Source organism: Serratia sp. AS12, assembly GCF_000214195.1.
Classification (GTDB): domain Bacteria; phylum Pseudomonadota; class Gammaproteobacteria; order Enterobacterales; family Enterobacteriaceae; genus Serratia; species Serratia plymuthica.
In genome coordinates this window covers 2,633,518-2,691,188 of sequence record NC_015566.1, presented here as the reverse complement: position 1 = coordinate 2,691,188, position 57,671 = coordinate 2,633,518, and the positions used below count along the sequence as shown (strand labels likewise).

Genomic DNA, 57,671 nt, shown 5'->3' with positions numbered 1-57,671 from the left:
TGGAAGCGGCGCTGCGTTGTTACATAGCGCTGATCCCCGGTTCTTCCCTGACCTGGAACTCCACCTTGCCCGCCGATACCCCAAGCGGCCCCGCAGGCAGCGTCAAACTGGCGGCCTTTACCCTCGGCGATCAGCGCTATGCGGCGATTGAAGCCGGCCCGCTCGATGCTTTCAATCACAGTTTTTCGATTATGGTCGAATGCGCGGATCAGGCGGAAGTGGATCGGCTGTGGGAGGCGTTGAGCGAAGGCGGAACCACAGAGCAGTGCGGCTGGTTGCGCGATCGCTGGGGGCTGAGCTGGCAAATTGTCCCTCAGCGGCTGGGTGAGTTGATGAGCGATCCCGACAGCGCGAAGGTGAAACGGGTGACTGAAGCTATGCTGCAGATGGTCAAACTGGATATCGCCGGGCTGGAAGCGGCGGCTCGCGGCTAACTTTATCCCCTACAACAAGGACGGACCTGATGCACAAAGAGCGGCACAGCATTGAGAATATAGGTTGGCTCCGGGCGGCGGTGCTGGGCGCAAACGACGGGATTGTCTCGACGGCCAGCCTGTTGCTCGGCGTAGCGGCGGCCAATGCGGCGCACGGCGGTATCTTGCTCGCAGGCATTGCCGGGTTGGTTGCCGGCGCGATGTCGATGGCTACCGGCGAATACGTCTCGGTGTCATCGCAGGCCGATACGGAAAAGGCCGCGCTGGCGGAGGAGCAGTCGGAGTTGCTCAGCGATTATCCGGGCGAGCACCGTGAGCTGACCTCGATCTATGTGCATCGCGGGTTGGATTTGACGCTGGCCAAACAGGTGGCTGAAAAACTGATGACGCATGATGCGCTGGGAGCCCATGCCCGCGATGAATTGGGGATTTCGGCCATCACCACGGCGCGGCCATTGCAGGCGGCGCTGGCCTCGGCGTTGAGTTTTTCCGTCGGGGCGCTGTTGCCGTTACTGGTCGCGGTGCTGGCGCCGGTCACATGGACCATTCCGGCCATCGTGGTCTCCGCTCTGGTATCTTTGGGCATTCTCGGGGGGGTTGCCGCCAAGGCTGGCGGCGCACCGATCCGCCCGGGAATAGTGCGTATCCTGTTCTGGAGCGCGCTGGCGATGGCGGTCTCTTCTGGCGTCGGCCTGTTGTTTGGATCCGCGCTGGGGTAATCGTCAGGCCCACCCCACAACAAAAATCAACTTTTGCATTAATGCCGCTCACGCAAGGCTGAGTTTTTATCATTTGTCAGCGCCGGTGAATCGCTGCACCCTAGAGGGAATCGTTACGTAGCGTAGAGAATAATAATGGATAAATCACAGATTCAGCAGTGGGTTACGCAATTCCCTTTGGTGCAGGACCTGATCGACCTCAAACCGATAACCTGGTTCAACCCGCGAGCAACCTGCTTGCAGGCCGGATTGCCCTATGTAGGATTGGGCGCAGACGACGTCGCCGATGCGGAGCAGCGGCTGGCGCGCTTCGCCCCTTATCTGAGCGCCGCTTTTCCGGAAACCCGTGCTGCCAAAGGGGTGATCGAATCTGAGGTTGTTGCCATTCCGGCGATGCAAACTGCGCTCGACCAGCGCTACGGCGTGACGCTCGGCGGCCATCTGCTGCTGAAAAAAGACAGCCACCTGCCGATTTCCGGTTCAATCAAGGCGCGCGGGGGCATCTATGAGGTGCTGGCACATGCGGAAAAGCTGGCGCTGGAGGCGGGGTTGTTGCAGCTTACGGACGACTACAGCAAGCTGTTCTCGGAAGAGTTCCGCCAGTTTTTCAGCCGTTACCGCATTGCCGTGGGCTCAACCGGCAATCTGGGGATGTCGATCGGCATCATCAGCGCCAGGCTGGGTTTCAGCGTTAGCGTGCACATGTCGGCGGACGCGCGCGAATGGAAAAAGCAGAAGCTGCGCGACAATGGCGTCAACGTGGTTGAGTACGAGCAAGATTATGGCGTTGCCGTCGAGCAGGGCCGGCTGCAAGCGGCGAACGATCCGAGCTGCTTTTTTATCGATGACGAAAACTCGCAAACGCTGTTTTTGGGCTATGCGGTAGCCGGTGGTCGCCTGAAGCGGCAGTTCGCCGAGCGTGGCATTGAGGTTGACGCGCAGCATCCGCTGTTTGTCTATCTGCCCTGCGGTGTCGGTGGCGGGCCGGGCGGGGTGGCCTTTGGGCTGAAACTGGCCTTTGGCGATCACGTTCACTGCATCTTTGCCGAGCCGACGCACTCGCCGTGCATGCTGCTTGGGGTCTATACCGGGCTGCATGACCGGATCGCCGTGCAGGATCTGGGCATCGATAACCAAACCGCTGCGGACGGGCTGGCGGTTGGGCGTGCCTCCGGTTTTGTCGGCCGCGCCATGGAGCGCCTGCTCAGCGGTTTTTACACGTTAAGCGATCGCGAGATGTTCGCGTTGCTGGGACTGTTGGACAGTCAGGAGCACATTCAGCTGGAACCTTCGGCGCTGGCAGGCATGGCAGGGCCGTGGCGGGTGGCGGCTAGCCCTGAATGGCTGGCCGAGCGCGGGCTGGATGAACAGCAGATGAACCAAGCCACTCACCTGGTATGGGCTACCGGCGGCGGCATGGTGCCAGAGGCGGAAATGGCGAAATACCTGGCCAACGCGCACGAGGCCGGTTAGTGCGTCAGCAGCGAAAGCTCTTGCGCGCCTTCCAGCAGGATCGGCAGGATGCGTTCGGTCAATTCACTTACCGGAACGTGGCCGGCTTGTACGCCGACGTTTAACGCGGCGGTGACGCTGCCGTTGGCCGACATGATCGGCACGGCGATGGAACGCAGCCCGATCTCCAGCTCCTGATCGTTAATCGCATACCCCTGCGCGCGGACTTTATCCAGCTCCTCGCGCAGTTTGTCGATGGAGCCGATGGTGTATTGCGTATAGCGCATCAGGGTGATGCGTTGCAGGTAATCATCCCGTTTATCCGCCGGCAGATGGCTCAGCAGCACGCGCCCCATCGAGGTGGCGAATGCAGGCAGCCGGCTGCCTATGTTCAGATCGATAGTCATGATGCGCTCGGCGGAGGCGCGGGCGATATACAAAATGTTGTCGCCGTCCAGCGTGGCGATGGAGCAGGATTCATTCAGCAATTGGCTGATGTGTTTCAGCACCGGCTGGGTAGCCTTGGCCAACGGCGTCGAGCCGAGATAGGCGTGGGCCAGCGTCAGAATACGCGGGCGCAGCTCGAAGTTTTTGCCGTCCTGCGCGTAGACAAATCCCAGCTTATTCAGGGTATACAGGCAACGGCGCACCGCAGCGCGCGGAATGCCGGTTTTCTGGCTGATTTGCGAAATCGACATCAGGCGGCGTTGCGGGGTAAAGGCCTGGATCACCTCCAGCCCCCGCGCCAGCGAGGCCATAAAGTTGGGATCGCCCTTGAAGGGATCGCCGCTGGCGGCGGACAGCAAAATGTCATGGGTGGCGATGTTTTCGCCGGCAGAGGTCTTGGCCATTCAGGCTCCCGGTTTAAATGCTTACAGCGCCAGATAGCGCAGAGTCGCCACGACGGCCAGCCGGCGGTTATGGATAACCTGATCCTCCGGCGGTTCATGACTTTCGAATAGCGTATTAAAGGTGTACTGATTGGCAACATAGTGGAAACACAGGCTGCTGATCAAGCGGTGCACGTCGGCGGCGCTGGCATCTGCAGTAAACTCCCGGCTTTGCTTGCCGCGCTGCAAAATATCTTCCAGCAGGGTCAAGGCGCTCTGATTCAGTGCCTTGATACGCGGTGACTGGCGGATGTACTGACCACGCAGCATGTTTTCCATGCAAATCACACGGATAAAGTCAGGGTGTTCCGCATGGTAATTGAAGCTTTCCTCAACCAGCCGGGTCATCGCTTCTACCGGCGGCAACGCTTGCAGATCCAACGCGGATTCGTGCGCGCGGATATGCTGATACACGTGCTCGAGCACCTCCAGATAGAGCGACTCCTTGTTCTTGAAATGATAAACCACCATGCGTTTGGTGGTGGATGCGTGCTCGGCAATGTTCTCCATGCGAGCCCCTTTCAGGCCCGCCTCGGCAAACTCACACAGCGCTCCGGCGAAAATTCGCTGCTTCAGACCAACAGGGTCATTTTTGCGTTTGGTCGCGGGGATCTCATCATTGTTGAACACATCAGTCACTTATCGTTTTGGGGACACCGGTTAAGAGTAACCGGGGTAACCCGGTAATACAATCTGCCACGTCAGCGCTTTTGTGAACGCTATCATGTTGCTCAAAGGAGAATGGCGGGGTGTCGGGGTGTTGAGCGACGATCGCCCAATATGTGTTAATGAAACGAGTGGAATAGGCTGTGTGGAGAAAGAAGCTGTATAGAAAATGGCATAATAGTAATAGGAGACTACTTTCTTGTTTATAACCACATAGCAGAGAATATATCAATCTGAACTGGGGCCAGGTTTGATATGGAAACCTTAAGCTGGATCTAAAATATTGCACACAAGCTGAATGCGTTTCGTACAGGAAAGTGTTTTTTCCAAATTTTCAACGTCTCTGATTATGCCTTCACTCCGGTAAAAATTACGAATTCAGGATAAAAAATCCTATTTTGGATTTAAAATTTCTCACAATATCGTTTGCGACGATGTAAATGGATAGAAATCACACAGGCATTGCGCAAGGTCAGGTGTGACGGTTTATTTATGGCCATTTATTTTTAATTTGTTGAATTTGCGTGTTTTTATTTGTTTTTTAACTGCGCGACAACCCAGGTTTTAGGTGCAAAAGAGGCTAAGTCAAAGTGAAATTTCATGAATATTGACGATTTCACTTTTAATTTCACATTGATAACCTGTGTGTAGACTTTAATTTTATGCTTTTTCACATGCCAGACTTCAGCTTTAGCGATACTCTGATTCGGCAATGTCTCATTAAGGATGATGCGATGCGGAATATGCAAATTAACATAGGGACATGTTATGAATTTCTCGGTCAATCCGTCGAATTCCATCAACTCGACAGTGTCTCCTAAAGCATTCTCTTCTCATAGCGCTGAAATTTTTTTATTTCATTTGAGATTCATTTGTCAAATAACGGTGAGTGATAATTTCAATTGAAATAAAAAACGGAATGGGTCGTTATTTTGATCTTGTGGTCGTCAATGGCAGGCGTTCGGGTTTGGTAACAATAATGCAGGGCGTGATTTTCGATAGTGTCAATAATCCCAATGTCACTATGAATTTTCGTTGCGTTATTTTATCCAGCCACATGATGTATTTTTTTGGAAATAGATTTATTCACTCAGGAGCACACACAATGAACCAGCGTTTGGACTTTATCGGCATAGGTATTGGCCCGTCCAACCTCAGTCTTGCTGCGCTTGGAAGCGAAATCGAGGGTTTCAATTGCAGATTCCTCGAACGTAAACCGCACTTTTCCTGGCACCCGGGCATGATCCTGGCAGATAGCAATATGCAGACCCATTTTTTGAAGGATCTGGTCACTGCCGTCTCGCCAACCAACCCTTATAGTTTTCTCAACTATCTGGTGAAGAGTAAAAAGTTCTACCGCTTCCTGACGACTGAACAGCGTACAGCGTCGCGCGAAGAGTTTGCCGATTATCTCAACTGGGCGGCAACGGGTTTGGATTCGCTGATGTTCAACCAAGAGGTTCGCCATGTGGACTTTGATGACGAACAGCGGCAGTTTGTCGTCTCCACCCAGAATGACGTGCTTTACGCTAAACACCTGTGTGTGGGCATAGGCAAGCAAATCAAACTGCCGGACTGTGTGACCGAGCAAAATGATCAATGCTTTCACGCCAGCGAAATGATGTTGCGCCAGCCAAACCTTGCCGGAAAACGCGTGGTCATTGTGGGCGGCGGTCAAAGCGGTGCTGACCTGTTCTTGAATATTTTCCAGGGAGAATGGGGCCGGCCAGAACAACTTGGCTGGATATCTCGGCGCAACAACTACAACGCACTTGATGAAGCCGCCTTTGCCAACGAGTATTTTACGCCAGATTATGTCGACAACTTCTACACGCTCGGCCACGCGGCCAAAGAACACATGCTGCAAGAACAAAAGATGACTTCCGATGGGATCACCAGCGAGTCTCTGTTGGCAATTTATCGCGCCATGTATCACCACTTCGATGTACTCCGTGAGCAACGATGGGTGCGCCTGCTGCCCAGCCGTTCAGTGACGGCCCTTAATGCCAAAGATAATGCTTATCGGCTAGAGACGCTGCATCACCTTGACCAAGGGCGAGAAAGCTTTGATGCAGACGTGGTCATTTTTGCGACTGGCTATGAACAGGCCCGCCCGGCATTTCTTGATTCCCTGGCTGACCGTTTGTTAACCACCCCCGATGGGCAATACCGTATTGCTTCTGATTTTACCCTTGAGCGGGAAGGGGAACATGACAATTGCTTGTTTGCCGTTAACGCCAGCATGCATCACCACGGCATTGCCGATCCGCAGCTTAGCCTGGTGGCCTGGCGATCGGCACGTATTCTCAATCGAGCTTTAGGCCATAACCAATTTGATTTGAGCACCACTCCGACGATGATTCAATGGCGCAGTGAGCAAGAACAACCCGTCGCTTTAAACCCCTTGATGGCCTCTTGGTCACCCCTTTAATATTGTTATCAAATGATGAGACAGGTTGTATGAGAAGACACATTAATAAATTCATCATGAATCAACTGGCTACATTCGCGCCGACGTTCAAGACCAAACTTATATATAAAAAGGCATTCGGGAAAACGTTAAACTTAAAGCCTCCTTCGACATGGAACGAGAAGATAAATTATCTTAAGCTTAACAATTACAGCAACAATGCACTGGTCACGCAATGCGCGGATAAATACGCCGTTAGGGAGTATTTGAAAGCGCAGGGCTGTGAAGAAATTCTCAATGAACTTTACTTCGCCTGCGATTCGGTTCATGAGATCCCGTGGGAGTCTTTACCTGACAAGTTCGTGATTAAGGGGAACCACGGTTCGGGTTACAACCTGATTTGTCAGGATAAAAGTTCATTGGATAGGGTGCAAACATCGAAAACCATTGAAAACTGGATGCGCGAGGACTATTGGAAGGTCTATGCAGAGTTAAATTATAAGAACATCGATAAAAAAATAATAGGTGAGAAATTCATAGAGTCATCTAATTGCGCTGGTCCTGATGATTATAAAATATACTGCTTTCATGGTGTTCCTTACTGCACGTTACTTTGCGTCGGTAGAGAAACCGGCATGCCAAAATATTACTTCTTCGATAAAGACTTCAAGTTTCTTTGTTATAGCCAAGATTGCCTGGCGCTCAGCCAGGAAGAGATCGACGCTTTTGTGAAACCCGAAGGCTACGATGAGCTCTTTGAGTACGCCAGGAAACTGTCTGCGCCCTTTGAATTTGTCCGCGTTGATTTCTATATCACCCATGGCAAAGTCATCTTTGGTGAATTGACCTTTACACCCTCGGCAGGGATTGATACGGACATACTCGAACCCACGGATATCCTGCTCGGGAAGATGCTTAAGCTGAAATAACATCCGATCCCCTGCGCAGTGACGGCGCTTTTGTGATCCGGGTTAAAGAGTTGTTAACGTTCGCGGGCGGCACATTGACACAATGAACCTTATGGTTCATTTATAACTGCATATGCCGCCGCCCGTTTCCCCCCTTTAACGGCGGCGAGCCGATTTGTAACCACTGTCGTAAAGGGGAAAAGTCATGTTTCGTTCTATAGCCACCGTCTCCATCGCGGGAACCCTGCCGGAAAAGCTGGAAGCGATTGCCGCCGCCGGTTTTGACGGCGTGGAGATTTTTGAAAACGACCTGCTGTATTATCCCGGCAAACCGGCGGATATCCGTCGGCTGGCGCAGGATCTTGGGCTGGCGATTACGCTGTTCCAGCCGTTCCGCGACTTTGAAGGGGGCCCGCGCAACCGTCTGGCGGCCAACCTTGAGCGCGTGCGGCGCAAGTTTGCGCTGATGCAAGAACTGGGCTGCGATCGCATGCTGCTGTGCAGCAATGTGGCGCCCGACTGCTCTGCGGATATTGATCTGCAGATTGAGGATCTGGGGCGTCTGGCAAACCTGGCGCAGCAACAGGGCATCGTGGTGGGGTACGAGGCGCTCGCCTGGGGGCGGCATGTGAATCGCTATCGCCAGGCCTGGGAACGGGTTCGTGCCGTCGACAGCCCGGCATTGGGGTTGGTGCTGGACAGTTTTCATATTTTGGCCTTGGGTGATAACCTCGATCAACTGGATGATATCCCGGCGGAGAAAATCAGTTTCCTGCAACTGGCCGATGCGCCGTTGATGAACATGGAAGTGATCGAATGGAGCCGGCATTTCCGTTGTTTCCCTGGGCAGGGGGAATTACCGCTGGTCGAGTTCGCCCGTCGCCTGGTCGAAAAAGGCTACGCCGGCCCCTGGTCGCTGGAGATTTTCAACGACGGTTTTCGCGCAACGCCGAGCGCCCCAACGGCGCAGGACGGCCTGCGTTCGCTGCTGTATCTGGAAGAACAGGTGGCCGCCACTCAGCCGCCCACGCCGGAACTGTTCCGCAGCGCGCCTTTGCCCGAAAGCCAGCAGATCGAGTTTATCGAGTTTGCGGTAAACCGGCAGGAGGCGGAAAGTCTGGCCGGTTGGCTGCAGCAAATGGGGTTCAACCTGCGCGGTGAACACCGTTCCAAGACAGTGACGCTGTATCAGAACGGCGCGGTTCGCATCATCCTTAACCAGCAAAACGACTCTTTCGCCGATGACTACCGTGAACGCCATGGCGCTTCGCTGTGCGCAGTGGCCTGGCGGGTGGCGGATCCGTCCGCTTTGCTGCAGCGGGCGCATGACTTCGGTTATCCGGTATATCAGGGGCAGGTTGGCCCTAACGAACACCGTATTCCGGCGCTGTGCGCGCCCGATGGCAGCCTGATCTATCTGGTCGAGACTCCGGTAAACGGCGACGAAGCGGCGATTTATCGGGATGACTTCCATCTGCGCGAACGACCATCGCGCTCCGTTTTTGAGCTTGAGAGTATCGATCATCTGGCGGTGGCGATGCCTGAAAGCGCCTTAAAAAACTGGGTGATGTTTTTGCGCTGCGTGCCGGGTTTCGAGCCGGACGGCGAACAACTGCTGCCGGATCCTTACGGGCTGGTGCACAGCCGGGTAATGCACAGCCGCTGTAACGGCATCCGCCTGCCGCTTAACGTCTCGCAGAGCAGCGCGACGCTCAGCGCCAGAACGGTGGAGACTTACCACGGCGCAGGGTTACAACACGTTGCGTTTTCGACCGGGGATATTTTTCAGGCGGTTGAACAAGCCAAAGCCAAGGGGATGCGGCTGTTGACCATCGCCGATAACTACTATGAAGATCTGGCTGCCCGTTTTGATCTCGATGACGTCTTTATCGCCCGGCTGGCGCAGCACCATATCCTCTACGATCGCGACGCGCAGGGCGGTGAACTGTTGCACGTTTACAGCCAACCTTTTGCCGAAGGGCGCTTCTTCTTTGAGTTACTGCAAAGGTCAGGCGGTTATGCCCAGTATGGTGCGGTGAATGGTGCGGCGCGTTTGGCGGCGATGAGGCAATTGCGGTGATAGCAGGGCGCGGTTCACATTGACCGCGCCCGTTCTGGTTAACCGGCCTGCTGGAATACCTGACTCATGCTTGCGGTATCCGGCGCGTGCCCGGTATACAGCTGAAACGCCAGCGCGGCCTGGTGCACCACCATGCCGTCGCCCACGATAGCCCGGCAGCCTTTGGCGCGGGCCTTTTTCACCAGCTCGGTTTCCCGGGGAACATAAATCACGTCCGCCAGCCAGTGGCGCGGTTGCAGCCAATCGATATCCACCGGCATGCCGGGGTGGCCTGTCATGCCGATCGGCGTAGCCTGTACCAGGCCATCGCTGTCGGCCAGCGCTCCGGCTACGTTTTCCGTCACGCTAATCCGCTGTTCGCCAAAATGCCGGGCCAACTGCTGTTGCAGGTTGTGGCTGCGCGCCGGATCACGATCGTACAACATCAAATGGTCGACGCCGTGTGCCAGCAGGCCATAAGCTACCGCATAGCCCGCGCCGCCCGCACCCACCTGAACCACGCGATGGATATTTTCGCCCGCCAATCCTTGGCTAAAGTGGGTGATAAACCCGTCGCAATCGGTGTTGTGACCAATGCGTTTGCCATTCTGGAACAGTACGGTATTGACTGCGCCGATGGCGCTGGCCTGCGGCGACAGCTCATCCAGCCAGGGAATGACCTGTTGCTTGAACGGATGCGTGATATTGCAGCCGGTGAAACCCAACAGCGCCAGGCTGTCGAGCACCTCCGGCAGGCGGTCGTCAGCCCAGCCGCGCTGGGTGAAATCGAGCAGTTGATAGGCGCAACGCAGGCCTTGCCGACGGGCCTCCTGCTCGTACAGCTGCGGTGACAGCGAACCCTGAATGCCTTGGCCCAGCAGGGCGAGCAAATAGAGCGGGGGGCGTTGTGGGTCATTATTCATGGTTTCTCCGTGTCTGGGCTGGGTCGCCGTGGATGGCGGCATGAAGAAAAAATGAACCATTTGGTACCTTATGTAAACCGGCTATTTTTGATTTGTGATCGGCATCATGTTGCCTGAATGTTAACCAATCCGCGGGCATTGGCACCGTCATAATGATCTTCCTCACACTTCGACAACATTATTTTTCGCCGCTGCGCTGGCATTTAACCCGGCAATAAGGTTATTAATTATATTAGTTTTCAGCGTTTTGTATTATCGGCTCTCGGTAGAGCGGTGTTTTAGCTTGGCGACAAACGTACCAATAGGTTCGATAACCGCCCAGATTATCGATACCCTCCGTTGCCGACTCGCTTGAGAGTTCTTACATTGGAAGTGCGATATTTGAATGTTGGTGCGATTATCGAACATTTGCATTCATTTGCGCCTGTAGCCCTGGTGGCCGTAAAGCGAATAACACAGCGACGCGGAGACAGTCCCGACGCTTATAACGACATTTGCGGCCTGAGCCGACTGTACGGAGGAAGACATTGTGGCTTCAAACGAAATTGATGTTCGCACACTGATTAACGATCGCCCGTTATCCGGGTATCAAAAATTGATCGTTTTGCTTGGATTTATCGTTATTGCACTGGACGGTTTCGACATTACCCTGATGGGCTTTATCGCGCCGGAGCTGAAAAGCGAATGGGGCGTTGGCAATCATCAACTTGGCATGGTGATCAGTGCGGCGTTGATCGGCCTGACGATAGGCGCGTTGTTGTCCGGACCGCTGGCTGATTGGATGGGCCGCAGGGTGATTATCATCAACAGCGTGTTCTTTTTTGGTTTGTGGACGCTGATCACCGCATTTTCGCAGAATATCGATCAAATGATTTTCTTCCGCTTCATGACCGGGCTGGGGCTCGGGGCGGCTATGCCGAACGTCGGCACGTTGATATCCGAATATGCACCGGAAAAGAAACGATCGTTCATTATCACCGTCGTGTTCTGTGGATTTACCTTCGGCGCTGCGCTGGGGGGATTTGCCGCCTCATGGATTATTCCGCAGATGGGTTGGCATGCGCTGTTGCTGCTGGGGGGCATACTGCCGTTGCTTAGCGTGCCGCTGCTGATCGCCAAGCTGCCGGAATCGGTGCGATTCCTGGTGACCAAACGCGCCAGCCCTGAACGCATTGGCAAAATTGTAGAAAAACTGGCGCCGGGGAGTACCGATGCCAACACGCGTTACACGTTGCCGCCGCTGGTTGCTCCCGGTAAAGGCTCGATGCAGATTGTGGTATCGCCTCAGTACCGTTTTGGCAGCATCATGCTATGGCTGGGGTATTTTATGGCGTTGTTCCTGGTCTATCTGCTGGGCAGCTGGCTGCCGACGCTGGTGAAAGGCATTGGGATGAGCGTGGCGCAAGCGGCGGTGATTACGGCGTTGTATCAGGCCGGTGGTACTGCAGGCTCGCTGTTTGCCGGCTGGCTGATGGATCGAGTTAATCCCCATCGGGCACTGGGTGTGATCTACCTGTTGGGTGCCTGTTTCACGGTGATGATAGGGTTGGCTTCTCACAGCAGCGTGATGCTCGGCGTGCTGGCGTTGGCCTGCGGTTTTTGCCTGAACGGTGCCAATACCGGCATGAATGCGCTGTCGGCGCACTATTACCCGACCGAGGCGCGGGCGACCGGGTCCAGCTGGATGCATGGCGTCGGGCGCATTGGCGCTATCCTCAGCGCCTTTGCCGGCGCAGAGATGCTGGCGCTGGGGTGGGGGTTCGAACGCATCTTCGCCATTATCGCCATTCCGGCGGTGATCACCGCTTGCGCCATCTTCCTTAAGGGCATCCGCGGCTATAATCGCCAGGCCCAGTTACCTACAGGCGAAATCGCCAAGAGCATTTGATCCTTGAGGCCGCGCACCGGTTAATCAGGCCGGTGCGCGGCTGAAAAATCATGTTTCATCAATGTTAATCAGCTCACAGAACTCCATTCCTTCCATTTTGCGAAAAAACAGCTCATCCATTTGAAAATAAAAACTTTAAAGAAACGTTAACGTTTTCTCGTTCGGTAATCGCACGCTAATTAATTTAACAATATTGAAACTTATTGTTGGCGGTGTTTTGATTTAATAGTCGATTAACGAACTAAGTTTCGATAATCGCACAAATAGCGATTATGCCAGCGTCGCGTCTGGCCGTTCCCGCCAGGCATTCTTCGCCAGGCCAACTTAGGAAACGCCAATGTCCGATCACAACACCTTAGAGATTCAGTCGTTTATCAATGCCAAGCCCTTTTCCCGTTATCAGTGGATGATCCTGATACTGTGTTTTTTAACGGTAGCGCTGGACGGATTCGATACTGCGATCATCGGTTTCATCGCCACTTCGCTGGTGCAGGACTGGGGGATTGAGAAGACCTCGCTGGGGCCGGTGATGAGTGCCGCACTGGTGGGGCTGGCGGTGGGCGCGCTGACCGCCGGGCCGCTGGCGGACCGCATTGGCCGCAAAAAGGTGCTGGTGATGTCGCTGATCCTGTTTGGCGGTTTCAGCCTGCTGACGGCGTTTGCCACCTCGCTGCCCATGTTGACGTTACTGCGTTTTTTAACCGGACTGGGTCTGGGGGCGGCGATGCCGAATGCCGCCACCCTGATGTCGGAATATGCGCCCGAGCGCAAACGTGCGCTGCTGGTGAACCTGATGTTCTGCGGCTTCCCGCTCGGCTCCTCCATGGGCGGTTTCGTTTCCGCCTGGTTGATCCCGCACTTTGGCTGGCAGAGCGTGATGGTGCTGGGCGGCGTAATGCCGCTGCTGCTGGCGGTAGTGTTAATTGTCGCCCTGCCGGAATCCGCCCGTTTCATGGTGGTGCACGGTTACCCGCGCGAACGCATCGCTGCGGTGCTCAAGCGCATAGCACCGATCAACTTGCCGGAATCGCTGCGTTTTACCCTGAGTGAAAGCGGCCAGGTGAAGGCGAAATCGGCGCTGGGTGTGATTTTCTCCCAGCGCTATCTGATGGGCACGCTGATGCTGTGTCTGACCTACTTTATGGGCCTGATGATTTTCTACCTGTTGACCAGTTGGTTGCCGCTGCTGATCCGCGAAACCGGCGCCTCCATCCGCCAGGCTTCGTTGATTACCGCACTGTTTCCTTTGGGCGGCGGCATTGGCGTGCTGATCATCGGCTGGCTGATGGACCGAATGAACCCCCACAAGGTGGTGGCGGTGGGCTATCTGCTGACCGGGCTGTTTGTCTGTGCGATTGGTTACGTTTATACCCATCCGGTGCTGATGGCGGTGACGGTATTTATCGCCGGTACCTGCATGAACGGGGCGCAGTCCTCAATGCCAGCGCTGGCCGCCGGGTTTTATCCGACCCAGGGGCGGGCGACAGGCGTGGCCTGGATGCTGGGGTTGGGGCGCTTCGGCGGTATTCTTGGCGCCATGAGCGGCGGCGTGCTGATGCAAATGCAGCTGTCGTTCAGCACCATTTTCACTCTGCTGGCCATTCCCGCATTGGTTGCCGCAGTGGCACTGATGATCAAACACTTTTCCACCCGCACGCCGGCGTTGCCCAGCTCACTCAATAAAGCGCTATAAGGGAGATAAACATGCGTACACAGGTCGCCATTATCGGCGCCGGCCCCGCCGGATTGATGTTATCGCACCTGCTGCATCTGCAGGGTATTGAGTCTGTGGTACTGGAGACGCGCAGCCGGCAGGCGGTGGAATCCACGATTCGTGCCGGGGTGCTTGAGCAAGGCACGGTAGATTTACTGAACCAAACCGGGCTCGGCGAACGGATGCGCAGAGAAGGCGTGCAGCACCACGGCATTCGGCTGGCGTTTGGCGGGCAACAGCATCGGATAGACCTCACCGAGCTCACTGACCGGGCGATCACCGTTTATGCCCAGCACGAGGTGTTGAAGGACATGATAGCCGCGCGGCAAGCGGCGCAGGCCCAGCTCTATTTTGAGGTCGAGCAGGTGTCATTACAGGCACTGGACAGCGAACGGCCGCAGGTTCATTACTGCCACTCCGGTGAACAGCGGCAGCTAAGCTGCGATTTCGTTATCGGTTGCGACGGATTTCACGGTATCAGCCGGGCGGCGATGCCCGGGGGGTTGCGCCAGGATTACACCCGGACCTATCCCTTCGGTTGGTTCGGCATTCTGGTGGAGGCACCCCCTTCCAGTGATGAATTAATCTACGCCCGGCATGCGCGGGGTTTCGCACTGATCAGCACCCGGTCGGCAGGCGTGCAACGGATGTATTTCCAGTGCGATCCGGCGGAAAACGTCGATCAATGGTCGGACGATCGAATCTGGAGCGAACTGGAAACCCGGCTGGAAAATCACGACGGCTGGTCGCTGAAAAAGGGCCGTATTTTCCAGAAAAACGTGGTTGGCATGCGCAGCTTTGTCACTGAGCCCATGCGCTGCAAGCGCCTGCTGCTGGCGGGGGATGCCGCGCATATCGTACCGCCGACCGGGGCGAAGGGGTTAAACCTGGCGATGGCGGACGTCTGCCTGCTGTCGCAAGCGTTGGAGACGTTTTATCTGCGCAAAAGCTGGCGGCGGCTTGACAGCTACAGCGACGATGCCCTCAAGCGGGTATGGCGCGCCGAGCATTTTTCCTGGTGGATGACCAACATGTTGCACACCCACCCCGACGGTAGCCCATTCCAGCAGAGGCTGCAGCTGTCGGAACTGCAATATACGGTCAAGTCGCGCAGTGCCATGACCGTATTGGCGGAAAATTACGTCGGCTCACCTTTTCAGATGAGCTGACCCCAACCGGGATCACAAAAAACACAACCGGCAGCAGAAAGATGTTCAATGTTTCGATTATCGCCCAAAGTAGCGTTTATCGCTCTTGCACCCTGCCTTGGGTCGCGCCATCATCGGAAAAAGCCCCTTTTAGGTCGGAGAATTTATGGAATTACTGACGCCGTTGCTGCGGTCTTCAGCGGTTAGCGAATGTTTCAGCGATACCGCCACCCTGCAGGGCATGCTGGATTTCGAAGCCGCGCTGGCCACCGCGCAGGCTGGGTTGGGGATCATTCCGCCAGACGCCGCGCAACACATCGCCGCCTGTTGCCACAGTCATTTAATAGACAGCGCAGCGCTGGCGCAGGCGGCGGCGCTGGCCGGCAACCTGGCGATCCCGCTGGTAAAGCAACTCACGGCGTTGGTCGCGCAGCGCGATGCCGGTGCCGCACGCTTTGTTCACTGGGGAGCAACCAGTCAGGACGCCATCGACAGCGGTTTGATGCTGCAACTGCGGCAGGCTATCACCCTCACGCAAGAGGATCTGAACCGGTTGATCGCGGCGCTGGTGCAACAAATTACGCTGCATCAGGATTGCGTGCTGGTTGGGCGCACCTGGATGCAACACGCGTTGCCGACCACGCTAGGGCTAAAGTTGGCCGGTACGCTGGATGCTTTGCTGCGTTACCGGCAGCGGTTCGATGAAATGCGCTCGCGGGTGCTGGCGCTGCAACTGGGCGGCGCGGCGGGAACGTTGGCGTCACTGGGTGAAGACGGTGATCTGCTGGTGACCGCATTGGCCGTGCGGTTGCAACTGAGCGCGGCGGATACGCCTTGGCACAGCCAGCGCGATCGGCTACTGGAGATTGCCGGCTGGTACGCCGGTTTAACCGGTACGCTGGGCAAACTGGCGCGAGACATCTCTTTGCTGATGCAAACCGAAGTGGCGGAGGTCGCCGAACCGGCGGCAGAAGGGCGCGGTGGCTCCTCCACCATGCCACATAAGCGCAATCCGGTGGCCTGCGCGGTGATCCTCGCGGCGGCCAACCGGGTTCCGGCGCTGGTCGGCGGGTTGCATGCCGCTATGGTGCAGGAACATGAACGTGGCCTGGGCGGTTGGCACGCCGAGTGGGAAAGCTTGCCGGAGTTGGTGATGTTGGCAGCGGGCGCATTGCACACGGCAGGCGATCTGATCGCCGGTTTGCAGGTGTTCCCGCAGCAGATGCAACATAACCTGAAGTTAACCGGTGGGTTGATCATGGCCGAAGCCGTGACGATGGCGTTGGGCGAAGCTATCGGCCGCCAGCAAGCCCATCAGCTTATTGAAAAACAGTGCCATTTGGCACTGGCGCAGCAACGCACGTTGCTCGACGTCTTGCTGGAAGACAGCAGGGTAATGGCCCATTTAACCCCGCAGCGGCTGGCTGTGTTGCTGGATCCGCAGCATTACCTCGGCAGCGCGCAGACATTTACTCAACGGGTGCTGGAACAGGCATCCCTGTTAACCGCAGGAGCAAAACGATATGAATGATGAGCAACGTTATCAGCAGGGCATTGAGGTGCGGCGGGCCGTGCTGGGGGATGCCCACGTTGATCGCAGTCTTGACCGGCTCAGCCCGTTAAACGAGGAATTTCAGCACTTTATCAGCCGCTACGCCTGGGGGGAGATCTGGACCCGGCCAGGGCTGGCACGCCACACCCGCAGCTTGATCACCATTTCCATGTTGATCGCCCTTAACCGCGAAGCCGAACTGCGCATGCACCTGAAAGCGGCAGCGAATAATGGCGTGACCCGCGAGGAGATCAAAGAAGTATTGATGCAAAGCGCGCTGTACTGCGGCCTGCCGGCGGCAAACTCGGCGTTCCATCTGGCGGAAGAGGTATTCGCTGAACAGGACCGCGAAGCGAGCTAAGCGGAACGCGTGGCGTTGGCGATGCGGCGCACGGTGGCGATAAACGCCAGCGCCGCATCACTGAGTTCGCCGTCGTTACGGCTCAAAATACCCACGGCTTCCTCCATACCCTGGGTAGGCAGCGGCAGGGGGATAAGCTGCCCGGCGGCGATATCGGTTTTAACCGCGCTGGAAGGCACAAACCACACATAGTCAAATTGCAGCGTCATCTGGCGTGCCAAAGAGGCCGACAGCGTCTCGATATACTGGCCTGGGAGGTTGAACCCCTGGGTGGATAACAGGTTCTCGGTATTGTGGCGCGGCACCGTGCCTTTGGGCGACAAAATGGCCGGATAGCTCAGCGCCTGCTCGAGGGTGATGGTCTCGCTCAACAGCGGATGCCCAGGACGTGTCACCATCAGCAATGATTCCAGCAGCAACAGTTCGAAGGCAATCCCACTCATCATTTCCGGTTCGGCCATGCGGCCAATCGCCACGTCGATGTCGCCCGCTTTGAGCTGCGCCAGCAATTCGGTATTTTTTGCGGTGATCACCTGAATACGTGAATAAGGGTGCGCCTGCTGATACTGGCCGATGGACTGCGGCAACATGCCCAGCGCGGTAGTCGGCAATGCACCGATGCGCAGCACCCGCGCCGGTGCGTCGTCCAGCCTGTCCAGCGCGTGCCCGGCGGCGGTCAGCGCCTCCAGCACCCGCGTGGCATACCCCAAAAACTGTTCGCCTTGTTCGGTCAACCGGGTTCCTTGCCGGTTGCGTACCAGCAGGCGGTTACCGGTCAAGGCTTCCAGTTCACTCAGCGTTTTCGACAATGCCGGCTGGCTCAGGCTCAGTTTGTCGGCGGCACGGCTCAGCGAGCGCTCCTGCGCCACCGCGACGAACCCGTTGATGTGGCGCAAGCGCATGCGCTGTATAAATAAATTGGCTTTTTTCATGCCCCAGTGTAGGGAGTTTTCCCCAGTGGCAACAAGTGACGGCGGCCGCATATTTACACTGACGTGCAGATTTTTTGCGGCCGCAGCGGTGGCGGGAACTACAGGTCGAAGAATACCGTTTCGCGATCGCCCTGAATAACAATGTCAAAACGATACACCAACTCGTCGCCACGGCGTTCGGGATGGGCAATCAGCGTTTTGCGGCGGACTTCCAGTTCGATCAGGTTCAGCACCGGATCTTGCTGGTTGGCGACATCTTCGTCGGCAAAATACATCCGGGTATGCAGCCCAAGATTGATACCGCGCGCGACGATCCACAGATTAACGTGCGGTGCCATCAGGCGGCCGTCACGCCCGCAAACTGCGCCGGGTTTGATGGTTTCAAAGCGATAGTGGCCGGTTTCAAAATCCGAACAACTGCGGCCCCAACCGCGAAAAGCGCCGTCCAGCGGCTTGTCGTGCTGTTGATCTCCAGGGTGGTTGTAGCGACCGTGCGCATTGGCCTGCCAGATTTCCAACAGCACATCGCGGATCGGCGAACCGCTGCCGTCGAACACTCGGCCTTCGAGGGTGATGCGTTCGCCCTGGGTTTCCGGCTGGGTCAGCACGTGATTGAAGTTGTTTTCAAAGATATCGAAGCCGGCGGCAAAGGGGGCCAGGCCGATGTGCACATAAGGCCCGGCGGTTTGCGACGGCGTTTCCGGCAGATACTGTTGCGGCATTATGCTTTCCCCTGCAGACGGTTTTCAAACAGCGTAGCGCGGTGGCCGCGCAGCACCAGATCGAAGCGATAAGCCAGGCTGTCCAATTGAATCGAGGCGGTTTTATCCAACCCGGCGATCAGCGAGCGTACCGCATCGTCATTTTTGATGGCGCGGACGATTGGGCAACTGGCAATCAGCGGATCGCCCTCAAAATACATTTGGGTGATCAGCCGCTGGGCGAAGGCGTCGCCGGACAGCGAGAAATGAATATGGGCGGGGCGCCAGTCGTTGACCTGGTTGCGCCACGGATAGGGGCCGGGCTTGATGGTGCGGAAGAAGTAATAGCCGTTATCGTCGGTCAGCATACGGCCGCAACCGCCGAAATTAGGGTCTATCGGTGCCAGATACTGATCCTTTTTATGGCGGTAACGCCCGCCGGCGTTGGCCTGCCACACTTCTACCAGCGTATTGCGCAACGGCAGGCCGTTCTCGTCGCGCACATAGCCGTGCACGATAATACGCTCGCCGATCGGCAGACCCTGTTTGGCGTAATTAAGGATAAGATCGTTATCCAGCGCCCCAAGCTCATGCTGACCGAACACCGGGCCGGTGATTTCTGATAGCGAATTTTGCAGCGAGATCAATGCGTTCTTCGGCGAACGCAGCACGCTGGTTTTATATTCCGGCACCAGCGCCGGCGGGTGCCGATCGTAGTTGCGATGGTACAGTTCATTTATCTGGCTCATGCGGAAATCCTCATGGCATAGGCAGGATACAAAGGGCTGATCTGTTTTGTTGTTATGTCAGCGCGAAGGGGAGAAACCCTGTCCCCACACTGAGTCTACGCAAGCTGAAGTGTTACGATAAAGTGAAATTTAGCGGTGTTTTACATAACCTGAGGTTATGTGATGAGAGAAAATAAATGCGATATTTGTTGACATTTCGTTTGCGGCCACTGATATTTCAACTTCGATAATGATAACTATTATCAATTAATTTAATGGCAATAGACGATAATGTCCGCTCACGTAAATAAGAGTGATTCGGTGAGTAGTCTGTGAATTTTCGAGGCTGACAATGAATGGATGCATCAAGAAACCAATGGATTATGCTTTTACATTATTTACGTGTATCTGCACGATTAAATATATAAACACACTGAATGGATTAGACGGGTTTGTGACTTTTGTTTTAATGCTTTTCGTATCAATGTTAATTGGCGCTTTGATTGTTTTTATTGAGCGAGTGAGAATGTCAAAGGTCCAATAAGAATGAGCCACATCGCTGTGGCTCATTCGCGTTTTCATAAAAAAAACGTGATTTTTAAAGCTGCTCGCCGTTGCTGGCGATCACGTTGCGGTACCAGTCAAAGCTCTTTTTGCGCGAACGCTCGAGGGTGCCGGTGCCGTCGTCATGCTTGTCGACGTAGATAAAGCCGTAACGCTTGCCGTACTCACCGGTAGTGAAGGACACGCAGTCGATACAGCCCCACGGGGTGTAACCGATCAGATCTACGCCGTCTTCGATCACCGCTTTCTTCATCTGCTCGATATGCGCGCTCAGGTAGTCGATGCGATAGTCGTCGTTGATTTGGCCGTCGGCCTCTACTTTATCAAAGGCGCCAAAACCGTTCTCAACGATAAACAGCGGTTTCTGGTAGCGTTCATACAACACGTTCAGCGAATAACGCAGCCCAACCGGGTCAATCTGCCAGCCCCAGTCGGAGGCTTTAACGTGCGGGTTCGGCACGTTGCCCGGGAAGCCGAACATGGCGTCGCTGCTGCTTGGCGCATCCGCCTGCAGGGCGTTGCTCATGTAGTAGCTGAAACCGATGTAGTCCGCACAACCTTCGCGCAGGGTTTGCTCGTCCTGCGGCTGCATTTCAATCTGGAAGCCCTTGCGCTGCCAATCACGCAGCAGGTAAGACGGGTAGTAACCGCGTACCTGCACGTCGGTGAACAGGTAACGCTGGTGCATCGCCTCGACGCTGTACATAACGTCGTCCGGCTTGCAGGAGAACGGATAGAAGGGCACGCAGGCCAGCATGCAGCCGATCTTGAATTCCGGGTTAATCTGGTGACCGAGTTTCACTACCTGCGCACTGGCGACGAACTGATGGTGCAATACCTGATACAGCGTTTGCTCCGGATTCTGCTCTTCGCTGTACACCACACCCGAGCAACAGTAACCAAACAGCGGATACTGGTAGTTGCTCTGGTTGTTGATCTCGTTAAAGGTCATCCAGTATTTCACTTTGTGCTGATAGCGGCGTAGCACCACTTCACTGAAACGCACGAAGAAATCCACCACCTGGCGGTTTTTCCAGCCTCCGTATTCCTTCACCAGGTGATAAGGCATTTCAAAGTGGGACAGGGTGATCACCGGTTGAATGTTGTATTTCAGCAGTTCATCGAACAGATCGTCGTAGAATTGCAGGCCGGCTTCGTTCGGCTCCAGTTCATCCCCTTTAGGGAAGATGCGCGTCCAGGCTATTGAGGTGCGGAAGCATTTGAAGCCCATTTCGGCAAACAGCGCCACGTCCTGCTTATAACGGCCGTAGAAATCCACGGCTTCATGGTTCGGGTAGCTATAACCTTCCAGCACGCCATCGGTCATCACGCGGTCCACGCCGTGCGAGCCGCCCGACAACACGTCGGCAATGCTTGGGCCTTTACCGCCCTGATCCCAACCGCCTTCAACCTGGTGCGCGGCGACGGCGCCCCCCCACAGAAAATCTTTCGGTAACTGTTGCTGTTTCATTGTTGGATTCTCATTCGTTTATTAATGAAAGGCTATACGCAAAATAATTGGAGTTGCATCACGGCGGCAAGACCGTAAATCCCCAGGAGCTTAGTAAGCTAAGTGACTGGGGTGCGCGGGCGCGGCCAACACAGATGCAGCTTCAAGTATGAAGGGTATATTTTGTTAGCGTCTGAGAATAGAGTAACAAGTTGGAATTAAATGTCACGATATAACAAATTGCCGCTTCGGTAATTTGTCACATTTAAAAAACAGGCTGTTTTATTTTGTGGTATTAATATTCCCCAGCCGCTTGCCGATGGTTTCAATAATGTAAATGACCGGGATCTGGGTAGTGATATTATGTTGGCCGGCAATGAGCTGTTGGGGGACGTGGTAGGAGAGGTTGAAGTCCGCAATTTTTGCCAGCGACGAGGTTTCGTTGTTGGTGATGCTGACAATCTTGCAGTGATGCAGACTGAACTGGCTGGCGAGACGCAGGATCTCTTCGGTTTCGCCGGAGACCGAAAGCATAATCGCCACCGCGCTTTTATACATATCGCTGTTGATCGGATAATAAGGATCGTCAATATGGGTGCTGAATTTCCCGACGTTGGAAAAAAAACGCGCACCGTATCTGCCTAACGCGCCCGAGGTGCTTACGCCGACGAAAATAATGCGTTCCGCCGCGGCGATATGCTGCACCGCCTGATCGATTTGCTGATTAAACTCGTCGTTGTTGATGCTTTTAAAAAAGCTGATGATTTCGCTGGTGCCAAAATCCATCGGCATCACTTCCGCCTGTTCCAGATACAGCTTGAAACGGATACGGAATTCGGAATACCCCTCGCACCCCATTTTCTTGCAAAAGCGCAACACGGTGGTGGTAGACACCCCAGCGGCCTCGGCCAGTTCGCGGATCGTCATGTACATCACCGGGTTCTTGTTTTTGATGACGTAGTTATAAACCATCATTTCCAGCGCGTTGAGTTCGGCGATTGCTTTATGGGTAAACATAGACTTATCCGGCTAGTGGCAACAGAGCGTAATCAGCGGGCTAACATAGCAAATTTTGCCGCAGCCCGCTCGTGGTTTCCGTTGCTTTTCAGGCGCGTTTAGCCTTTTCCAGCAGGGCGTCATGTGCCGGTTCGGACCCGGTCAGATCGCACTCCTTCGGCAGCCGCCAAGCGATAACACCGGCGATAATCAGCGAGACGGCCAGCCCGCAGACGGCGACGTTCTGGCCGTACAGATAAATCATTACGCCCACCAGATAAGGCCCGCAAAAACCGCCCAGATTGCCCAGGCCGTTGATCACGCCGCGCGCGCCGCCGGCCACTTCCGCCGAAGCGATGCGGCCAGGCATCGACCAGAACGGGCTGGTGGCGGCCTTGAGGAAGAACCCGCAGACCACCAGGGCGATATAGGCCGCCACCACGTTATGGCGCAGTACCACCGAGGCCAACAGCGCGGCGGCGAAGCAGAACAGTGAAACCATCACCCACAGGCGGCGCTTGCCGGTTTTGTCGGTGAGTACCGAAATCAGGTAAATCCCCAGCAGCGTGGCGACGAAGGGCAAAATGGCCAGGAACCCAACCGAGGCCATATTGCCGCCGGTGAGATTTTTCAGGATGGTGGGTAGCCACAGGGTGTAGCCGTAATCGCCGGTTTGATAAAAGAAGTTCAGCAGTACCAGCTTCATCAGCCCTTTATTGCGAAACACATCTCTTAGTGGGGCATTACTGACCGGCTGCGCTTTACTGCGAGCCTGGCGTTCACGCGCCAATTCGGTTATCAGATATTCACGCTCGCCGGCCGGCAACCAACGCGCCTCCTGCGGACGATCGCTGATCAACAGCCACCAGACGGCCAGCACCAGCAGCGACAGCAACCCTTCAAGTATAAACAGCCAGCGCCAGTCGAGCTGATTGATGATGGCACCCGAGATCGGTGCGGTAAGCATGCCGCCAAGAGGGGCGAACATCATGACGAAAGCGTTGGCGCGCCCCAGCTCTTTCTCCGGGAACCAGTTGCTGATCATGGTCAGCACCACCGGCAGCATACCCCCTTCGGAAATGCCCAGAACAAAGCGCAGCACCAGCAATTGATAGTGATTGGTGACAAATCCGGTGGCTACCGAAACTACCGCCCACGCGCACAAAGACCAGGCGATAAAACGTTTGCCGCTGCCGTTAACCGCGATGCGTCCACCGGGCACCTGCAAAAACAGGTAACCGATAAAGAAAATGCCGCTGGCCAGGCCGGCCATCTGGCTGGTGATGCCCAAATCACTTTCCATGCCGCCGGGCAGCGCAAAACTGATATTAACCCGGTCCATAAAAGAAATAATGCAGGCGATCAGGATCGGGGCAATAACCCGCAGCCAGCGGGTGTTGGGGATTTTATTATCCATAGCGATCTCTCTTTGCGGGCACAAGGTATACCCGTCGCCTTTCAAGCCGCAGCGTTGTTGGCTGCAGCTTGAAATTCATAGGGTATAAATAAGGTTCTGTCGTTCAAAATGAGTAAAACCTGTTAATTATTCGATAGCGTTGGGCAGAGGCTGGTGCCTGAAATAGGCACTGACGTTGGCGAACACGATGTCGCTCATCTTTTGCCGGGTTTCGTGCGTGCCACTGGCGACGTGGGGTTGCAGCACCACGTTGTTCATGCCAATCAGCGCGGCGGGCACCCTGGGCTCGTCGGCGTAGACATCCAGCCCGGCACCTGCGATGGCGCCGCTTTGCAGGGCATCGATCAGATCCTGTTCATTAACGATGCTGCCGCGGGCAATGTTAATCACCAGCGCGTGCGGCGGCAGAGCGTTGAAGATCGTCTTGTCCACCAGGCCTATGCTGTCTTTACCGCCGGAAATGGCGATAACAAAGAAGTCGCTTTCCCGCGCCAGGGAGAGGGGGTCAGGGAAGTAGGCATAGGGTAATGCGCTATCCTGTTGGTGGCTGGCGTATTGAATATGCATGTTGAAACCGGCAGCGCGCTGGGCAATGGCGCGGCCGATGTTGCCCATGCCAAAAATGCCGAGGCGCTTGCCGCTGACCTGCACCGACAGGCCCGGCGCTTCCTGCAGCCAGCGACCTTCACGCACAAAACGGTCGTAGTGGCACAGCTGGCGCGCGGTTGCCAGCAGCAACCCCAGCGCCATATCCGCCACGTCTTCCGTCAGTGCGCCGGAGGTGATGGCGACTGCAATGCCGCGCTGCCGGGTATAACTCAGGTCAATGGCGTCGGTACCCACGCCGAAAACGGCAATCAGCCCCAGATTCGGCAGTTGTTCCAGTACCGACGTAGCAACGCCAATATCGCCGCGGGTGACCAGTGCGGTGAGGGTTCCGCCATTGGCTGCCAGGAAAGCGGCCGGGTCAGCCTGTTCGTAGAGACGGTGCACCACAAAGTCGGCCTCAAGGCGAGCAAGCAGGCTGTCCATTAGCGGGGCGATTAACAACACGTCATTGAGGGTATCGGTCATCATTTTTACCTGTTCAGAAAACACCATTGTTTCGTTGCTGTTATCAAAGCGGTTTTCAGACGGCGTTTTTGCGACAGATATCACGCTGAAGAGTGTTAACAAACTGTGTTACCCGTAATGTGATCGACGGGAGAAAACGGGTAACAGCGCGCTGTAACATCGCCGCGCAAAAATCGAAATTCATAAGCCAATAATTGGTTTTCATTAGCCTGATTTTAGCTAAGCCGGGCTAGATGCTTTTACTATAAGCCCTAATGAAAAGTTATTTATTGCTGGTCGGAAAGGGTAATAAATTGAAGTTAATGAAAGAAAACGACCCTACTGAAAAATAGAGAATATGCCGGAGGTGAGTATGTCCTACGCATCAGCACAAACCTTTAAAACCCATTCCAACGTGAATGCGGATAGCCCAGGCAGGGATAACTATGTCGCCCAAAACACCGCCGTTTTTGAACGCGATCTGACGCCGGAGGTCAGTTGGCAATTACTTAACAGCGGGGCGGCGGTATTGGTGGATATCCGTACCCCGGAAGAGCGCAAAACCTTTGGCTACGTTGAGCAATCCGCGTTGGTTCCCTGGTTAACCGGTTCGAATAAAATCCGCAACCCACGTTTCTTCCTCGAATTAAGCAAAGTCGTCGATAAACAGCAGCAGGTCATCTTGTTGTGCCAAACCGGCAAACGCTCCGCCGATGCGGTACTGGCCGCCCTTAAAGCCGGTTATGCGCAGGCTTACGGGGTGCAAGGCGGGATTGAGGGCGCGCGACATTTACCCTGGCTAAAGACAGCCTGACGGCGCTCGAATCGAGTGGGTCATTGGGTGTTATCACATAAACAGAGGGAATTATGACTCGCTTTTCACAACCGCAAGAAAATACCAACTGGCAACTTGCCGATATTGTTAATGAGCTGCGCTCAGCGCGGCTCTCCTGGCGCGAGCGCAGCGGCCAGGCGTCACTTTCCGGGCAAAAGGAGCTGCCGTCGAAAAGTGCGGTCAACGAAATAACCGAATCGCTGCGGGCGATTTTATTCCCGATGCGATTGGGGCCGGACGATCTGCGCCATGAAAGCGAAGACTACTTCGTTGGTCATACGCTGGATGCGGTGCTGAATGCACTGCTGATTCAGGTACGCCTCGCTTTGGGGTTTAGCCGTTCTGAGAGCGACGACGCAGAACAAGGGGACTCGCTCAATGCGCAGGCGGTGACGCTGGTGCGGCAGTTCGCCGCCGTGCTGCCGGCCATCCGCCGCCGGCTGGACAGCGACATTCTGGCCGCTTATCACGGCGATCCTTCGGCGCGCAGCGTGGACGAGGTGCTACTGTGTTTCCCCGGCGTCAACGCCATTATCCACCACCGGCTGGCGCACTATTTCTATCTCGCGGGCGTTCCTTTGCTGGCGCGCATCATCGCCGAAAAGGCTCACGGTGAAACCGGTATCGATATTCATCCCGGTGCACAAATCGATGACGGCTTTTTTATCGACCACGGCACTGGCGTAGTGATTGGCGAAACCGCCATTATCGGCAAGCGGGTACGTCTCTATCAGGCGGTCACGCTGGGCGCCAAACGCTTTGTCACCGAGGAGTCCGGCATTCTGCAAAAAGGGCAGCCACGCCATCCGATTATTGAAGACGATGTGGTGATCTACGCCGGTGCCACTTTGTTGGGCAGAATTACCATTGGCAAAGGATCGTCCATTGGCGGCAACGTCTGGCTGACGCGCAGCGTCAAACCGGGCAGCAATATTCGCCAGGCAAATATCCAGAGCGACAGTCATGAATTTGGCTCAGGTATTTAATGTGGCGCATTTCAACCCTGTTAATAACCCGCAGTGAGGTCTGCGAAACGGATTCAATAAATCGATATTTTATTTAACGCGCTATTTAACCGGTAATTATTAATTATTTATCACCAGCCTATTTTTTTCAGGAGAAACAACCATGTCTCAACACAATGACGCCCGGCTTGCATTAGGGGATAATGCAGCACGGCAATTGGCTAACGCGACAAAAACCGCCCCGCAATTATCCATTATCACACCACGCTGGTTGGTGCATTTGCTGCAATGGACACCGGTCGAGGCAGGGATATTCCGCCTGAACAAGGTCAAGAATCCGTTAAATGTTCAGGTAGCCTGCTCGCAGCGCGATGAAGGGTTATTACCTCAGACCTATGTGGATTACGAAGAAGCGCCGCGCGAGTATTTTCTCAACGCCGTTACCACCATTCTGGATGTGCATACCCGCGTCTCCGATTTATACAGCAGCCCGCACGATCAAATTCGCGAGCAGCTGCGCCTGACCATTGAAACCATTAAAGAGCGGCAGGAAAACGAACTGATCAATAATCCTGAGTACGGCTTATTGGCCAGTGTCGATGATGCCCAGCGTATTTCAACGCTGACCGGTGCGCCGACGCCGGACGATTTGGACGAACTGATCACCAAAGTATGGAAAGAACCCGGTTTCTTCCTCGCGCATCCGTTAGCCATCGCCGCCTTTGGCCGCGAGTGCACCCGCCGTGGCGTGCCGCCGCCAACCGTCAGTCTGTTTGGTTCGCAGTTTCTCACCTGGCGTGGCTTGCCGCTGATCCCCTCGGATAAGCTGCCCATCGACGAAGAAGGCAAAACCAAAATTATCCTGCTGCGTACCGGGGAAAAACGTCAGGGCGTCATTGGCCTTTACCAGCCGGGCGTCGCCGGTGAGCAAAGCCCGGGGCTGTCGGTGCGCTTTATGGGGATTAACCGCAATGCGATAGCCTCCTACCTGATTTCCCTTTACTGCTCATTGGCGGTTCTGACTGAAGATGCCGTTGCCGTTTTAGACGATGTTGATGTGAGCAAATATCATGACTATCCAGACAGTTACAAGTAGTTCATTGCCTCACGAGGCGCAGCCGCCAGCCGGTTTGCCGGACGTTAACGCGCTGGCTAACCTGGCTAATCAGATCTTCAGTGCCTTGCCTGGGCGTGAGGCTGGTGCCGTGCTGCAACCGGCCGCAGGCAGCGAACGCGCCACGACGGTGTTGCCACAGACCGCTACGCCGGCTCTAGAGCCGGCACTGGCCTCCGACGGTCTGGAGGCGCAAACGTTGTCCGGTTGGCAGCAGGGCGCGCAGCGGCAGGCCTTTTTGGCTCCGCCAACGCTGCCTCAGCCACGGGATCCGGCGGCGACGGCGGGGTTCTATTTTCTGAGCGAAAATCAGGACCGGCAAAAACGTTTGTCGCCGGATACCGGGCTGGACGGTCTGGCGAACCAGGCGCTCACCGGTCAGGCTCATCTTAGTGACCAACCCTTCGCCGGGGCGGTCAACGGCGGGCTGGAGTCGGTTATCGGATCGCTGTTTCCTGCCGTCGCGGTACCGGTTAGCGGCGTAGCGCAAGATGCGACCAGCGGGCAGTATTATTTTCTGGAACAGGGGCAGCCACGGCGAGAAGCCGCACCGCAGCAACGGCCGCGCAGCAGTTTTGATGTGCATGCCGTACGCCGCGACTTCCCCATTCTTGCGGAACGGGTTAACGGCAAACCTCTGGTGTGGTTGGATAACGCCGCCACCACCCATAAACCGCAGGTGGTTATCGATCGGCTGGCGTATTTCTACGCCCATGAAAACTCGAATATCCACCGTGCGGCGCATGAGCTGGCTGCCAGGGCAACGGATGCCTATGAAGGGGCCAGAAACAGCGTTGCCCGTTTTCTGGGGGCCAAATCATCGGCGGAAATTATCTTTACCCGAGGGGCAACGGAAGCCATCAACCTGATTGCCAACACCTTTGGCCGCCAACACATCGGCGAAGGCGATGAAATCGTGGTTTCCCAGTTGGAACACCATGCCAACATCGTGCCCTGGCAGCAGCTTGCCGCCAGCGTGGGGGCCAAAATTCGGGTGATTCCGGTTGATGACAGCGGGCAGATTCTGCTGGATGAATACCGCAAACTCTTGTCGCCGCGTACCCGTTTGGTTTCAATCACCCAGGTATCCAATGCGCTGGGCACGGTGACGCCGGTCGAGCAGGTGATTGCGCTGGCTCATCAGGCCGGAGCGCGGGTGTTGGTGGATGGTGCACAGGCGGTATCGCACCTGAAAGTTAACGTGCAGGCGCTGGACGCGGACTTTTACGTGTTCTCCGGCCACAAGGTGTTTGGCCCAACCGGTATCGGCGCGGTGTACGGCAAGGCGGAGCTGCTGGAAACCCTGCCGCCGTGGCAGGGTGGCGGCAATATGATTGCCGATGTCACCTTTGAGAAAACGCTGTACCAGCCGGCACCGGCCAGGTTTGAAGCCGGCACCGGCAACATCGCCGACGCGGTGGGGTTGGGGGCGGCGTTGGACTACGTCGAACGCCTGGGGCTAGATAACATCAACCGTTACGAGCATGAATTGCTGGAGTATGCCACCGGTCAGTTGATCCGCATTCCCGGCCTGCGCCTGATTGGCACCGCAGCCAACAAGGCCAGCGTGCTGTCGTTTGTGCTGAGCGGCTACCGTACCGAAGAAGTGGGCAACGCGCTTAACCGTGAGGGCATTGCAGTGCGTTCCGGTCATCACTGTGCCCAACCGATCCTGCGGCGCTTTGGCGTCGAGGCGACGGTGCGGCCATCGCTGGCGTTTTACAATACCTACGAGGAAGTGGATCTGTTAGCGGCAACCTTGCACAAACTGGCAAAAGGGCGCTGAATAACTGCGTTTAATACCGCGACACCCCAAGCTTGATACGGGTGGGGAGCATGCAGGTTAGCCGACCGTTGAGCGCATGGACGCGCGATACGAGCCTCCATGGACGGATTCACGGCGTGTCGGCGCTCTGCATGCACTTCACCTGCAGCACTATTAGGCCAAGACGCGATAACCCGGCCGGCGCAGAGCACTCTGCGCCGGTTTTTTTATACTCTCAGTAGGCCAATGCCACAAAAAGAAAAGCCGCACAAAAGTGCGGCCAAAATAAAGTTCGCGACGAACGAAACAAGGACAAAAACTCCGGTAGACAGGCCCTGAAAGAAAATGCTCCCAGAGACATATCCCGATAATAATAAAAATATCCCCGCAGGTTAAATGCCGAATATCGCTTTGCTTAGCTGAATTAATACAAAGATATTCAGCAAGTTACTTATCCTCAGACCAGCGTGCGGCGCTGACGTCCACCTTGACCGGCAGCAGGCCAATCGCGGTGAACTTGTCGGCTAATTGCTGCTGTTCGGCAAATACCGCCGGCGTCATGCGCTGGCTGCCGAACGGCATGCGGGCGAGGGCTCTGGCCCAAATAGCCTGCTCCAACCCGGTGCTTTGCGCCAGGATCTTTGCCGCATCGTCCTGATGGGCATTGGCCCAAGCGCTCAGTTCACTTAGCTGGTCGATCACCAATTTTGCGCTGTTCGGGTAGGTTTCGGCAAAGTGGCGGCTGGCGAGATAGAAGGTGTAATGCGGCACCAGACCTTCGGCATCCTTCAGCAGACGGGCGTTGGCGTGAGTTTCCACCTCGGCGTAGTAAGGGTCCCAAATCACCCAGGCATCTACGCTGCCGCGCTGGAAGGCGGCGCGGGCGTCACTCGGCGGTAAATACACCGGCGTCACGTCTTTGTAGCTCAGCCCGGCCTGTTCAAGCGCGCTGACCAACAGGTAATTGACGTCGGAGCCTTTGTTCAGCGCCACGCGTTTGCCTTTGAGGTCGGCAACGGTTTTGATCGGCGAACCCTGCGGCACTACAATGGCTTCGGTTTTCGGGCTGGCCGGCGAATGCCCCAGATAGATCAAATCGGCTTTGGCTGCCTGGGCAAAGGCCGGTGGTGCATCGCCGGTCGCCGCAAGATCAATGCTGCCGACGTTCAGCCCTTCGAGCATTTGCGGCCCGGCGGGAAACTCAATCCAGCGCACTTTGATGCCCTGCGGCGTCAGGGTTTTCTCCAGCGTACCGCGATATTTCAGCAGGGCGAAGATATTGGCTTTCTGGTAACCGATGGTGATTTGCTGCGGTTTTGCCTGCGCCGCAACGGTCGGCAGGGCGAATGTCCCCAACAGCAGCGAAGCGGCGATCAGCGAGGCTTTCAGTTTTTTCATTACACGTATCCAGTCAGAAAAGGTTAATGACGGTGGTTTAACCGGCGGGAAAGCCGATCGCCAAAAAATTGCAGCAGGGTCACCAGCGCCACCAACACCACGATGACGGTGAGCATTACCTGGGTGTCAAAACGCTGGTACCCATAACGGTAAGCCAGGTCACCCAGACCGCCCGCGCCTATTGCGCCGGCCATCGCAGAGGCGTTAATCATGGTCACCAGGGTAATGGTAAAACCGCTGACAATGCCGGGCATGGCTTCCGGCAACAGCACATGGCGAATGATATGCCCACGGCGGCAACCCATTGCCTGCGCAGCTTCAACCAGGCCGTGATCCACCTCTCGCAGACTGACTTCGGCGATACGCGCGAAAAACGGCATGGCGGCGATGGTCAGCGGCACCACGGCGGCCCATACGCCATAAGAGGTGCCGACAATCATGCGGGTGAAGGGGATCAGCGCCACCATCAGGATCAGAAAGGGGATCGAGCGGAACAAATTTACCAACCAGCCGAGCACCCGCTGAACGCCAACCTGTTCATACAATCCGCCGCGTTCACTGACCACCAACAGGATCGCCAGCGGCAATCCCAGCACCAGCGCCAACAGGGAAGAAACGCCCACCATCAGCAACGTATCGAGAAATCCGGCCCACAGCCGTTCAAGCAACAGTGACATAGCCCAGGACCTCCACGCTGTCGGCCAGCGTCTGCGGAATGGTTCGATTATTCGGTGACGGTGTCACGGTTAGCAACAAATAACCGATGGCGTGCCCCTGAATATGCTCAATGGCGCTTTCCACCAGCGTCACGCTGCCCTGAAAAGCCGCCAGCACGTGGTTTAGCTCCAGCGATGCACCTTGGCCACGGTAGCGTAGCCGGATCAATTGCGGTGCATCCGGCGTGGGGGGCGTGGCGGCGATCCGCCCAACCCATTCCTCCGGCAAGCGATCGTGTGAGGGGGTCAGCAGGATACGGGTCGTTTCCTGCTGCGGGTTGCCGTATACCTGCCACACCGGGCCGCATTCGATAATCTCACCCCGTTCCAGCACCGCCACCCGGTGGCAGATATCATGGATCACCTCCATTTCATGGGTAATCAGCACGATGGTGATGTTGAACTCACGGTTGATGCGCTGTAACAGCGCCAGAATGGCACGGGTGGTTTCCGGATCGAGCGCGGAGGTGGCTTCATCGCACAACAGCAATTCGGGGTTATGCACCAGCGCCCTGGCGATGCCGACCCGCTGTTTCTGCCCGCCGGAAAGCTGCGCCGGGTAGGCGTCCGGGTAGTCGCTCAGCCCGACAAGCTCCAGCAATGCGTCCACTCTGCTGCGCCGCTCGGCGACGGGCACGCCCGCCACCCGCAGCGGCAACTCGATATTCTGCCGGACGGTTTTGGCCGACAGCAGGTTGAAGTGCTGGAAAATCATGCCGGTGCGCCGCCGGTAGGCTACCAGTTGATCTTCATTCAATTGGCCGATATCAACGCCATCGACCTCCACGCTGCCGCCGCTGGGGCGTTCCAGCCGGTTGATGGTGCGGATCAGGGACGACTTGCCGGCGCCGCTGCGGCCGATAATGCCGAATATCTCCCCACGGCGAATGCCCAGGGAGATCTCCTTCAGCGCTTCGGTCAGTTGGCCGGGGTAACGCTTGCTGAGCCGGGTAAAGCGCAGGTGGGTGTCATCATGGCGGCGCACCACCTCGTCGGCGACGAGGGCATCTGGGTTAGTCAAAATCAGGCTGGACATACACTACTGGCTCCAGCCCGGCTGATACAGCTTGCCGTAGAAACTGTCGAGTTTGGCGCGCACGACCGGCGAATGCTGGTAAACGTCGACAAACTTGCGCAGGCGCGGGTCATCCTGATGGCCATCGCGGACCACGAACTGGATCACGTACTCCGGGTTTTCCAGGCCGTCGAACAGCAGGGCGCTGTTGGGATCGACGGTGCCGGATAGCCGCAGGTAGTGCGGATAGCCCTGCGCCAGGTCAACTTCCTCCAGCGTGCGTGCCAGTTGCACCGCTTCCACTTCGATAATTTTGATGTGTTTAGGGTTACTGACGATGTCTGCCTGGGTCGCCTGCAGGCCGGAGCCCGGTTTGAGTTTAATCAGCCCGGCCTTTTGCAACAGCAACAGGCCGCGGCCACCGTTAATCACGTCGTTGGCGATCGCTACTTTGGCGCCCTCCGGCAGATCGGCGATGCTCTGGTATTTTTTGGAGTACAGCCCGACGTTATTGATGATTGCCGGGGCATAGGCCACCAGGTGGAAATTGCCTTCTTTATTGGCGTTGTGCAGGAACGGCAGGTGCTGGAACAGGTTGACGTCGATATCGCCGTTTTCCAGGCTGACGTTCGGTGCGGTCCAGTCGCTGAATTCGATGATGTCGACCTTCAATCCCTGTTTGCGAGCCTCTTCCGCTGCCACTTCCAGCGGCGGGGCGAAGGCGGCGGTGGTACCGACTTTCAGGGCTCCGCTGTAATCATTGGCCGCAGCCGCCGCACCTGAGAGTGCCAGCAACGCCGAAAACAGCCGTGTTAATGTCCGAAAGGGTATTGTCATAGGGGTGTTCCTTCAAAAGAAAAAATAAGGGTTCAAACGGGTAACGGCGCACCCAGACGCCAGCCTGCCGCCGGATGGCTTTGCGGCAAGCGATCCTGCTGTCGAAACAGCTTTTGCCGCAGGCTGCCGGCACGGTAGGCGGTTTTGTAGCGGCCACGGGCTTGCAACTCCGGCACCACCAGATCGATAAAATCGCGGTAGCTGCCTGGGTTAACGATGCGCGTCAGGTTAAACCCGTCGATATCGGCCTGATCCACCCATTGCAGCAACGCATCCGCCACCTGTTGCGGATCGCCCACCACCAGCGGATAACGCCCGCCCATGGCGTGCTGTTCCAGCAATTGGCGGCGGGTCCAGCCGCGGTAGGTTTGGGTGACCGACTCAATGGCCTGCGTCGGCCCGGCCTGGATCGGGTCGTCCAGACCAAAGCGTGAAAGATCGATACCGGTCGAACTGGAAAAATGCGCCAGACCGGCTTCGGGGCTGGCGTAACGCAGATATTCACGGTATTTGTCCTGCGCCTCGGCGGCAGTTGGCGCAACGATAACGCCGACCCCCATAAACACTTTCAAATCCTGTCGCTGACGGCCGGCCGCCACCGCTGCGCTACGCAGCTTGTCCACCTGCGCTTTCATTACCGCCGGGGTGGCGTGGTTAACGAAGGTGCACTCCGCGTGGCGGGCGGCGAACTGAATACCCCGTGCCGAGCTGCCAGCCTGGAACAGCAGCGGGGTGCGCTGCGGCGAAGGCGAAGACAGGTGATAGCCCTCCACCTGATAAAACTCGCCGCGGTGGGTAACCTTGTGGATCTTCTGCGCATCGGCGTAAATCCGCCGTTGGCGGTCGGCCAACACGGCGTCATCTTCCCAACTGCCTTCCCATAACTGATAGGCAACGTCGAGAAACTCATCGGCCTGATCGTAACGGCGATCGTGACCGATCTGTTCGTTCAACCCCATCGCACGCGCGGCGCTGTCCAGATAGCCGGTGACGATATTCCAGCCGATGCGGCCCTGGGTCAGATGGTCCAACGTCGACAAGCGGCGGGCAAAGGGATAGGGCGCTTCATAACTCAGGTTGGCGGTGATGCCGAAGCCCAGATGTTGGGTCACCCCGGCCATCGCCGACACCAGCAGCAGCGGGTCGTTAACCGGCAGCTGTATCGACTCGCGGGCGGTCAGGGCGATGTTTTGCTGATAGACATCGTAAACGCCGAGGATATCGGCGATGAACAACCCGTCGAACAGCCCACGTTCCAGCAACTGCGCCAGCTCGGTCCAGTAGCTGAGTTGATTGAACTCGGTGGAGCGATCCTGCGGATGGGTCCACATGCCGTGATGAATATGGCCGACGCAGTTCATGTTGAAGGCGTTCAGCAGAACCTCTTTGGCGATAGCGCTCATTACAGAGTCCCCCGGCGCGGCGGCAGCACCCCGTTCAGCACGTAATTGCCGATCGCCGGGTATTTCCAGCGTACCGGGTCGTGCAAGGTGTGGGTTCGGGCGTTGCGCCAGTGGCGATCGAGGTTATCTTCCTGCAACGTGGCACGGCTACCGGCCAGCTCAAACAGCAGATTGCCGGCGGCCAGCGCGACCTCGGTGGTCCAGGCGCGGGCCGTGGCGACCTCAATCGAGGCTTGCGCGACCGACAGGGCATCGCTGTGGCGCTGAGCGATATCGATGGCGTCACCGGCCACGGCCAGCAGGGCGTCACCGGCCTGAATGCGGGCGGAAATTTTGCCGATGCGGTCCAGTGTCAGCGGGTCCTCGCTGGCGTGTTCGACGCCGGCATCAATCCAAGGGCGCGAACGGCTGCGAACAAATTGCAGCATGTCCTGCCACGCGGCTTTGGCGATGCCCTGATCGATGGCGGCGTGCATGATTTGCGCCAGCGGGCCAACCGGCGTCGGCCGTTCAAACGCCGTCTGGAAGGGCACGATATCCTCTTCATCCACCGGGCACTGTTCCAGCGTCACGCTACCGCTGCCGGTGGTACGCTGACCAAAGCCGGACCAGTCGTCGGTGATGCTCAGGCCAGGCGTATTGCGCGGCAAAAATACCAACTGTTCTTTACCGTCTTCACCCCGCGCGGCGGTCGGGATGCGCCCGGCGTACAACGCGCCGGTAGCGTAAAATTTTTGGCCGGACAATTGCCATTGACCTTCATGCCTGGCCAGCGAGGTGCTGCGGTGGTGGGCGGCCTTGCTGGCAAACTCCGCCAGCGCATTGCCGAAATGCACGCCGTCCAGCGCTTCCTGGTACAGGCGCCGTTGCTGCTGCGGTGAACCGTTCACCCGCAGCACTTCCAGCGCGTAATAGTGGTTTTGCGGCACCTGGCCGATCGACGCATCGCCCTGGCTGAGAATAGCGATGACCTGCGCCAGCACGCGGTTCGACAACCCTGGGCCGCCAAATTCTTGCGGCACGGTAATCGCGCCGAGGCCGGAGGCGAACAGGTCTGCCAGTTCGGCAACCGGCAATCGCCGTTGGCTGTCACGCTCGGCGGCGGTCGGGCTGAATTGCTCCGCCAGCCGGTGTGCGGTCTCCAGCGCCTGTTCGGGACTGGTAATGCGTTGCGCCACGTGTTGAGGGGCTACCTGGGTGGTCATGTTCCGCTCCTTTAAATCCACGAATGGCGCGCCGGAAAGCGGCCGTTGAGGTAGTACTCGCCAATGGCGTGGTATTTCCAGCGCACCGGATCGTGCAACGTGTGGGTGCGTGCGTTACGCCAGTGACGATCGAGGCCGTGCTCCGCCAGCGTGGCTCGGCTGCCGGACCATTCGAACAGCTTTTCGCTGGCCAACAGCGCCACTTCCGTGGTCAGCACCTTGGCTTCGGCGACTGCGATCGACGCCGCTGCGGCGCTCTCGGCGGTCACCGGCCGGCGGTCAACCTCATCGAGCGTCCGCGCCGCACGGCGCAACAGGGCGTTCGCCGCGCTCAGCTCCATGCTGAGTCGGCCGACGTCGGCCAGAATGTAGGGATCGTCAGCGTTGCGTTCGACGCCTGCGTCGATCCAGGGGCGGGAACGTTCGCGAATAAACTGGGTGGCCTCGTCCAGCGCGCCCTGCGCAATGCCAGCATCGATGGCAGCCTGAATCAGCTGGGAAACGGCACCCTGAATCGTCGGTTTTTCTGCCAGCGGCAGCAGCGGGATCACATTGGCCGGATCGACCAGAACCTCACGCAGGTGCACCGTGCCGCTGGCGGTGGTGCGCTGCCCCATGCCGGACCAGTCATCGACGATCTCCAGGCCTGCCGCCGGGTGGGGGATCAATGCCAGTACCGGCTGCTGCCGATCGTCGAGTGCCTTGGCGGCGACGATATGGGCGAACAGCGCACCGGTGGAGTAAAACTTGTCGCCGGTAAAGCGCAGGCCGTCTGCGGTTTGCCGTAAGCGGCTCTGCATATCCAGCGTGTGCTTGCTGTTTTTCTCCGGGCCACCGTTCCCGATGCGTTGGCCGGCCAGCACCGCCGCGAAAATACGCCGTTTCTGTTCTTCGCTGCCGACATCACGAATTAACTGAATCAGGCCGAAATGGTTTTGCGGAATTTGCCCCAGCGCCGGATCGACGGCGGAAATCAGGCGAAACACCTCCGCCAGCGTGGTAAAGGACAGTTCCGGTCCGCCGTATTCACGCGGGATGGAAATGCCACCGAGGCCAGACTGGGTAAACAGCGCCAGCTGTTGCAGCGGATAGCGCCGTTGGCGGTCACGCAGTTGGGCTTCAGGCGCGGCGGCCACGGCGACTTGTCGTGCTGCATCCAGCGCCTGTGGGTCGTCGACAATCCTGTGGGGCCGTTCTTCTGCGGGAGGGAAATTGGCCGCATCCGGCGCAGGCGAAACAGAAACAACCATAACGATGTCCTCAATACGGGAGACGGCAGTAAATAGCGCGCTGCCGCGGGCGTAGCGCGATGAAATATAATTAAAATTTAAGTTGATACAGCGGTGGGGTACGAAGTGATAATAATAATTTGCAGGTTGCGGTGTAAAGCAAAGGCTTATTATAAATAGTCCCTTGCTTAGCGATTAATTAGCTTTGCGATAGGCGGGTGATGATTTTCCCGCTCCGATAACGAATAGTGGCGGGTAAGAGAGGGCTCTGCCCGCGCAGCCAGTGACGCACAGCTCATTCCAGTAGCTGAAACGGATGCGCTGTTTCAGCCGGTTATTCCACACATAACGCGTCATCGTTAATTCCTCCTCCGTGTCTGCTTAATAGAGGTAACAGTTATTTTAAAACGGGTCGAATACGTTATTTCGCTTAGCTTTTGAGGTTTTCGGGATAATACTTTCACCGCCTTCTGCAAAAACGCCATCAAGGCTCTCTGTTACGCATAACGCAATGCGCGCCGGGTTCGACCTGATTACAAAGGCGGCCCACAAGGATACACTCAGCGATGCCGGTTTCTCATGTGGGGGACCGGCATCGGGCATTTTGCATAAGGGGTATTTCGTGGTGGGCAAGCTTAATTTGGACCAGCTTCAGACCTTTGCTTTGGTGGTCAGGCAAGGGAGTTTTTCCGCCGCAGGGGAAGTGCTGGGGCTGAGCCAACCCGCGGTCAGCCTGCAAATCCGGCAGTTGGAACAGCGGCTGCAAGTTCGGCTGCTGGAGCGGGTCGCCAGGCGCGTGCGGCCGACGTCCGCCGGTGAGGCGCTACTGGAACACATAAGCCGCATCAATGCGGCGGTGGATAATGCGCTGAGCGACATGGCAGGTCACGCGCAGGAGATTGCCGGCACCGTGACCTTGGGCACCGGTGCCACGGCCTGTATCCATCTGCTGCCGACGCTGCTGCGGGAGTTGAAACAGGCTTATCCCTTGTTGAACGTCGGGGTTCGCACCGGCAACACCGATGACATGGTGAAAGCGGTGGAAGAAAACCGCATCGACATCGCATTGGTGACCTTTCCGGCCAATGGACGCAGTTTGCAGCTGACGCCGCTGTTGCAGGACGAGTTTGCCGTCATTTTCCCCGCAGACTCCCCCGATTTGCCTGCCACGTTCACCCCGCAAACCCTGGGTGCGCTCCCGTGGGTGGCTTTTGAATCCGGCAGCAGCACCCGTCGCCTGATTGATGGCTGGTTCCTTGGCGCTGGGGTTAAACCGGCGCCGGTAATGGAACTGGGCAGCATCGAGGCGATCAAAGAGATGGTTGCCGCCGGGCTTGGGTACAGCATTGTGCCGCGCATGGCACTGTCCGGCACCCGGGGAGACTCTCTTACGCCCGCGCTTGAGCGCACTTTGGGCATCGTACTGCGCCAGGATAAGCCGCTGAGCAGGGCGTTGCAGAAGGTGATCGCCAGCCTGCACGCCTTGAAAAAATAACCCGCCGGTTACTGCCCCTCCGCCGTGCGGGCGGTTTTACCCGCACGTATCACCCGCCAGCCAAAGTTCATGCCCGCAGCGGCAATCAGGATGGCGGCTGCGCCCAATAGCTGCATCAGGCTGAGGCGATGCCCGAATACCGCCCAATCGACGATGATCGCCACCAGCGGGTAGATGAACGACAATGCGCCGACCAGACTGGTGGGGATTTTCTGGATCGCGCCATACAGCAGCGAAGACATCAGCCCGGTATGCACCAGGCCGATAGTCGCCAGCAGCAGCCAGGCATTGGCCGTTGACGGCAGGTGGGTCAGGCCGGCGAACGGCGCCAATACAACCACACCGACGCTGAGCTGGATCAACACGATCAAATGCGGCGGCACGGTTTTTAGCCCTTTGACGATCGCCGCCGCCACCGCATACATAAACGCAGCGCCTAATGCCAACAGCACGCCGATAAAGTAATCCGATCCTGAACCGCTAGCGCCAGAGCGGCCGGTAATAATCAGCAGCATGCCGCCAAAGGCCAACAACAGCCAGCCCAGTTTATTCGCCGTCAGTTTTTCGCCAAAGAACAGCACGCCCAGCCCGACCAGCATAAAGGGCTGAACGTGGTAGGTAATCGTGGCCACGGCGATAGAGGCATGGGCATAAGCGCCAAACAGCAGCGTCCAGTTCAGCACCAGCGCCATACCGCCCAGTACCGCCACGGCGGCCTGACGTCGGGTCAGCATGCCTTTCTTCAACAGGCCAAGCAGGGCACAGGCGATCAACATCGCCAGCGCGCCAAACGCGCAACGCCAGAAAACGACCGTGGTTGGCGGTTGCCCTAGCGCGATCCCCGGCCAGCCGACGGTGCCGGAGATCACCATCGCCAGGGTCATCTGTACTACGCCGCGGGTGTTTACCTTCATTTGCCTTCTCCTGATTGAGTGCCGTGCTTGCCGCCGTCGACGAACACCATTAAAATGAACAACTGAACATTATGATGAACAGTGAGCGCCTGTTCGTCAAGTCGAACAAATGAACATTATGGTGAACAATGAGCGATAACTCCTGCAATACCGGCACGCCCATCGGCCTGCTTTCGGCCGCCATTCGCCGCGAACGCGAGCGGTTGGGGCTGTCGGTCACCGAACTGGCGCGCCGCGCCGGCATCGCAAAATCGACGCTTTCGCAATTGGAAACCGGCAGCGGCAACCCAAGCCTGGAAACCTTGTGGTCGCTGGCGATGGCCCTCGACGTGCCGGTCAGCCGGCTAATCTCTCAACCGCGCCAGCACGTACAGGTGATCCGCGCCAACGAAGGGGTCACCACGGTTTCCGAACAGGCCAACTATGCCGCTACGTTGCTGGCAACCTGCCCGCCGGGAGCACAACGCGATATTTACCGCTTGCGCGTTCAGCCGGGCGAGACCCGGGTTTCACGCCCGCATATGCCGGGCACCATTGAGCACGTGATTATCAGCAGCGGCAGGGCGCGAATCGGGCCGACGGAGCAGCCGGTGGAGTTGAGTGCGGGGGATTACATCAGTTACTCCGCCGATCGAGAGCATATTTTTGAAGCCCTGGAGGCGGATACCACGGCGGTAATGCTGATTGAACAAGGCTAACCCGGCGCGCCAAAGAGCGCCGGGTCAGGGCCTCAGTAATACAGGCGGGGTTCTGCAGATTCGATCATGCTGCGCAGCTTGGTCAGGGCAAATTTCAATTCACTGCGGCTGGTTGGCGACATCAGCACGATGCGTACGGCACGGGTATGGCCGCTGCGTTCGGCCAGGAATTGCGTGCCGCTGGAAATATTCACCCCCTGAGCGCGCGCCAGATTGGCGAACTCATCGCTGGTCCAGGGCTCGGGCAGAGTGACCCAAATGTGGTAACCGTAGGGTTGCGAAGCGACCTCCAACCCGTGGAAAACCTCTGCGGCGATGGCCTGGCGCGCCGCCGCTTCTTGCTTCTGGGTTTGCAGCATTTCAGTCCCAATGCCGGAAGTAATGATATTGCTGGCCAACTGCGCGATAAGCGGGGAAGGCATCCAGATGCTGGTTCGCACCATCGACGTCAACCGCGACAGGGTTTCCGCCGGCGCATGCAGATAACCGATGCGCAACGCCGGTGAGATGCTTTTCGACAGGCTGGTCAGGTACACCGAGCGTTCAGGAGCAAACGAAGACAGTGCCTCGACCGGCTCTGCGGTAAGAAAACCGTAAATATCGTCATCGAGAATATAAAAATCGAACTCGCGGGCAATCTGCGCAATTTCGGCCCGTCTGGCGTTAGACATCACCACCGTAGTGGGATTTTGGCAGCTCGCCACGCAGATCAGCATCGCCGGTTTTTCCTGGCGACACAGTGCTCTCAGCGAGTCGGGCACGATGCCCTCGCTATCCATTTCAACCCCGCGCAGCCGCCGCCCATTGCCGTGTACCAGCGAGATAATGCCCGGATAACACAGCGCTTCGCACAGGATAAGATCCTGGTGCGCCGTCAGGGCATTGATGGCGACCAGCAAACCGTGCTGAGCGCCGGCGGTCAACACCACTTGCTGCCAGTGTACGTCAGGCAAAAAACGCCGCAGCCAGCTGGCGCCGGCGTCACGATGCGCCGGATGTCCGCCTTCCGGCGAATAGTCGAGCGCCAACCCCAGCTCAGGGCTGGCGACCAGATGCTCGAGCGCGGTGCGGATCCCCTGTTCCTGGGCCTGCACCTCCGGCTTGATCACCGACAGATCGATATGATCCCGCTGGGCGGAAGATGAAGGGCTGAAGTGCGGAAGGCGCGCGCTTTCCATGGCCCTTTCGGGCGAGGCCAGCACAAAGGTCCCGCGGCCCACTTCGCCCTGAACCAGCCCGCGCCGCGCAGCTTCTTCATAAGCGCGATTAACGGTGCCCGGCGTCACGGCCAGCGTCTGCGCCAGCTCTTTCAATGTAGGCAAACGTGAACCGGCAGGCAGCACGCCGTTGTTGATGTCATTTTGCAGCGCATCTGCAATCAGCAAATACACCGGGGCATTTTTCTCACTGAAGCGCGGTGTCCACATAGACCCTCTGTATGCTTTGAACGGCTATCCCCACGAGCTTCCTGCTGCACGGTGTTGGCGGCAAGCCGGGAATAAGACGATTACAGTATAAGGCAGTCATTAAATTGATGTAATAAGTATTAACACAGAAAGAATTACACGGATACAATCGACTTAAATTGATTCGATTCAATTGGTGTTATTGAAGGATGGGTGTTTAAGTTCAACGTGGTAACTTGTTGTTTTTAAGTTAATTTATCGGGGTTTTTCTTTTCTGGCTTATTACATCGATTTAATCGATGTGCATTGATAGGGGTAATGATGGACAGATTGCGACAGGATTTTTCTCTTTCGGCGGTAGTGGCGGGGGCCATTGCGGTGATAGTGTCTTACGCCGGCCCGTTGATCATCGTGTTTCAGGCCGCCAGTGCGGCTCACTTGCCCACGGAGGTGATCTCCTCCTGGATTTGGGCCATCTCCATCGGCAGCGGCGTTACTGGCCTGATTTTGAGTTGGCGTCTGCGGGTGCCGGTGATCACCGCCTGGTCAACGCCCGGCGCGGCGTTGCTGGTCGGGTTACTGCCTGGGGTGACGATCAACGAGGCGGTAGGGGCCTATATCGTTTCTTCGGTCATTATCGCCGTTATTGGTCTGTCTGGCGCCTTCGATAAACTGATCGGCAAATTACCGCGGTCGATCGCTGCCGCCATGCTGGCCGGGATTTTATTCCACTTTGGCGCCGAGATGTTTGTGTCCATTCAGCTGCAACCGACGCTGGTCATGGCCATGTTCGTAACCTATCTGCTGTTTAAGCGGCTGCTGCCGCGCTACGCCATTGTCGCCGTGCTGTTTGCCGGCGGTACAGTGGCGGGAATGAGCGGCATGTTGAACAGCGGGGATATCGTCGTCAGCGTCGCGCATCCGGTCCTGATTACCCCGGCCTGGAGTTGGCATGCCATCATTAATATCGCACTGCCGCTTACGCTGGTAACGCTGACCGGTCAGTACGTGCCCGGCATGGCGGTATTGCGCTCCTCCGGTTACGCCACGCCTGCCCGGCCGATCGTCTCGATGACCGCGATTGCCTCGGTGTTACTGGCGCCGTTTGGCTCGCACGGGGTGAATCTGGCGGCCATTACCGCCGCGATTTGCACCAGCGAAGAGGCGCACCGGGAGAAAAGCAAACGCTACATCGCCGGCGTGGCCTGCGGGATTTTCTACATTGTGATGGGGATTTTCGGCGCGACGCTGGCCTCGGTGTTTACTGCATTACCCAAAGAACTGATTATCTCGCTGGCCGGGCTGGCGCTGTTTGGCGCTATCAGCACCGGATTGACCGGTGCAATGGCCGATGAGAAACAGCGGGAAGCGGCGTTAATCACTTTCCTGGTCACGGCGTCCGGCATGAACTTTTTAGGCATGGCATCGGTATTCTGGGGATTGATCTTCGGGCTGGCTGCGCACTTCTCCCTGACTCTTCTTTCTGGCCGCCGTCCGTTGTTGGCCAGATAGTCTTTCATGAGCGTCCCGGCCTGTTGCCGGGACGTGACAGAGCAGATTAATAGGTATGGAAATAGTCCTGGATCACCTGCGGGTTATGGGTTTTGGTCAGCGCCAGCATCAGCAGAATGCGTGATTTAGCCGGGTTGAGCGAGTCGGAAACCAGGCCGGGCTGGCCCGCATCTTCAGAAACAATACCGCTGCCGGTGCGGCTGGCGCGAACGACCAGCACGCCGGCTTTTTCCGCTTTTTTGATCCCGGCCGAGCTACGCACTGAAACCGACCCGGCACCGGTGCCGGCATAAACAATCCCGTCTACCTTGTGCTGAATGGCGGCGTCATACATGTATTCAGGATCGTCCTGATAACCGTAAATAATGTCGACTTTCGGCAGCGCGCTGACATTGCGCACGTCAAACACCGAACGGGTGGTATGAATTTTATCCACCCGGGTTTCAAAGTAAGGTTTGCCGCCGACAATCACCCCCAAATAGCCTTCCTCAGGTGCTTTGAACGTGTCCAGCGTGGTGGCGTTGGTTTTGGTGCTGAAGCGGGCGGAACCAATGCGATCGTTCAGCACCACCATGACGCCTCGGCCTGCAGCCTGTTTATCGGCGGCTACGGTCACCGCATCCAGCAGGTTCATCGGGCCATCGGCGCTGATGGCGGTCGCCGGGCGCATGGCGGCAGTGAACACCACCGGTTTGTTGCTTTTTACCGTCAGGTTAAGGAAGTAGGGCGATTCGTCCAGCGTGTCGGTACCGTGGGTGATCACCACACCGGCGACGTCATCGCGTGCCAGCAGTTCGTTGACGCGTTTTGACAGCTTGAGCAGGATCTCGCTGGTCATGTTTTCACTGCCGATATTGGCAATCTGCTCGCCGTCCACCCGGGCGACTTTCTGCATTTCCGGCACCGCGGCGATCAACGTCTCAACCCCGAGCGCCCCGGCTTTGTAGCCGGTGGTTTGGGTATTGGAGGCTGCCGAACCGGCGATGGTGCCGCCAGTGGCCAAAATAACGATGTGCGGTAACTCCCCGGCGGCGGTCGCCGCGTTGGCGCATCCTAAGGTCAATAAAACAAATGCCACTCTAATTATTTGAAACATAGCGCTACCCCTGATTAAAAAGCCAAATTAGGCGGAGTAGCCAAAGCAAAAAGGGTGCCAGTTAAGCGACGGGCGCAAATAGCGGGAAAGCGAGCGGGTCAAGGCGGGTCTTGCACCCGGTGCGGGAGTGCCCCGCACCAGAATGGTTCTCTTTTCAGCGTTGCGGCCCCAGACCGTGGGTGAGCAACGTAATGGCATGCCGGGCAATGTCTTCGGCGCGCAGCGGGCTGAGAGAATTATCGCGCTGCCATTTTGACGCCGTGGCTAACGGCAGCAGCGTCATGCCAAACAGGGTGACTATCAGCAGAGATGGCTCCAGATCGGCATGCAGTTTGCCTTCCGCCTGCCAACGTACGATGGACTGCATCGCCGTTTTGCGTTGCTTGTCGCCGAAGCGCTCGTCCATCCGCTGCTTCAATACGCCGCTGTCACTCATCACTTCGCGCAACCACAGCGGGGCGAACCACGGATGTGCGATGGAAATATCGATAAATCGCTGCGCCAACTCAGTGAAAGCCGCTACCGGATCGTCTTCGTTGGCGTCGAAAACGTCGCCTGCGGCGATTCTCACCGGCAGGAAACGTTCGTCTATCAGCACATCGAGCAGCTGTTCACGGTTGTGAAAGTAGTAGTGCAGCATCGCCGGGGTAACGCCGGCCTCGCGGGCAATGGCATTCAGCGAGGTATCGGCAATGCCCTGGCGGGCGAACAAGTTCAGCGCCGTGTCGAGCAAATGCTCCCGTTTCTCTGCCCCGTTGACAGCGCCGCTGGGCCTGCCAGGGCGGCGTGGAGAGGTGGGTTTTTTAACGTTTTGTGCTGTCATCGCGGCGAGATCCATTGACCGGAGAAAAGAATAACTCATATATTAATTACTCAGTTAATTAATTACAAGCGGACTCACTCGTATGGGCATTGATAACACAGCAGGCCACGAAGATAACGGCAGGGCGTCTGAACAGGCGCCCTCGATCCGTTTGCTGTTCTCCGCGCTGCTGCTGGTGATGCTGCTGGCGGCGCTCGATCAGACCATCGTCTCGACCGCGTTGCCGACCATCGTCGGCGAGTTCGGCGGGTTGGAGAATTTGTCTTGGGTCGTGACGGCCTATCTGCTGGCATCGACCATCGTGGTGCCGCTGTATGGCAAGTTCGGCGATCTGTTCGGCCGCAAGATCGTGCTGCAAGTCGCCATCGTGGTGTTTTTGTTCGGTTCGGTACTGTGCGGGCTGGCGCAGAACATGACGCAATTGATCCTGATGCGCGCGTTACAAGGGCTGGGTGGCGGCGGTTTATTGGTGGTGACCATGGCGGTGGTGGGCGACGTGATCCCACCGGCCGATCGCGGGCGTTATCAGGGGTTGTTCGGCGGGGTATTTGGCCTGGCGACGGTGGTCGGGCCGCTGATCGGCGGGCTGTTGGTGCAGCATTTCTCCTGGCGCTGGATTTTTTATATCAATCTTCCGCTGGGAGTTTTCGCCCTGTTGGTGATCGGCGCGGTATTCCAGTCGCGGGTCAATCGGGTTAAACACGACATCGACTATCTGGGGGCGGCTTACCTCGCCTCGGCGCTGACCTGCATCATCCTCTTTACCAGCCAGGGCGGCACGGTCATGGCCTGGTCGGACGGGCAACTGTGGTGCATTCTGGCCTTTGGGCTGGTGTCGCTGGGCGGGTTTATCTACGAAGAGCGGCTGGCAAGCGAGCCGATCATTCCGCTGGGACTGTTTCGTAATCGCACCTTTGTATTGTGCAGTTTGATCGGCTTTATCATCGGCATGTCGCTGTTTGGTTCGGTGACCTTCCTGCCGCTGTATTTGCAGGTGGTGAAAGACTCGACGCCTTCGCAGGCCGGGATGCAGCTGTTGCCGCTGATGGGCGGCATCATGATCAGTTCGATCGTCAGCGGCAGGCTGATCAGCAAAAGGGGCAAATACCGTATCTTCCCGATTATCGGCACCCTGTGCGCGTTGGCAGGCATGATCCTGCTCGGCACGCTGACAAATTCGACGCCGGTGCACCTGTTGTATCTCTATATCAGCCTGTTGGGGCTGGGATTGGGCATGGTGATGCAGGTGATGATTCTGGCGGCGCAAAACAGCGTAGAGCCGCAGCATATGGGGGTCGCTACCTCCAGCGCCACGTTGTTCCGCTCGATTGGCGGTTCGATCGGCGTGGCGGTGTTTGGCGCGATTTTTACCAACGTGCTGCACAGACGCCTGGCCGTGTTGTTGCCGGAGGACGCGCAACTGCCGCGTTCTCTGGGCGCGGCGGCGGTGCACCATTTGCCGGCGGCCTTGCAGCAAGACTATCTGCAGGCTTTCGGCGGGGCGATCCACTCGGTGTACCAGATTGCCGCCTGGGTAATGGTGCTGGCCTTTGCGCTGACCTGGCTGCTTAAAGACGTGCCGCTGAGGCAAAAATAGGGCGTCTCTCATGCTTTGCGAAGGACTTTTACCGAATCCTTACGTAACCCTGTCAGACTAAAAAGATCAGAATCTATATATTGAGAATAAACGTTCTCAATAGGATAGATACTCGATGCAGAGCAAACAGATTTTTCTTGTCAGCCTGGCGTTATTGCTGACCGCCTGTGATGGCAAACTCGGCGGGGCCCCGATGGGAGCGGGCGGCACGCCGGAGGTGGGGGTCGCGACGCTGCACGGCCAACCGGTCACGCTGAGCAGCGATCTGAGTGGCAGGGTGAACGCCACCATGACCTCGGACGTTCGTCCGCAGGTTGACGGCATTATCAAACAACGTCTGTTTACCGAAGGGGCCGAGGTAAAAGCCGGCCAGGTACTGTATCAAATCGATCCCGCCACCTATCAGGCCAGTTATAACCAGGCTGCCGCACAGTTGAAAAGTGCGCAGGCGACGGTGAAATCCAGCCGCCTGAAGGCGCAACGTTATGCGGCGCTGGTGAAAGAGAATGGCGTCTCCAAACAGGATGCGGACGATGCGATGGCGGCCTATCTGGAGGCGGTCGCCGCTGTCGACCAGTATCAGGCGGCGCTGGAAACCACCCAAATCAATCTCGCTTATACCCAGGTACGCGCACCTATTTCCGGCCGTATCGGCATTTCCTCGGTGACGCCGGGTGCGCTGGTTACCGCCAGCCAGACCGATGCGCTGGCCACTATCCGCGCGCTGGACCCCATCTATGTCGATCTCACGCAGTCCAGCAGCCAACTGCTCAGGTTGCGCAAACTGCAGGCGTCCTTAAAACGTGACGATGTCACACCGGTCGCCATCAAGCTTGAAGACGGCACGCCTTATACGCATGACGGCAAACTGGAACTGACGGAAGTGTCGGTGGATGAGTCTACCGGCTCCGTTACGCTGCGCGCCGTATTCCCTAACCCGGAGCATGAATTGCTGCCGGGCATGTACGTTCACGCCAGAGTCGATAACGGCGTCGATCCGAAAGGCATTCTGGCGCCGCAGCAGGGCATCACCCGCAATGCCAAAGGTGAGGCCACTGCGTTGGTGGTGAATGCGCAAAACAAGGTTGAGCAGCGCACGGTCACCACCGAACGGGTGATCGGCAGCAACTGGCTGGTCAGTAAAGGGCTGAACGACGGCGATCGCCTGATCGTCGAAGGCACCAATAAGGTGGCCGCCGGGGTCGAAGTTAACGCGGTTGAAGTGCAAAAGCAGGCGGCGACCGGCACGGCTAACGGTGGGGAGCAGTAATCATGGCGCAGTTCTTTATTCGGCGGCCGGTGTTTGCCTGGGTGATCGCGATCATCATCATGCTGTGTGGCCTGATGTCGATCAACTCGCTGCCCATTTCGCAATACCCGGACGTTTCCCCACCGCAGATCGCCATTTCGGCTACCTATCCGGGCGCGGATGCGGAAACACTGGAAAACAGCGTGACGCAGGTCATTGAACAGCAGCTCACCGGCCTGGACGGCCTGCTGTATTTCTCGTCGACCAGCAGTTCCGACGGTTCGGTGAGCATCAACGTCACCTTCGATCAGGGTACCGATCCGGACATCGCCCAGGTACAGGTGCAAAACAAAGTGCAGCAGGCGGAAAGCCGCTTGCCGTCCGAGGTCACCTCGCAAGGGGTAACGGTCAAGAAATCGCAGAGCAGCTTTTTGCTGATCGTCGGTCTGTATGATGAGACCGATAAAGCGACGATGGCAGACATCGCCGACTATCTGGTCAGTAACCTGCAAGACCCGCTGTCGCGCATCAACGGTGTGGGTGACGTGCAGGTATTCGGCTCGGAATACGCCATGCGTATCTGGCTGAACCCGACCAAACTGGCGTCTTATTCGCTGATGCCGTCCGATGTGGAGACGGCGATTGAGGCGCAGAACACCCAGGTTTCTGCGGGTAAGGTCGGCGATCTGCCGGCCGGCGCCGATCAGCAACTGACCGCCACGGTCAAGGCGCAATCCCGGCTGCAAACCCCGGAGCAATTTCGCAATATCATCCTGAAAAGCGACAGCAGCGGGGCCCTGGTTCGCCTGGGTGATGTGGCGCGGGTTGAGCTGGGCAATGAGGATTACTCTTCCAGCGCACGCCTGAATGGTCACCCGGCGGCGGGTATCGCGGTCAAGCTGGCCGCAGGAGCCAATGCGCTCAATACCGCCAAGCTGGTCAAGGCCAAGGTGGCGGAATATCAGTCATCCATGCCTGACGGCTACAAGGTCGCGTATCCGAAAGACAGCACCGACTTTATCAACATCTCGATTGAGGAAGTGGTGAAGACGCTGTTCGAAGCGGTGGTGCTGGTAGTGATCGTGATGTTCATCTTCCTGCAGAACCTGCGTACGACGCTGATCCCGACCATTACCGTGCCGGTGGTGCTGCTCGGCACCTTTGGCGTGCTGGCGGTGTTCGGTTATTCGATCAACACCCTGACGCTGTTTGGCATGGTGCTGGCCATCGGGCTGTTGGTCGATGACGCCATCGTGGTGGTGGAGAACGTCGAGCGCGTGATGCGCGAAGAAAAACTGCCGCCGCGCGAAGCGACGGAAAAGTCGATGAAAGAGATCACCGGCGCGTTGGTGGGCATTGCGATGGTGCTGTCTGCGGTGTTCCTGCCGATGGCGTTCTTCGGCGGGTCCACCGGGGTTATCTATCGCCAATTCTCCGTCACTATCGTCTCTTCCATGGCGCTTTCGGTGCTCCTGGCGCTGACGCTGGCACCGGCGCTGTGCGCCACGTTGCTGAAACCCGCGCATGAGGAACTGACCGACAAAGGCCTGCTGGGCAAATTCAACCGGGGTTATGACCGGCTGCAGGCGAAATATGCCGACAAGGTCGGCAGGGTGATCCACCGCCCAATGCGTTACCTGCTGATGTACGGCCTGTTGCTGATCGCAGCCGCCGTCATGTATATGCGCCTGCCGACCGGCTTCCTGCCTAACGAAGATCAGGGGATGGTGATGGTGCAGTATACGCTGCCGGCCGGCGCTACCGATGCCCGGACCTCGGTGGTCAGCGACGAGGTGAAGGATTACTTCCTCAATAATGAGAAGGCCAACGTCAACAGCATTTTTACCATCAACGGCTTTGGTTTTAGCGGCAGCGGCCAGAACGCCGGCATGGCTTTCGTCAGCCTCAAGGACTGGAGCCTGCGCAGCGGCAGCGAGAACACCGCTGACGCGATTGCCAAACGCGCCATGGGGCACTTCGCCGGCATTCGCGATGCTCAGGTGTTTTCGATGAGCCCGCCGTCGATCGACGGCTTTGGCCAGTCCAACGGGTTCACCTTCGAGTTGCAGGCCAAAGGCGCAACGACCCGTGCGGAATTGCAGGCGATGCGTGACCAGATTATTGCCGCCGCCGGTAAAAATCCGGGCCTGATCGCCGTGCGCGCCAACACCTTGCCGGATACCCCGCAGCTGCAGGTGGATATCGATAATGACAAGCTGCAAGCGTTGGGCCTGAGCGCCGGCGACGTCAGCAGCACGCTCACCAGTTCTTTCGGCAGCACCTATGTTAACGACTTTATCGACCGCAACCGGGTGAAGAAAGTCTATATGCAAGGGGATGTGGAGTTCCGTTCAAAACCGGAGGATCTGGATAAGTGGTTTGTGCGCGGCAGCTCAACCAACACCATTTCAGGCACGACCACAACCAAGACCAGCATGACGCCATTCTCGGCCTTTGCCTCATCGCGCTGGATCTACGGGCCGGAAAACCTGTCGCGTTATAACGGGCTTTCGTCGTTCGAAATCACCGGCGAAGGCGCTCCGGGCACCAGCTCCGGCACCGCGATGGATGAAATGGAAAAACTGGCGGCGAAGTTCTCCGCGGGCAGCAGCTACTCCTGGAGCGGGCTTTCTTATCAGGAGCGTCTGACCAGCGGCCAGGCGGGATCCTTGTATGCCATCGCGCTCTTGGTGGTGTTCCTGTGCCTGGCGGCGTTGTACGAGAGCTGGTCGATCCCGTTCGCGGTCATGATGGTGGTGCCGATGGGCGTGGTGGGTTCGCTGTTGGCGGTCACGCTGCGCGGTCTGGAAAACGATATCTACTTCCAGGTGGCGCTGTTGACCATTATTGGCCTGTCGGCCAAGAACGCCATTCTGATCGTGGAGTTTGCCGAAGAGAAGTACCAGCACGGAGAAACGCTGATCGCCTCGGCGGTCGAAGCATCCCGTATGCGCTTGCGGCCGATTCTGATGACGTCGCTGGCATTTACCGCCGGGGTGTTGCCGCTGGCAATCTCCACCGGCGCCGGCGCCAACAGCCGTATAGCCATTGGCACCGGGATTATCGGCGGCACCCTTACCGCGACGCTATTGGCGATCTTCTTTGTTCCTTTGTTCTACGTTTTGGTACGCCGGGTATTTGCACGTAAACCGGTCGTCGCCAAACAGGTAGAAAGCACCACGCCACAGGCAGGAGAATAATGTGCTGCAACGTTTGATAACTCTGACATTCCCCCTGTTACTGGCAGGCTGTATTTCACTGGATCCGGACTACCAACGGCCGCAGGCGCCGGTACCGGCAAACCTGCCGCAAGGTGCCGCCTATGCCACGCCGAGCGGTAAGCTTTCGCTGAGCTACCCGGATATCCCGTGGCGCGATTATGTGGTGGATGCGCGGCTGCGGCAGGTGGTGGCGATGGGGCTGAGCAGCAGCCGTGATCTGCGTGAAGCGATCGCCAGCATTGAGTCGGCGCGAGCGTTATACGGCGAACAACGTTCCGAACTGTTCCCAACCATCAACGCAGGGGTAGACGGCACGCGCTCACGCTCTTTGACCGGCAATGGCAATGCGACCGCGATCGGCCAGAGCTACGAAGCCAGCGCCAGCACCAGTTCGTTTGAGTTGGATCTGTTCGGTAAAAACCGCAGCCTGTCGCACGCAAAATTCGAGACCTATCTGGCGGAGTCCGAGGCGGCAAAAAGTACGCGCCTGACGCTGATCGCCGATATCGTCACCGACTGGGTGAACGTGGCGGCGGAACGCAGCCTGTTGGCGGCAGCCAAAGACACGATGGAAAGCGCCAGGTTGTCGCTGGAAGTGACGCGTAAAAACCAGCAAAACGGCATTTTGTCGATGGTGGATGTGGCTTCGGCGGACACGGTTTATCAGCAGGCGCGTTCAGACGTCGCCAGCGACACCACCAGTGCCGCGCAGGCAAAAAACGCGCTGGATCTGGTGGTGGGGCAAAGCGTGCCCGAAAGCCTGTTGCCGAATGGGATCGAGGCGCTATCCGGCATCATGAAAGACATGCCGGCCAATGTGTCGTCGCAGGTGCTGCTGAACCGGCCGGACGTCCTGGAAGCCGAGCATAATCTGAAGTCAGCCAATGCCAGCATCGGCTCTGCGCGTGCGGCGTTCTTCCCGTCGATCAGCCTGACCGCCAGCGGCGGCGTGAGCAGCGGGGAGCTGTCGTCCCTGTTCAGCAAGGGCGCCGGCGTCTGGTCCTTTGCGCCAAGCATCAGCCTGCCGATTTTCACCGGCGGCTATAACACCTCACAGCTCAACTACACCAAAGCGCAAAAGGATCTGTACGTCGCCACCTATGAAAAAGCGGTGCAGACGGCGTTCCAGGAAACGGCCGATGCACTGGCGCGCAAAGGCACCATTGGGGAGCAGTTGGCGGCGCAAACCGGCTACGTAGCAGCCTCGCGGGAATATTACCGCCTGGCTGAACTGCGTTATCGGCACGGCGTGGATACCTACCTGAACATGCTGGACGCGCAGCGGACGCTGTACACCGCCCGCCAATCGTTGATCGGCGCGCAGCAAACCGAGTACCAGAACCTGATTACGCTGTATAAGGTGCTGGGGGGCGGCATTACGGCGGAGAAGCAGGGGGATAGCCTGGTCGCCAATAGCGCGACCCTGACCCGTTAACTTTATTCGCAATCAATAAACCGATTACGCAGGGTGGTGTTATCTCCCTGCGTTTTTTATATTTATCCGGTGAGGGAAATGTAAAGAAAAGGAAAATAACCCCGACCCGCAGAACTCGATACAATAAGAAAGGTCAGAGAAATATCGCATCTTTCCCGCGGCCAAATATATTGAGGTTGAAATGGACAGTGATATTCAGCAGCAAGTGATTTCCGTTATCGACAGATATAACACGCCCGGTTTTCTTAAAAAGGGTATCGCCGTCACTCTGAATACCGAGATAAACAAAGAGCTTAACCTGACCTTACCGATGGCTGAGACGCTGATGCGCGGCTACTTCGACACCTTCGACATAGACAACAGCAGCTACAATCACGACCTGTATTTTCGGCAAGAAGCAAAGTCGGGGATATTATTCTCAGCATCACCTCGCCGCGTGAATAACTGGGATCTGGAGATGGAAAGGATCCGGCCGCTGTATGTTTACATGCTGGTACGATCCGCCCGTGCCAAACGCTGGCTTTATGATATCCATTTTCTGATTGAACAATTAAAATGATGCGAAACCGGTGCGGATAACATAACGCATTATTTTCTGTTCCCGGACGCTAAATTAACGTCAGCGGAAAAGAGAACTTCTTATGAATACCCTATGGCTTTCAAGCTGCAGCTAGGCGCCCAGCTCGTTCATCCGCAGGAGCTTACTCCGGTAAGTGACTGGGGTGAACGCGTGCAGGTAACGACGCTGCAGCTTGAAAGACGACGGGTATAGAGGCAGCATCAGAATAGATGCCTTGTGCTGTTGGCCCGCATGTCCGATTGCGGGCCATTTTTATGCCGGGTTTATTGCTCCAACACCTCGGCAAACTTCGCCAGCCACTGCGGATGCGCCGGCCAGGCTGGAGCGGTCACCAGATTGCCGTCAACGTGGGCCTGATCGATACCAATATCCGCATAATGCCCGCCGGCTAACTGTACTTCAGGGGCGCAGGCTGGGTAGGCGCTGCAGGTGCGGCCTTTCAACACATTGGCGGCGGCCAGCAATTGCGGGCCGTGGCACACGGCGGCTATCGGTTTGCGTGCGGCGTCAAAAGCCTGCACCAATTTGATCACCTGTGGGTTGAGGCGCAGATATTCGGGCGCTCTGCCGCCGGGGATCAGCAGGGCGTCATAATCCTCCTCCCGTGCGGCGGCAAAATCGGCATTCAGGATAAAGCGGTGGCCGGGTTTTTCACTGTAGGTCTGCGCACCGTCAAAATCATGGATCGCCGTCATGATGTAGTCGCCTTTGACTTTATCGGGGCAGACGGCATCCACCTGGTGACCAATCATCTGCAATGCCTGAAAAGGCACCATGGTTTCATAATCTTCGGCATAGTCGCCGACCAGCATCAGGATCTTTTTCTTGCTCATGAGGAAGTTCTCCGGAGGGGAAAGGATCCCTAACATATAGCTTATGCGGGCAGGGAGCGCGAACCAGAAAAACGAAGATCGGCACTGGAAAGGCAGTGAAACGGTTTAACGCGGGGGAAGGGAGATATCCCGGCCCGCAAAGCAGGCCGGGCAGTACAACGTATTAACCTGGGTAAATGCCACGCTCTTTACGTGCGGTCAGGATACGCTCACAGGCGACGATATAAGCCGCTGTGCGCAGGCTGCACGCTTTCTCTTCGGCCTTGTTCCAGACGTGAACCATAGCGTCGGTCATGATCTTGTCCATACGCTCGTTGATTTCGCTCTCGCTCCAGAAGTAGCTGGCCATATCCTGCACCCATTCGAAGTAACTGACGGTCACGCCGCCGGCGTTACAGATAACGTCAGGCACTACGGTAATGTTGCGTGAACGCAGCACGTCGTCCGCGTCTGGATAGGTTGGGCCGTTAGCGCCTTCCAGCACCAGCTTGGCGCTCAGGATTTCTGCGCGCTGGCGGGTGATCTGGCCTTCCAGCGCCGCTGGGATCAGGATATCCATGTCAACCGACCAGAAGGCTTCGCTTTCAATCTCTTTGGCGCCAGGGAAACCCGCGATCTGCTTGTTCTTGGTCTGCCATTCGGTCAGCGCGGCCAGATCGATGCCGTCCGGGTTGAACAGGGTGGCTGAGTGGTCCTGAATTACCACTACGCGGGCACCGACGCCAACGAACAGACGAGCGGCTTCGCTGCCTACGTTACCAAAGCCCTGTACCGCGACTTTAGCGCCTTCAATTTCAACGCCAAGACGCTTGGCCACTTCGCTGCCGGTGACGAACACGCCGCGACCGGTGGCTTTTTCACGGCCCAGAGAACCGCCGAGGTGAATAGGCTTGCCGGTGACCACGCCGGTGATAGTGGTGCCGTGGTTCATGGAGTAGGTATCCATCATCCAGGCCATGACTTTCGAGTTGGTGCCGACGTCCGGCGCAGGAATATCTTTCTGCGGCCCGATGATAAAACCGATTTCGCTGGTGTAGCGGCGGGTCAGTCGCTCCAGCTCGCCTTCAGACAGTTTGAAAGGATCGACGCGGATACCGCCTTTGGCACCGCCATAAGGCAGGTTGACCGCCGCACATTTGATGGTCATCCATGCTGACAACGCCATGACTTCATCAAGATCAACATCCGGATGGTAACGGATGCCGCCTTTACCCGGGCCGCGCGACAGGTTGTGCTGAACGCGGAAACCTTCGAAGTGGCGGATAGAGCCGTCGTCCATCTGCAAGGGGATGTCGACAATCAGCGCACGCTTGGGATGACGGAGAGTATCAACCCAACGAGACAGGTCACCGAGGTAAGGTGCAACGCGGTCGATTTGTTGCAAGTAGGTGGCCCAGGCCGTTGTGCTGCTTTCTGAAGCGTAGGATAGCTTTTCCATAACCAACCTTTTTTTATATAGGTATTTATTTTGTTTAACCGTGGATTACTAAGTGCATAACACTTTTGCGACGCTAAATTTACCATTAAACCTGCCGGTTGTTAGCCCCCCCTGATCGGGCTGCAGGCCGGTTTCCAATGGGTTTCGACGGGTAAAAATGAATAGTTAAGTACTTTTGTCGGGAGGTTTGGCGAGGTATTCAGACTTTATGCACAAAAAACGCATAAATCTTGCCTTTATCTATTTGTCAGAAGCTTGAATGTGATCAAAAAGTTTCATTTTATTTAACCACCATGTTGACAATGCCGTTTCCTGACGGCGGAGTGGAATTCATGTAAACACGGCCTGCCATCGTATTTTTATTAAACGAAAATAGCGTCAACTGACTGATATATTGAAAATCTTATGCCATTAGCGGACTGTTCACGCAAAATGTGGGCTACAGCGCAGTTCGCGCCGTCGTTTTATGATTCGGGGCGATATTCACTTTCCGTTAACAAAAGGGCTGGTGGCATTTTGCCGCCTCAGGCTCAACATGTTCCATCACCGCAGCGGTGAACCAAGGGAGGGCGGGCTCGGCATTACACGGCAAGTAAGGTATGCTAAGCGGCTGTCCAGATGATGAGAGTCGGCCATTATCATCATGCTTATCGTTACGGAGAAACAGCCCGGTGCTGAAACCCACGCCTCAACTTGAATTATTGCAGTCGGTCGCCGACGGTATCGCAGCGCTGTTTTTCCCTAATGTGGAAGTGGTGATACACGATCTGTCGACCAACAAAGTCGCCTATCTCGCCAATAATCTGTCGAAACGCAAACCGGGTGACGATGCCGGCCTGGACGATTTTGATATCAACAGCGGCGCGCCGGTCACCGGCCCTTACGAGAAGCTCAACTGGGATGGCAAAAAAATGCGCTCGGTGAGCATTCCCGCCCGCGATGAACAGGGCAATCCGAGCTATCTGCTGTGCGTTAACCTGAGCACCAGCATCTTTGAGGACGCCAGAAACGCGCTGGACATGTTCTTGTCGGTGACTCGTCTGCAGCCACAGCCGCAGCAGCTGTTCAAGGATGACTGGCAAGAGAAGATTAATACCTTCCTGCATGAGTGGATCCGCCTTCAGAACACCTCGCTGTCATCATTAAGCCGTGAGCAAAAAAAGCGATTGGTGATCGATCTCTACAATGAAGGCGCATTCAAGGCCAAAAGTGCCGCCGATTATATCGCCAACGTGTTATCCCTTGGGCGCGCGACGGTCTACAAATACCTGAAAGAACTAAAAAAAGGCGAGGGCGCCCCCTAAGAAGCCCTCGCCGAAAAGCGGGAGGATCCCCGCTTATGCCTCAGTAAAGGGTTAAACGATAAAATCCGTGCTGGCGTTAGCCTGGCCGACGATCTTCACCAGGAAATCAGGTTGCCAACCGGTGTTGTCTGCGTCGTGACCGCGCAGATCCAATGCCAGAACGCTGTTGCCGCTATTGAGGGTTAAGGTCGCTTCATTGGCCTCGCCAGTGAACGCTTTGACGAAGTTGATTTCACCGGCAAACGCGCTCAAATCAATTTTGTCGACGCCGGTGGTGAAGTCCTTGATCCAGTCTGGCGCTTTGGCGGTGGAATCCGAGGCGGCGGCATAAGCAAAGGTGTCTTTACCTGCTCCGCCCCATAAGGTATCCGCACCTGCGCCGCCAAAGATAAAGTCGTTGCCGGCCCCCCCTTTCAACTGGTTGTTCAGTGCATTGCCGACCAGAATATCGTTACCGCTGCCGCCGATGGCGTTCTCAATGTGGGTTCCCTGAGTAATGGACACATTGCCCTTCAGCCCGCCAACGTCAGAGAACGCGCCTTCGTTAAGGTTAATGCGCTGGTTGCCGGCAAAGCCGGAAAAATCGAAGGTGTCATTGCCACCGGTGTCCCAGGCGCTGAAAA

At 57.0% G+C, this 57,671-nt stretch carries 48 protein-coding genes (2 of these 48 only partly in view); 24 read left to right on the top strand and 24 right to left on the bottom strand.

Annotation, left to right across the window (positions count from 1 at the left end; translation table 11 throughout):
- The 3 genes from SERAS12_RS12530 to SERAS12_RS12520 form a co-directional block, all read left to right on the top strand.
- Positions 1-434, top strand: the 3' portion of a protein-coding gene (locus SERAS12_RS12530) for a VOC family protein (RefSeq protein WP_013813008.1). 37 nt of this gene lie to the left of the window's left edge; 434 of the gene's 471 nt are visible here — the last part of the coding sequence; its start codon lies off the left edge, out of view; its stop codon occupies positions 432-434.
- Positions 435-463: 29 nt separating this feature from the next.
- Entirely contained in the window at positions 464-1,153 is a 690-nt protein-coding gene (locus SERAS12_RS12525) for a VIT family protein (RefSeq protein ID WP_013813007.1), read from the top strand.
- 135 nt (positions 1,154-1,288) lie between these two features.
- A complete protein-coding gene (locus SERAS12_RS12520) occupies positions 1,289-2,626 on the top strand; it encodes a D-serine ammonia-lyase (protein ID WP_013813006.1) in 1,338 nt (445 codons plus the stop codon).
- On the opposite strand, the gene SERAS12_RS12515 is transcribed toward SERAS12_RS12520, so the two are convergent.
- Entirely contained in the window at positions 2,623-3,456 is an 834-nt protein-coding gene (locus SERAS12_RS12515; RefSeq protein WP_013813005.1) for an IclR family transcriptional regulator C-terminal domain-containing protein, read from the bottom strand. The two genes, SERAS12_RS12520 and SERAS12_RS12515, sit on opposite strands and share 4 nt — an antisense overlap.
- 21 nt (positions 3,457-3,477) lie before the next feature.
- A complete protein-coding gene (locus SERAS12_RS12510) occupies positions 3,478-4,125 on the bottom strand; it encodes a TetR family transcriptional regulator (RefSeq protein ID WP_013813004.1) in 648 nt (215 codons plus the stop codon).
- A 1,141-nt stretch (positions 4,126-5,266) separates the two neighbouring features.
- Between SERAS12_RS12510 and SERAS12_RS12500 the strand changes: the two genes are divergently transcribed.
- The 3 genes from SERAS12_RS12500 (at position 5,267) to SERAS12_RS12490 (ending at position 9,559) form a co-directional block, all read left to right on the top strand.
- A complete protein-coding gene (locus tag SERAS12_RS12500) occupies positions 5,267-6,592 on the top strand; it encodes a lysine N(6)-hydroxylase/L-ornithine N(5)-oxygenase family protein (protein ID WP_013813002.1) in 1,326 nt (441 codons plus the stop codon).
- A gap of 29 nt (positions 6,593-6,621) precedes the next feature.
- Positions 6,622-7,500 (top strand): ATP-grasp fold amidoligase family protein, encoded by an 879-nt coding sequence (locus SERAS12_RS12495; protein ID WP_013813001.1) that lies wholly within the window; start codon positions 6,622-6,624, stop codon positions 7,498-7,500.
- Positions 7,501-7,684: 184 nt separating this feature from the next.
- The gene (locus SERAS12_RS12490) at positions 7,685-9,559 is read left to right on the top strand and encodes a bifunctional sugar phosphate isomerase/epimerase/4-hydroxyphenylpyruvate dioxygenase family protein (protein WP_013813000.1); all 1,875 of its coding nucleotides are present in this window, start codon (positions 7,685-7,687) and stop codon (positions 9,557-9,559) included.
- A 38-nt stretch (positions 9,560-9,597) separates the two neighbouring features.
- On the opposite strand, the gene SERAS12_RS12485 is transcribed toward SERAS12_RS12490, so the two are convergent.
- Positions 9,598-10,461, bottom strand: a complete 864-nt coding sequence (locus tag SERAS12_RS12485) for a shikimate dehydrogenase (protein ID WP_013812999.1) — start codon at positions 10,459-10,461, stop codon at positions 9,598-9,600.
- Between the two features lie 526 nt (positions 10,462-10,987).
- Between SERAS12_RS12485 and SERAS12_RS12480 the strand changes: the two genes are divergently transcribed.
- The 5 genes from SERAS12_RS12480 to pcaC all read left to right on the top strand — a co-directional run bounded on the left by SERAS12_RS12480 (position 10,988) and on the right by pcaC (position 17,124).
- Positions 10,988-12,349, top strand: coding sequence for an MFS transporter (locus tag SERAS12_RS12480; protein ID WP_370576159.1), 1,362 nt, complete (start codon positions 10,988-10,990; stop codon positions 12,347-12,349).
- A 337-nt stretch (positions 12,350-12,686) separates the two neighbouring features.
- Complete coding sequence (locus tag SERAS12_RS12475; protein WP_013812997.1) at positions 12,687-14,042, top strand: MFS transporter; 1,356 nt, start codon at positions 12,687-12,689, stop codon at positions 14,040-14,042.
- A gap of 11 nt (positions 14,043-14,053) precedes the next feature.
- Positions 14,054-15,232, top strand: coding sequence for a 4-hydroxybenzoate 3-monooxygenase (locus SERAS12_RS12470; protein ID WP_013812996.1), 1,179 nt, complete (start codon positions 14,054-14,056; stop codon positions 15,230-15,232).
- 145 nt (positions 15,233-15,377) lie between these two features.
- On the top strand, positions 15,378-16,742 hold the full coding sequence (locus tag SERAS12_RS12465; protein ID WP_013812995.1) for a 3-carboxy-cis,cis-muconate cycloisomerase: 1,365 nt from the start codon (positions 15,378-15,380) through the stop codon (positions 16,740-16,742).
- Positions 16,735-17,124 (top strand): 4-carboxymuconolactone decarboxylase, encoded by a 390-nt coding sequence (gene pcaC / locus SERAS12_RS12460; protein WP_013812994.1) that lies wholly within the window; start codon positions 16,735-16,737, stop codon positions 17,122-17,124. The genes SERAS12_RS12465 and pcaC overlap by 8 nt, the downstream gene beginning before the upstream one ends.
- Here pcaC and SERAS12_RS12455 read toward each other — a convergent pair.
- The 7 genes from SERAS12_RS12455 to SERAS12_RS12425 form a co-directional block, all read right to left on the bottom strand.
- Positions 17,121-18,056 (bottom strand): LysR substrate-binding domain-containing protein, encoded by a 936-nt coding sequence (locus SERAS12_RS12455; RefSeq protein WP_013812993.1) that lies wholly within the window; start codon positions 18,054-18,056, stop codon positions 17,121-17,123. The two genes, pcaC and SERAS12_RS12455, sit on opposite strands and share 4 nt — an antisense overlap.
- A gap of 98 nt (positions 18,057-18,154) precedes the next feature.
- Positions 18,155-18,778 (bottom strand): protocatechuate 3,4-dioxygenase subunit alpha, encoded by a 624-nt coding sequence (pcaG, locus tag SERAS12_RS12450; RefSeq protein WP_013812992.1) that lies wholly within the window; start codon positions 18,776-18,778, stop codon positions 18,155-18,157.
- Entirely contained in the window at positions 18,778-19,506 is a 729-nt protein-coding gene (gene pcaH / locus SERAS12_RS12445; protein ID WP_013812991.1) for a protocatechuate 3,4-dioxygenase subunit beta, read from the bottom strand. Before pcaH ends, pcaG begins: the two co-directional genes overlap by 1 nt.
- Positions 19,507-20,083: 577 nt before the next feature.
- The gene (locus tag SERAS12_RS12440) at positions 20,084-21,520 is read right to left on the bottom strand and encodes a 6-phospho-beta-glucosidase (protein WP_013812989.1); all 1,437 of its coding nucleotides are present in this window, start codon (positions 21,518-21,520) and stop codon (positions 20,084-20,086) included.
- 261 nt (positions 21,521-21,781) lie between these two features.
- Positions 21,782-22,516, bottom strand: coding sequence for a MurR/RpiR family transcriptional regulator (locus tag SERAS12_RS12435; protein ID WP_013812988.1), 735 nt, complete (start codon positions 22,514-22,516; stop codon positions 21,782-21,784).
- Positions 22,517-22,604: 88 nt separating this feature from the next.
- Positions 22,605-23,912: an MFS transporter gene (locus tag SERAS12_RS12430; RefSeq protein WP_013812987.1), complete on the bottom strand. Its 1,308-nt coding sequence runs from the start codon at positions 23,910-23,912 to the stop codon at positions 22,605-22,607.
- 126 nt (positions 23,913-24,038) lie between these two features.
- Positions 24,039-24,989 (bottom strand): 2-hydroxyacid dehydrogenase, encoded by a 951-nt coding sequence (locus SERAS12_RS12425; protein WP_013812986.1) that lies wholly within the window; start codon positions 24,987-24,989, stop codon positions 24,039-24,041.
- Positions 24,990-25,338: 349 nt separating this feature from the next.
- Here SERAS12_RS12425 and SERAS12_RS12420 point away from each other — a divergent pair, with 349 nt between their 5' ends.
- The 4 genes from SERAS12_RS12420 to SERAS12_RS12405 all read left to right on the top strand — a co-directional run bounded on the left by SERAS12_RS12420 (position 25,339) and on the right by SERAS12_RS12405 (position 29,665).
- Positions 25,339-25,779 carry a rhodanese-like domain-containing protein gene (locus SERAS12_RS12420; protein WP_013812985.1) on the top strand — a complete coding sequence of 147 codons (441 nt, stop codon included), beginning with the start codon at positions 25,339-25,341 and terminating at the stop codon, positions 25,777-25,779.
- A 53-nt stretch (positions 25,780-25,832) separates the two neighbouring features.
- Entirely contained in the window at positions 25,833-26,786 is a 954-nt protein-coding gene (gene epsC, locus SERAS12_RS12415; protein ID WP_013812984.1) for a serine O-acetyltransferase EpsC, read from the top strand.
- Positions 26,787-26,928: 142 nt separating this feature from the next.
- Entirely contained in the window at positions 26,929-27,861 is a 933-nt protein-coding gene (locus tag SERAS12_RS12410; RefSeq protein ID WP_013812983.1) for a family 2A encapsulin nanocompartment shell protein, read from the top strand.
- The gene (locus tag SERAS12_RS12405; protein ID WP_013812982.1) at positions 27,836-29,665 is read left to right on the top strand and encodes a family 2A encapsulin nanocompartment cargo protein cysteine desulfurase; all 1,830 of its coding nucleotides are present in this window, start codon (positions 27,836-27,838) and stop codon (positions 29,663-29,665) included. The genes SERAS12_RS12410 and SERAS12_RS12405 overlap by 26 nt, the downstream gene beginning before the upstream one ends.
- A 426-nt stretch (positions 29,666-30,091) precedes the next feature.
- Here the strand turns inward: SERAS12_RS12405 and SERAS12_RS12400 are convergent, their stop codons facing one another.
- Genes SERAS12_RS12400 through SERAS12_RS12370 form a run of 7 tightly spaced genes read right to left on the bottom strand, consistent with a single transcriptional unit; the run spans position 30,092 to position 37,468 of the window.
- Positions 30,092-31,042, bottom strand: coding sequence for a sulfonate ABC transporter substrate-binding protein (locus SERAS12_RS12400; RefSeq protein ID WP_013812981.1), 951 nt, complete (start codon positions 31,040-31,042; stop codon positions 30,092-30,094).
- Positions 31,043-31,065: 23 nt separating this feature from the next.
- Complete coding sequence (locus SERAS12_RS12395) at positions 31,066-31,719, bottom strand: methionine ABC transporter permease (RefSeq protein WP_013812980.1); 654 nt, start codon at positions 31,717-31,719, stop codon at positions 31,066-31,068.
- The gene (locus tag SERAS12_RS12390; RefSeq protein WP_013812979.1) at positions 31,703-32,794 is read right to left on the bottom strand and encodes a methionine ABC transporter ATP-binding protein; all 1,092 of its coding nucleotides are present in this window, start codon (positions 32,792-32,794) and stop codon (positions 31,703-31,705) included. The genes SERAS12_RS12395 and SERAS12_RS12390 overlap by 17 nt, the downstream gene beginning before the upstream one ends.
- Before the next feature lie 3 nt (positions 32,795-32,797).
- The gene (locus SERAS12_RS12385) at positions 32,798-33,610 is read right to left on the bottom strand and encodes a MetQ/NlpA family ABC transporter substrate-binding protein (RefSeq protein ID WP_013812978.1); all 813 of its coding nucleotides are present in this window, start codon (positions 33,608-33,610) and stop codon (positions 32,798-32,800) included.
- A 32-nt stretch (positions 33,611-33,642) separates the two neighbouring features.
- A complete protein-coding gene (locus SERAS12_RS12380; protein ID WP_013812977.1) occupies positions 33,643-35,013 on the bottom strand; it encodes an LLM class flavin-dependent oxidoreductase in 1,371 nt (456 codons plus the stop codon).
- On the bottom strand, positions 35,013-36,218 hold the full coding sequence (locus SERAS12_RS12375) for an SfnB family sulfur acquisition oxidoreductase (RefSeq protein ID WP_013812976.1): 1,206 nt from the start codon (positions 36,216-36,218) through the stop codon (positions 35,013-35,015). The genes SERAS12_RS12380 and SERAS12_RS12375 overlap by 1 nt, the downstream gene beginning before the upstream one ends.
- 11 nt (positions 36,219-36,229) lie before the next feature.
- Entirely contained in the window at positions 36,230-37,468 is a 1,239-nt protein-coding gene (locus tag SERAS12_RS12370; RefSeq protein ID WP_013812975.1) for an SfnB family sulfur acquisition oxidoreductase, read from the bottom strand.
- A gap of 490 nt (positions 37,469-37,958) precedes the next feature.
- Between SERAS12_RS12370 and SERAS12_RS12365 the strand changes: the two genes are divergently transcribed.
- Positions 37,959-38,942, top strand: a complete 984-nt coding sequence (locus tag SERAS12_RS12365) for a LysR family transcriptional regulator (protein ID WP_013812973.1) — start codon at positions 37,959-37,961, stop codon at positions 38,940-38,942.
- A gap of 8 nt (positions 38,943-38,950) precedes the next feature.
- Here SERAS12_RS12365 and SERAS12_RS12360 read toward each other — a convergent pair whose 3' ends face one another.
- The gene (locus tag SERAS12_RS12360; RefSeq protein WP_013812972.1) at positions 38,951-39,856 is read right to left on the bottom strand and encodes a DMT family transporter; all 906 of its coding nucleotides are present in this window, start codon (positions 39,854-39,856) and stop codon (positions 38,951-38,953) included.
- A 128-nt stretch (positions 39,857-39,984) separates the two neighbouring features.
- On the opposite strand from SERAS12_RS12360, the gene SERAS12_RS12355 reads away from it, so the two are divergent.
- Positions 39,985-40,554: a helix-turn-helix domain-containing protein gene (locus SERAS12_RS12355; RefSeq protein WP_013812971.1), complete on the top strand. Its 570-nt coding sequence runs from the start codon at positions 39,985-39,987 to the stop codon at positions 40,552-40,554.
- A gap of 32 nt (positions 40,555-40,586) precedes the next feature.
- Here SERAS12_RS12355 and SERAS12_RS12350 read toward each other — a convergent pair whose 3' ends face one another.
- A complete protein-coding gene (locus SERAS12_RS12350; RefSeq protein ID WP_013812970.1) occupies positions 40,587-41,981 on the bottom strand; it encodes a PLP-dependent aminotransferase family protein in 1,395 nt (464 codons plus the stop codon).
- 297 nt (positions 41,982-42,278) lie between these two features.
- Between SERAS12_RS12350 and SERAS12_RS12345 the strand changes: the two genes are divergently transcribed.
- Positions 42,279-43,472 carry a benzoate/H(+) symporter BenE family transporter gene (locus tag SERAS12_RS12345; RefSeq protein ID WP_239441002.1) on the top strand — a complete coding sequence of 398 codons (1,194 nt, stop codon included), beginning with the start codon at positions 42,279-42,281 and terminating at the stop codon, positions 43,470-43,472.
- Positions 43,473-43,518: 46 nt separating this feature from the next.
- Here SERAS12_RS12345 and SERAS12_RS12340 read toward each other — a convergent pair whose 3' ends face one another.
- The gene (locus SERAS12_RS12340; RefSeq protein WP_013812968.1) at positions 43,519-44,568 is read right to left on the bottom strand and encodes a type II asparaginase; all 1,050 of its coding nucleotides are present in this window, start codon (positions 44,566-44,568) and stop codon (positions 43,519-43,521) included.
- A 154-nt stretch (positions 44,569-44,722) separates the two neighbouring features.
- Complete coding sequence (locus SERAS12_RS12335) at positions 44,723-45,430, bottom strand: TetR/AcrR family transcriptional regulator (protein ID WP_013812967.1); 708 nt, start codon at positions 45,428-45,430, stop codon at positions 44,723-44,725.
- Positions 45,431-45,473: 43 nt separating this feature from the next.
- On the opposite strand from SERAS12_RS12335, the gene SERAS12_RS12330 reads away from it, so the two are divergent.
- From SERAS12_RS12330 to SERAS12_RS12310, 5 genes are all read left to right on the top strand, one after another.
- Positions 45,474-46,988 carry an MDR family MFS transporter gene (locus SERAS12_RS12330; RefSeq protein WP_013812966.1) on the top strand — a complete coding sequence of 505 codons (1,515 nt, stop codon included), beginning with the start codon at positions 45,474-45,476 and terminating at the stop codon, positions 46,986-46,988.
- Positions 46,989-47,103: 115 nt separating this feature from the next.
- On the top strand, positions 47,104-48,258 hold the full coding sequence (locus SERAS12_RS12325) for an efflux RND transporter periplasmic adaptor subunit (protein WP_013812965.1): 1,155 nt from the start codon (positions 47,104-47,106) through the stop codon (positions 48,256-48,258).
- Between the two features lie 2 nt (positions 48,259-48,260).
- Positions 48,261-51,437 carry an efflux RND transporter permease subunit gene (locus SERAS12_RS12320; RefSeq protein WP_013812964.1) on the top strand — a complete coding sequence of 1,059 codons (3,177 nt, stop codon included), beginning with the start codon at positions 48,261-48,263 and terminating at the stop codon, positions 51,435-51,437.
- Position 51,438: 1 nt separating this feature from the next.
- Positions 51,439-52,893 (top strand): efflux transporter outer membrane subunit, encoded by a 1,455-nt coding sequence (locus tag SERAS12_RS12315; RefSeq protein ID WP_013812963.1) that lies wholly within the window; start codon positions 51,439-51,441, stop codon positions 52,891-52,893.
- Between the two features lie 181 nt (positions 52,894-53,074).
- Positions 53,075-53,452 (top strand): DUF1493 family protein, encoded by a 378-nt coding sequence (locus SERAS12_RS12310; RefSeq protein WP_013812962.1) that lies wholly within the window; start codon positions 53,075-53,077, stop codon positions 53,450-53,452.
- Positions 53,453-53,736: 284 nt separating this feature from the next.
- Here the strand turns inward: SERAS12_RS12310 and SERAS12_RS12305 are convergent, their stop codons facing one another.
- Together SERAS12_RS12305 and SERAS12_RS12300 are read right to left on the bottom strand one after the other, a co-directional pair.
- Complete coding sequence (locus tag SERAS12_RS12305) at positions 53,737-54,306, bottom strand: DJ-1/PfpI family protein (protein WP_004944657.1); 570 nt, start codon at positions 54,304-54,306, stop codon at positions 53,737-53,739.
- A 163-nt stretch (positions 54,307-54,469) separates the two neighbouring features.
- Positions 54,470-55,744 (bottom strand): Glu/Leu/Phe/Val dehydrogenase, encoded by a 1,275-nt coding sequence (locus SERAS12_RS12300; RefSeq protein WP_013812961.1) that lies wholly within the window; start codon positions 55,742-55,744, stop codon positions 54,470-54,472.
- A gap of 671 nt (positions 55,745-56,415) precedes the next feature.
- Here SERAS12_RS12300 and SERAS12_RS12295 point away from each other — a divergent pair.
- Positions 56,416-57,048, top strand: a complete 633-nt coding sequence (locus tag SERAS12_RS12295; protein WP_013812960.1) for a transcriptional regulator — start codon at positions 56,416-56,418, stop codon at positions 57,046-57,048.
- Positions 57,049-57,099: 51 nt separating this feature from the next.
- Here the strand turns inward: SERAS12_RS12295 and SERAS12_RS12290 are convergent, their stop codons facing one another.
- A protein-coding gene (locus SERAS12_RS12290; protein WP_013812959.1) for a serralysin family metalloprotease crosses the window boundary here: on the bottom strand, positions 57,100-57,671 show its final stretch. The gene runs 925 nt beyond the window's last position; the window shows 572 of its 1,497 coding nt (coding positions 926-1,497); its start codon lies beyond the right edge, outside the window; the stop codon is at positions 57,100-57,102.

Excerpts from the sequence above, each read along its gene's own strand:
- pcaH (WP_013812991.1), bottom strand. The coding sequence starts at position 19,506 with ATGAGCCAGATAAATGAACTGTACCATCGCAACTACGATCGGCACCCG.
- SERAS12_RS12410 (WP_013812983.1), top strand. The coding sequence starts at position 26,929 with ATGTCTCAACACAATGACGCCCGGCTTGCATTAGGGGATAATGCAGCA.
- SERAS12_RS12430 (WP_013812987.1), bottom strand. The coding sequence starts at position 23,912 with ATGGATAATAAAATCCCCAACACCCGCTGGCTGCGGGTTATTGCCCCG.
- SERAS12_RS12490 (WP_013813000.1), top strand. The coding sequence starts at position 7,685 with ATGTTTCGTTCTATAGCCACCGTCTCCATCGCGGGAACCCTGCCGGAA.
- SERAS12_RS12380 (WP_013812977.1), bottom strand. The coding sequence starts at position 35,013 with ATGAGCGCTATCGCCAAAGAGGTTCTGCTGAACGCCTTCAACATGAAC.
- SERAS12_RS12455 (WP_013812993.1), bottom strand. The coding sequence starts at position 18,056 with ATGAAAAAAGCCAATTTATTTATACAGCGCATGCGCTTGCGCCACATC.
- SERAS12_RS12475 (WP_013812997.1), top strand. The coding sequence starts at position 12,687 with ATGTCCGATCACAACACCTTAGAGATTCAGTCGTTTATCAATGCCAAG.
- SERAS12_RS12395 (WP_013812980.1), bottom strand. The coding sequence starts at position 31,719 with ATGTCACTGTTGCTTGAACGGCTGTGGGCCGGATTTCTCGATACGTTG.
- SERAS12_RS12375 (WP_013812976.1), bottom strand. The coding sequence starts at position 36,218 with ATGACCACCCAGGTAGCCCCTCAACACGTGGCGCAACGCATTACCAGT.
- SERAS12_RS12500 (WP_013813002.1), top strand. The coding sequence starts at position 5,267 with ATGAACCAGCGTTTGGACTTTATCGGCATAGGTATTGGCCCGTCCAAC.
- SERAS12_RS12305 (WP_004944657.1), bottom strand. The coding sequence starts at position 54,306 with ATGAGCAAGAAAAAGATCCTGATGCTGGTCGGCGACTATGCCGAAGAT.
- SERAS12_RS12335 (WP_013812967.1), bottom strand. The coding sequence starts at position 45,430 with ATGAGTTATTCTTTTCTCCGGTCAATGGATCTCGCCGCGATGACAGCA.
- SERAS12_RS12360 (WP_013812972.1), bottom strand. The coding sequence starts at position 39,856 with ATGAAGGTAAACACCCGCGGCGTAGTACAGATGACCCTGGCGATGGTG.
- SERAS12_RS12320 (WP_013812964.1), top strand. The coding sequence starts at position 48,261 with ATGGCGCAGTTCTTTATTCGGCGGCCGGTGTTTGCCTGGGTGATCGCG.
- pcaG (WP_013812992.1), bottom strand. The coding sequence starts at position 18,778 with ATGCCGCAACAGTATCTGCCGGAAACGCCGTCGCAAACCGCCGGGCCT.
- SERAS12_RS12400 (WP_013812981.1), bottom strand. The coding sequence starts at position 31,042 with ATGAAAAAACTGAAAGCCTCGCTGATCGCCGCTTCGCTGCTGTTGGGG.
- SERAS12_RS12300 (WP_013812961.1), bottom strand. The coding sequence starts at position 55,744 with ATGGAAAAGCTATCCTACGCTTCAGAAAGCAGCACAACGGCCTGGGCC.
- SERAS12_RS12345 (WP_239441002.1), top strand. The coding sequence starts at position 42,279 with ATGATGGACAGATTGCGACAGGATTTTTCTCTTTCGGCGGTAGTGGCG.
- SERAS12_RS12385 (WP_013812978.1), bottom strand. The coding sequence starts at position 33,610 with ATGACAATACCCTTTCGGACATTAACACGGCTGTTTTCGGCGTTGCTG.
- SERAS12_RS12470 (WP_013812996.1), top strand. The coding sequence starts at position 14,054 with ATGCGTACACAGGTCGCCATTATCGGCGCCGGCCCCGCCGGATTGATG.
- epsC (WP_013812984.1), top strand. The coding sequence starts at position 25,833 with ATGACTCGCTTTTCACAACCGCAAGAAAATACCAACTGGCAACTTGCC.
- SERAS12_RS12390 (WP_013812979.1), bottom strand. The coding sequence starts at position 32,794 with ATGTCCAGCCTGATTTTGACTAACCCAGATGCCCTCGTCGCCGACGAG.
- SERAS12_RS12440 (WP_013812989.1), bottom strand. The coding sequence starts at position 21,520 with ATGAAACAGCAACAGTTACCGAAAGATTTTCTGTGGGGGGGCGCCGTC.
- SERAS12_RS12520 (WP_013813006.1), top strand. The coding sequence starts at position 1,289 with ATGGATAAATCACAGATTCAGCAGTGGGTTACGCAATTCCCTTTGGTG.
- SERAS12_RS12370 (WP_013812975.1), bottom strand. The coding sequence starts at position 37,468 with ATGGTTGTTTCTGTTTCGCCTGCGCCGGATGCGGCCAATTTCCCTCCC.
- SERAS12_RS12435 (WP_013812988.1), bottom strand. The coding sequence starts at position 22,516 with ATGTTTACCCATAAAGCAATCGCCGAACTCAACGCGCTGGAAATGATG.
- SERAS12_RS12420 (WP_013812985.1), top strand. The coding sequence starts at position 25,339 with ATGTCCTACGCATCAGCACAAACCTTTAAAACCCATTCCAACGTGAAT.
- pcaC (WP_013812994.1), top strand. The coding sequence starts at position 16,735 with ATGAATGATGAGCAACGTTATCAGCAGGGCATTGAGGTGCGGCGGGCC.
- SERAS12_RS12465 (WP_013812995.1), top strand. The coding sequence starts at position 15,378 with ATGGAATTACTGACGCCGTTGCTGCGGTCTTCAGCGGTTAGCGAATGT.
- SERAS12_RS12485 (WP_013812999.1), bottom strand. The coding sequence starts at position 10,461 with ATGAATAATGACCCACAACGCCCCCCGCTCTATTTGCTCGCCCTGCTG.
- SERAS12_RS12425 (WP_013812986.1), bottom strand. The coding sequence starts at position 24,989 with ATGATGACCGATACCCTCAATGACGTGTTGTTAATCGCCCCGCTAATG.
- SERAS12_RS12330 (WP_013812966.1), top strand. The coding sequence starts at position 45,474 with ATGGGCATTGATAACACAGCAGGCCACGAAGATAACGGCAGGGCGTCT.
- SERAS12_RS12310 (WP_013812962.1), top strand. The coding sequence starts at position 53,075 with ATGGACAGTGATATTCAGCAGCAAGTGATTTCCGTTATCGACAGATAT.
- SERAS12_RS12350 (WP_013812970.1), bottom strand. The coding sequence starts at position 41,981 with ATGTGGACACCGCGCTTCAGTGAGAAAAATGCCCCGGTGTATTTGCTG.
- SERAS12_RS12495 (WP_013813001.1), top strand. The coding sequence starts at position 6,622 with ATGAGAAGACACATTAATAAATTCATCATGAATCAACTGGCTACATTC.
- SERAS12_RS12340 (WP_013812968.1), bottom strand. The coding sequence starts at position 44,568 with ATGTTTCAAATAATTAGAGTGGCATTTGTTTTATTGACCTTAGGATGC.
- SERAS12_RS12355 (WP_013812971.1), top strand. The coding sequence starts at position 39,985 with ATGAGCGATAACTCCTGCAATACCGGCACGCCCATCGGCCTGCTTTCG.
- SERAS12_RS12325 (WP_013812965.1), top strand. The coding sequence starts at position 47,104 with ATGCAGAGCAAACAGATTTTTCTTGTCAGCCTGGCGTTATTGCTGACC.
- SERAS12_RS12525 (WP_013813007.1), top strand. The coding sequence starts at position 464 with ATGCACAAAGAGCGGCACAGCATTGAGAATATAGGTTGGCTCCGGGCG.
- SERAS12_RS12405 (WP_013812982.1), top strand. The coding sequence starts at position 27,836 with ATGACTATCCAGACAGTTACAAGTAGTTCATTGCCTCACGAGGCGCAG.
- SERAS12_RS12365 (WP_013812973.1), top strand. The coding sequence starts at position 37,959 with ATGCGCGCCGGGTTCGACCTGATTACAAAGGCGGCCCACAAGGATACA.
- SERAS12_RS12515 (WP_013813005.1), bottom strand. The coding sequence starts at position 3,456 with ATGGCCAAGACCTCTGCCGGCGAAAACATCGCCACCCATGACATTTTG.